This window comes from Klebsiella sp. 2-CIP_Kleb., from assembly GCF_050378715.1.
GTDB classification, from domain to species: domain Bacteria; phylum Pseudomonadota; class Gammaproteobacteria; order Enterobacterales; family Enterobacteriaceae; genus Klebsiella; species Klebsiella quasipneumoniae.
Genome location: NZ_JBNRLG010000012.1, coordinates 1 through 56,819, shown reverse-complemented (window position 1 = coordinate 56,819; position 56,819 = coordinate 1). Strand labels below are relative to the sequence as shown.

Here is a 56,819-nt window from a genome sequence, read left to right as displayed (position 1 = left end):
TTCGCGTTTAAACTCTGCGCTGAAATTTCTTTTTTTCATTATGGCACCTGTGTTGTTCTGAGGTGAGCATATCACCTCTGTTCAGGTGGCCAAATTCAGTAAACCACTTCAGACCGCAACCGTGCTGTTGCGAATCAGCGACTGAGCGGGAGCAATGCACGGTGGAAGTGGACAACAGATTATAACCGTCGCTCGATAGCGGAAACGGCGATGTATCGGATAAAACAGCTGTTGGGTGGTTCACTGACGCTGCGTGATTATGATGGTCAGGTGGCGGAGGCTATGGCCATGGTGCGGGCACTGAACAAAATGACGAAGGCAGGCATACCAGAAAGCGTGCGCATTGCCTGAAAACACAACCAGCTACAGGGACACTCGCCCCGAATCTGATTTATTCAACAACGCCGTCACGGATGCGCAGTGTCGGCGCTGCTCTGCGCCATACCAGCCCGGCAGCAGGTAACCATCTCCGGATGGTTGAGGCATGTAGCGGACAACCGGTGACATCACGGATTTTTATCGCCAGCAGTTCGGTACTCCAGCGGGAACGCTGATAACCGAAATCGCCGGGAGAATGCTTCACAAGCTCACGCAGCAATGCGCAAATATGTTCGAACGGCCAGCGCCTGCCACGTCCTGACGGTAATGACTTCAGGCCTTCAGCACCAGACAGAGTGAACCAGTTAATCCAGCGACCAATCGATGAGCGGGCACAGCAGAGTGTTCTGGCCACATGACTGACGCGCTCGCCCCGGTGCAACATCAGCATGGCGGTCAGTCTGCGGGCATAATTTTTATCACGCGTTTTATGGATAGCTTTCTGCATCAGGCGTCGTTCGTCACGGGGAATTGGTGCTATGATCGGCATCGCTCAGTCCGGTTGGTGATTTGGGATATTCAGCGATTGATCAGATCGCACAATTCGGGCTGAGTTCCCTCAAAGTGATCTACTATTCCGAACAGTTATTTAGCTCCACCAACGGTATTGGCTCGGCCTGAACGTCGGTTGTCATTGTCATGTCACTCATCATACTTCTCCTTCGTTTAAGGTTGTGGATCAACCGCCGGACTCACCGTCACCGGGACGCGCTGAGGCGCGTGGTGATGATCGTGCGCTGGCGGGCACGCCGCGTTCGCCAGCACGACAGGCTGACCATGAGGTGTGTTGAGATAGGCGTGCCGCCACTCCTGCACCCTCGATGCGATTTCCTGTTCTCCCGCCACGCCCAGCGAGGCCACCATGTTCTCCATCGCCGCGGCCCACTGGCGGTAGTAGGCATCATTCACACTCTCACCGGGCCGTGCGGGTGCGGCTTTGATCTCGTCACTAAATACCTTGACCCATTCCTTCCAGGCGAAATGTCCGGCCTGATGCAGGTGAACGATCAGAGAAAATGCCTGCGCCTGCCAGGGATGGTCGAAAACCGGCACGCCTTCGTCACGCGGGAGGCTAATCGCTGCGTAGTCGTTGCTCATGGTGCCTCCAGATAGTCGTCCCAAAGATCAATGTACACGCGGTCTGGCAGCGTGTTGCCCCACAATTCCCGAGCGGTGAAGCTCACGCTATAAACGTGCTGGGGATGCGCCCCCAGACTATGCGCCAGCGTATCCGGCGTGCCGAACACCCCGTGGGCGATCTCGATGGTGCCAATCTTGCCTCGCACGTAGCGCGGCATACGCGTGTGGGTAGACGGGTTAATATTTTTGGTCCTCACCCGGTCTCCCACCTGGAAACGGGAGACTGCATCGTGGTCAATGCGCGCCGATGCGCCGGTTTTCATCACCATATCGGCCATCTCCGGCGTTAATACTGGCGTACCGGGCGGGCATGGTACCGGTTTCACCGCACCTTGTAATTCGGCGGCGGTGATCACCCCCTTTTCCAGCAACAGGGTTTCGAACGAATGCAGCCAGTGCTCGTAATAGCTTTCCTCCAGGTACTGGGCCGGATCCATACGCTCAATGGCATGGCGGAATTCGTCCACGTTAAAATAACCGCCGACGAACAACCCGGGAAACAGCGAGAAAACCCGGCGTTCCCAGTCATGATGAAACACCGGCTCATTGGCTTCGCCAATCACCGGCCCCATGCCGTGCATGCCGCCTAGATCGTGTATCCCGTTCATTGCTTGCTCCCCCTCACTCGCCGGGCAGCCAGGGCAGGCCGGTGCCAATCATCGAATCGCGCGTGACCAGCTCCGCCAACTGCGCTTCACTCCAGCCTTCTGTGCCCGCAGGGCGCTCAGGCAGCACCAGATAGCGCAGTTCGGCGCTGCTGTCCCAAACGCGCACCTCTTTGTTTTCGGGAATGTTCAAACCGAATTCGGCCAGCACCGCACGTGGCTCAATGACAATGCGCGAACGGTACGGCGCGGACTTGAACCATACCGGCGGCAGACCCAGCACCGGCCAGGGGTAGCAGGAGCACAAGGTACAGACGAATACGTTATGTACCGCAGCGGTGTTTTCCACTACCACCATGTCCTCGCCCTGGACGCCAGAAAAGCCCAGTTCAGCGATGGCTTTGGTGCCGTCCGCCAGCAGCCGCGCCTTATACGCCGGATCCGCCCAGGCTTTCGCCACTACTTGTGCGCCATTCCGAGGCCCGACCTTATGCTCATAGGTGTCAACCAGTTGATCGAGCGCCGCCAGATCGATCATACCTTTCTCTAGCAGCAGCGACTCCAGCGCCTTGACCCGCAGGACGATCTCCTCTGGCGGTTCGGTATGATCGTGTTCATGTTGATAGCTCATATCATTCTCCTGTATCAGTGTGGAACCAATGACGGTTAAAAACGTCGCCAGTCGCCAAGCGCTTCAAGCACGGCGGCAGCCTGGTAGAGCGTGCTTTCCGAGTAACGCCGCCCCACCAGCATCAGCCCTACTGGCAAATCGTCCACCAAACCGCAGGGCACAGTCATGGCCGGATGGCCGGTGATGTTCTGCGGCACCGTGTTGCCGAGCATTTCCAGCGCCCGGTGCACGAACTCCGGCATCGGACAGCCCGCCTCCGGCAATGGCTGGGAGACAATCGGCAACGTCGGCATCACTAGCAGGTCATACCGATCCAGCGCCCGCTCATAGCTGGCGATGACCCTGCGCCGGATATTCTGGGCCTTGGCGTAATAGCGGCCGTGATAGCGCTCCAGCCCGTACTGGCCGACGAACATGCACAGCTTGAGCGGCGCGGAGAGTAAGTCAGCCTGGTCGCGCCAACCGATCTGCTTGTCCAGCAGTGCGATGTCGTATTGACCGTTCCAGTTAAAGCCCATGCCGTTGTGCATCATCTGCATCATCAGCCCTTCGCAGCCGATAGATTGCCACAGCGCCCCCGCCAGACCGTGCTCCGCCACTGACGCCGTCCCGACCATGGCCCCCATCCTTTCCAAACGGGCAATGGCTTCATGCACCTTCGCCTCCACCCGCATATCCATATTCGGCAACTGGAAACCTTCAGTCAGGATACCGATCTTCAATCCGTCCACGCCCCGGCCCAGCGCTTCGCTGTAAGCCTCAACTTTGGGCGCGTACTGACGCGGATCCAGTCCGTCCTCACCGGCGATGACCTCCAGCATCAGCGCATTGTCGCGCACGTTGGCCGTCATTGGCCCGGCGTGATCCACGGTGGCTTCGATGGGCATGATACCGGTGTAGGGCACCAGACCGTGTGTCGGCTTCATACCGTAGATGCCGCAAAATGCAGCGGGGATGCGGATGGAGCCCCCCTGATCGCCGCCGATGGCCATGTCCACGTCACCGGAGGCCACCAGCGCCGCACTACCCGAGGATGAGCCGCCAGCGGAATAGCCGTGACGCAGCGGGTTGTGCACCGGCCCCGCATCCGAGGTGTGGCTGCCACCTGACAGACAGTAATGTTCACAGTTGGCCTTGCCGAGAATGGTGGCACCAGCGTCCAGCAGACGTGTCACCACCGTAGCGTCATAAGACGGAACGAAACCTTCCAGCGCGGCGGCGCCGCTCATCATCGGCACACCAGCCAGCGCCACGTTGTCCTTAAGGGCCACGGTATGTCCGGCCAGCTTGCCCTCCCCTGCCCCTTTTACCTCGCTTTTGTAACACCAGGCGTTGTGCGGGTTTTCCGCGTCGGTGGGACGGTAACCCGCCGTGCGCGGATAACGAATTTCTGGAATGTCATCGGGCTGTTGGTCGATAAGATCATATGCATCGAAACTTCCCTGCATCAGGCTGAGATATTCACCTGCCTGTTTCGGCGTCAACTGCATATGCAAACGTTGGGCGAGCGCCTGGAGCTGTTCTGGAGTGGGTCGCGTGATAGCCATAAATTTTCTTTCCTTATTCCCCCCAATCGAAATGATGCGTATGGATATGCGGGAAAAATAGTGAGTACGGAGACGTCGCGTGGCTAAGCTCATCCCATAGAGGATGGTCTAATGCAGCAACGGTGCAAGGAACACTCTAGGCCGATCACACCCGGTGCTGCTTGGTTCGGAAAGACAATTTTTGTATTGTTTGAGCCAGCTCGGCGATCGTCAGGGAAATGTATGTACGGTGCAGGATAGAAATAGCAAAGTACTTAGAAATCAATCAATTTAAAATAATCACCTGAGAAGTTGTCTTTCTTGAGAATTTGACCAGCTATTCGCCAGTAAGACAAAATTACCACTTCTGAAACATCAGCTTTTCAGAAGAGACGACAAAGGCTTTGCGGAAAGCGTGGCTTAAGTAGTAGAAGTCGGGAAAACCGATATTCAGCGCCGCCTGAGACAAGAGATTAAGCCTGCCGCACTTGATGTCCTAGCCGACAGACCAGTCACCACCATTGGCGTCTTCTTGTATCCCATCTCCCGCCTTTGGTCGATGCCCCAGCAGCCCAAGAAATCCGAGAGCAGCGGCGCCCGAGACAAACTCGCTTTCCAACCGCGCTTCCGCAAACCGGAAGGGAATGTGACCTGCTCCCCGTTGATTAATACACCGTGATGTTAGTAATGTCTTCATAAGCCACATGAGGACACCCCCATGAAGAAGCGTTTTTCCGACGAACAGATCATCAGTATTCTCCGCGAGGCTGAAGCCGGGGTTTCTGCCCGTGAGCTCTGCCGCAAGCACGCCATTTCCGACGCCACCTTTAACACGTGGCGCAAGAAGTATGGCGGTATGGAAGTGCCCGAGGTTAAGCGCCTGAAGTCGCTTGAGGAAGAGAACGCCAGACTCAAGAAGCTGCTTGCCGAAGCCATGCTGGATAAGGAGGCACTCCAGGTGGCTCTGGGGCGAAAGTACTGACGACAGACCAGAAGCGGGAAACCGTTGAGTTTATGTGTGATGCGACCGGTCTGTCGCAACGTCGTGCCTGCAGGCTTACAGGTTTGTCCCTGTCGACCTGCCGTTATGAGGCTCAGCGTCCGGCGGCTGATACGCATTTATCAGGGCGCATCACTGAGCTGGCACTCGAACGAAGGCGTTTTGGTTACCGGCGCATCTGGCAGTTATTACGTCGGGAGGGCCTTCACGTCAACCACAAGCGGGTATACCGCATTTACCACCTTAACGGCCTGAGTGTGAAGTGCAGACGACGTCGTAAAGGTCTGGCGACTGAGCGGCTTCCGCTTCTTCGCCCGGATGCGCCTAACCTGACATGGTCGATGGATTTTGTCATGGATGCACTTGCCAGCGGCCGCCGGATTAAGTGCCTGACTTGTGTGGATGATTTCACGAAGGAGTGTCTGACGATCACCGCTGCTTTCGGTATTTCAGGTGTTCAGGTCACGCGTATTCTGGACAGCATCGCGCTCTTTCGTGGCTATCCGGCGACAATAAGAACCGATCAGGGCCCGGAATTTACCTGCCGCGCGCTCGAACAATGGGCCTTTGAGCATGGTGTGGAGTTGCGACTTATCCAGCCAGGTAAGCCAACGCAGAACGGGTTTATTGAGAGTTTCAACGGTCGCTTTCGGGATGAATGCCTGAATGAACACTGGTTCAGCGATATTCTTCATGCTCGGAAAATCATTAATAACTGGCGGCAGGACTACAACGAGTCCAGACCTCATTCATCGCTGAATTACCAGACGCCGGCTGAATTTGCAGCAAGCTGGAGAAATGGAAAATTAGAAGGTAAACAAACCGACATTACTAACTGATCGTTGTATCTAATACTGGGGGCAGGTCAGGGAGTCTAGTCCTTTCGGATTAAAACAGTGCAGTAAACGCACCAAAATAAACGGAGCGCACCAATCAAGAGCAACCTGACTAACCAGGCGGTTTGTCTCTCCAGCAACAGAAACTGTCTTTAATAATAAAGCGTACTAAACCAAAATGAGTAACATTCAGGACTGAGAGACTCTACCGAATTCGTGACAGCCCAGCGTGGCACAAACACAGTAAAGAGTAATCAAGGCTGATACGATGGAATCATACACTCCGTGCACCCTTTGTATTGGTGCAATTACAGAAGATGCGGGTTTTAATAATAAAATAAAATCTATTTTTGGTTCTGTATTACAGTGGGACCAACTGGAAAACAGGATCTGCGAATCTGATAATAAAGTAGACCTGCTCATTATTGACTATGACAACACATGGATTAATCATGAAATGATTAAAGAAACCTCCGTCGCCAAACTGGGAGTAGTATCAAGTTACAAACCGGCGATTATCAACAACCATAACCTCCATGCCGTATTATTTAAAGCATCCGGTGAACATGAGATCCAGATGCTCGACTGGAAAGCAATCCGCCATGACGCCGCCAGCGGCTTCGGGATTGAGAACATTCCACTTGGCAACAGTAAACTTGATATTTCCGTCGGCCGTCAGGATCTGAAAAATTACGCCAGAGACTATTCCGATACCACCAGCGTGAATACCAATCTTGTTAACCTTAATTGGCATGACATTCCGCTATGGGATAAAGCCAGTCTGTCTCTGTCAGCCAGATATAATTTCGCCAACAAGACGGACGAGCAGAAACGGGGCGAAAACGACCACCAATACTTTAAGCTAAAAGATGCCTGGCTGGGCACCGCACTCCTGCATCAAAAATATGACAACAAGGATTTCAATGACTTTGTATTCCAGATCGCCAACAATGCCATCGGTAGCAGTTTCATAGGTCTTGATTCATCGAATCCGGAATACGGAGCAAATGATTATTATTATGGGGACCATTCCGGCGGAGTAGCATACCGATTGATTACCCAGGGCGAAAACTACCTTAGCGATCGGATCCTGCTCGCCAATACTGCAGTCTTGAGTACTGGCAACGATTTGTATAGTTACAATACCGGTGCCCATACAGATTTTAATAGCCTGCGCCTGGTGCTTCGGCCAGCATGGATCTGGGATCAATATAACCAGACGGGGACAGAGCTCGCTTATTTCAATCAGACCAATAAGTCTAACGGTCAAAGCTATCATGAATCTGGCTATAAAGTGACGCTTTATCACGCTCTGAAAGTAGACACCAGCATGCTGACTTCCCGGCCGGAAATTCGCTTCTATACCTCTTTTTTAAAAGCGCTGAATAACGAGAACGACGGTTTCAGCTTTAGTGACGACAAAGATCATCAGGTTTCTGTTGGTGTTCAGGCTGAAATCGCCTGGTAATGCCAAAAAACAGCGTTATTGATTAACTAATTCCCCATCCATACTCATTTGAATGGGGCTTTTTACCAGAGGAATAAATAAAAATGAGTAGAATGAAGTCGTGGTTTCAAGGCCCTCAAAATATTTCCAAAGCAGAAGCTGTCGAAGACTATGCCGTAGGACGTGTTCCCTCCCACTATCGATGGCCTATTCCTGCGATCATTGTTGTGCTTCTTGGAAATTCTACCGCCATGTTCTGGTTCAGTTTTGGCGCCGGCATTAGTTACCAGGTTGGCTGGCCATACATGTTACTGCCTGTCACCTATATGGTGATATTTGCCACACTGATTGGATCCTGCACCATGAAACTGGCCAGCAAGGAAGGGTTATCCCTGAACCTGCTCACGCGTGGATTGGGATTTGGTTATATGGGTTCAGCTTTAACTTCCTTTATTTATGCTATTAACTTCATATTCTATTTTCTCTTTGAAGGCACCATTGTCTCGCATGCAATAGCTAATTATTACGGCATTGCTATCAATTCTTTCGCCGGCATTGCCATCTTTTCTGTCATTGGCCTGTTTGCCATTTTCTTTGTCTGGAAAGGCATGACGTCATTGCAATTCTTGCAAACCTGGGGCGGCCCAATCTTTATTGTCCTGTTCGGGTTTTGTATCTGGCAATTGGTTCACCATTATCCCGTTGCAGGATTTGATGACTGGAAAGCGAGAAACGAAGTCGACAGTAATGCGCTATGGCTGGTATTCAGCATGGCCAACGGCCAAATTGTCTTTCAGGGGCTGATGGGCACCGACTATGGACGGTTTGCCAGAGCGAATGTGAGCTATAAAGGAACCATGGCTATTATGCTGGGTATGCTGTTACCGGTGGTGGCGGTCATGCTGTTCGGAGCGTTCATCGCCTATACGCTTATTCCTCATATAACCAATGGCGATCCCTGGTCACTTGCTATGGACCCGGGGTTTGTATTTCCGTTAATTATTTCCGCTATCGGTGTTATCTTTGCCATTGTTACACAGATAAGAATTAACGTACTGAATCTTTATTCCGGTTCTATTGCCTTATCCAATACGATGGACATGGCCTTCAACTTCCGCCCAGGACGGCAATGGTGGATGCTCCTCGTCTTGATTCTCGGGATCGTGTTTTACTCTTTCAACGTATTAGAACACACGGCAACGTTTCTAACGATTAGCGGAATCCTTACCAATACGTGGGTTTTCATTATTCTTGCTGACTACTATATCTGCCGAAAAATGCTTAATCTTGCACCAGGCGATTTTGTGGAATACAGAAAGGAGTATCTATATAAATATAATCCCGCGGGAGTGGTGTCGCTATTTATTTCCGTTGCCGTCGGCGCCGCAGGTGTTTTAGGCATATATCCCATGTTATATGCTTCATTCATCGCCATGATACTTGGCCCCATTATTCATGTTATTATCAGTATCATTACCAAAGGGAAGTTTTATTTTAAAAAATTCCCTACTGATATGACCACTCAGTGGATAAGACAGAAGAAATAACGATGACAGCCCGATGGCACAGACTGTGCCATCGGTTTCATTTAAACAAAATAGAATTTATTTCTGGAATAGACTTCTTTAGGCGTCATACCAAACTGTTTCTTGAACGCCTGACTAAAATGCGACATATCTTTGAATCCATATTCTAATGCTACCTGAGTAATATTTTTTGCATGTCCATCACTGAGTATTTTTTTGCATAAATCCAGCCGTTTCTGCCAGACAATACTCATGGGCGACTGTCCATATCTGGCAAAAATTCTCGTCAATGTTCGGGTTGAAATATGATTATCGCCTGCAATTTTCTTCAGCGTTAATTCACTATCTCCAATATTTCTTTGAATGTAATTAATAATACGGGCGTAAGATTTATAGTCTTTATTTCCATACCCTGCCGACTGCAAATTGATGCAACTACTTATCAACTCCAAAAGCAGCCTGGAGCATTCCCCGGCATAAGCATTCCCCGACAAAAAAAGCTCTTCACTGGCCCCACGTCTGGTCATCTCAAGTAGCATTTCACGCATTGGTCTCATGAACGGGGCATTTTTATCCAGCATCATTGCGATAAAATTATCGATGCCAGGGATTTTCTTTTCTATCCCCGCACGAGGAATACGTACTACATGCATGGCCGATGCATCAATATGATTTCTAAACGGCTTCGACGCATCGTAAAGCGTGATGTCGCCTTCTCGCAAGTGAACCTCTCTCCCGTCCTGCTCGAAGAAGGTGTAGCCTTTCTCGATAAATCCCAACCAGTAATCATCTTCCGACGTTTTTCTCAAATAGTTTGCGGTTCTTTCCCAATCATGCGGCGATGAACTAATGGTTGTAACCTCAAGATCGTCAAAGCGTCTGACGTTCAGCGAGGCGCTGAAGTTTTTTACTGTCTCAAACCTGGAGCTTGCCGGAATGCAATGTTTACAGATGACATCTGTCCAGTATCCGAGTCTTTGGTTACATTCGACGGAATCTGTTGAATAGTAAAGGTTCATTCGGTTTTCCTGTGTTACAAACCCGACTATTCATAACCATGCAAATAGAGCGCCAGGATAACGAATTTGGCGGACTGACTTAAGAGAACCGAATTTTATTCAGAAGCGCGCCAGTCAACAGCTTTTTTCCTCAGTATTATTTGAGAAAAAAGTATAAAAAATCTTATTTCCGCACCACGTTAGCACCGCTCACGCACGCGTTCAGTGCAATAAACGCAGTGCGCGCCATAACCGACGCGACTCCAGACCTTCATTTTCCTGGCGAAAAACCATTAACCTACAAACGGATAATCTCAAGTAGCGCTTTTTTCACCTCCATAATCGCAGCGTCGCGTCGGCTATCCGAGCGTATCGCCAGTTCAACAGAGTAGGCAGGCAATATCAGCGGACAGGCCACCACATGAAGTCCTGCGACCTCCGCGATGGCCCGTGCAGCGTGGTGCGGAACGGTCGCTATCGCATCCGTGCCTTTTATCAGCCAGGGCAATGCGGAGAAATGGGTGGTGGATGCAATCACCTTTCGGCCTCTGCCGATCTCCGCCAGTTTCTCATCCACAATGCCGACAAAACCGCCGGAGGAAACCAGTACGTGATTTCTGTTCAGATAGTCTTCGATATCCATTTCACGTCGTTCACCATCAAAAATACACGAATAGGTTCCCGTCCCAAGCAGCTCCTTCGACAGGAGGGTGGAGCGGATGCCACCGGCAGTGACTGCGATATCCGCATTGCGATGCATCAACATATCCTGAACCAGGTGAGCGTTACTTTGCCGGAACTGCAATCGTAGTCCCGATGCCAGCACCTGCAATAACTGGATGATTTTTTTACCCCACACTATCTCAAAGTCATTAGACGCGGCCAGAATAACGGTCCGCCCGGTAAAATCATCGGGGCCGCCCACTGCCGGCGGCAGCGTCTGACGACATTTTTCCAAAATATCACCGACAGAACTTTTTAACTCGCTGGCTTTGGTGGTCGGTTTAAGTCCCCTGCCCGTTCTTTCAAACAGATGATCGCCATAAATCTTTCGGAGACGATTGAGCGCCGCGCTCACCGCTGACTGGGTGATCCCCAACCGCAGCGCGGCACGCCCTGCGCTTTCCTCTTCGTACAACGCTTCCAGCACTTTGAAAAGATTAAGGTCTAAATAACTGATCCTAATACCGCTACACTTTAGCCAGCCCGTGTTTTCCACCGGGGAATGGGCTGACGGTATCCATAAAGTGATGAACCTTTTTCAACAGTTGCCACATTGAACGGCACTGGTGATTCCGGGTTATTGTCTCATGAAGCGCCTGCCACAACCGTTCGACATGATTGACCCATGGCGAGTAAACCGGCTGATAAATGACCCTGAACTTCTGGTTTGCTTTCAGCCAGCGCAACGTTTCACGGCTTTTGTGGATAATGTAGTTATCGACAATGAGCGTAATCGTTTTTGCCCGCCGGTATGTCGCCTTAAGATGTTTTAACAGTCTGATAAATAAAGATGAACCTTTACTGTTTCCACCTACGTAGCTGACTTTTCCCGTACCGCTGTGCAGCGCACCGGCAAGATAGTACTTTTCATTCTGGCCCGGTGTGACAACACGTTTTTGCTGCCCGCGTAACTGCCAGTCAGCACCGATTTTCGGGTTGAGATGAATATCCACTTCATCTTCGTAAAACACGGGATATTCCGCACTGCATTTCGCCAGTGCTTCATGGATAGCGACCATTTTTTCTTCTTTGTGTGGGTCACGGATACGCAGTGTCGGCGCTGCTCTGCGCCATACCAGCCCGGCAGCAGGTAACCATCTCCGGATGGTTGAGGCATGTAGTGGACAACCGGTGACATCACGGATTTTTATCGCCAGCAGTTCGGTACTCCAGCGGGAACGCTGATAACCGAAATCGCCGGGAGAATGCTTCACAAGCTCACGCAGCAATGCGCAAATATGTTCGAACGGCCAGCGCCTGCCACGTCCTGACGGTAATGACTTCAGGCCTTCAGCACCAGACAGAGTGAACCAGTTAATCCAGCGACCAATCGATGAGCGGGCACAGCAGAGTGTTCTGGCCACATGACTGACGCGCTCGCCCCGGTGCAACATCAGCATGGCGGTCAGTCTGCGGGCATAATTTTTATCACGCGTTTTATGGATAGCTTTCTGCATCAGGCGTCGTTCGTCACGGGGAATTGGTGCTATGATCGGCATCGCTCAGTCCGGTTGGTGATTTGGGATATTCAGCGATTGATCAGATCGCACAATTCGGGCTGAGTTCCCTCAAAGTGATCTACTATTCCGCGCAGCTATTTAGTCATAATCAGGAACAACCGGCCACATGTTGGCTGCATATCCTGGCGGCAGGCTTTTCAGCAAATTCGGATGAGGTCATTCAGTCCTGCTCAGGATGAGGGCGTCTCTGGGTATAGAGTATGCGCCAGGCCTCGATTTTGCACCGTGCATACTTTAGGGACTTAAACCAGTTAGTTTCCAACCCAATTATGTATAATTGCGTTTTTCCGCTACGCAACATTATTTCTAGCATGGCACAAAGCTGACGTTGAGACTTACAGCATCGGGAAGCTTCTGGATGCCGCGTCAGCGGCATGGAGGCGCCAGATGAGGTTACATGTGTCTGTGGAGTCAAATGGCGCCGAAAACCCGGCGTAGCCGGTTGCCGGGCTATAAATTCTGCCACCCTACCCCCTGCCCTGATTAGCCTTAACCCGCTAACAGCAATGAAGAAGTTAAGGTAATCCCTTTTAACCCCGGTGAGCGGGCTTTACGGCGTTTACGACGTAAAGGGCGTGATTTCCGGGGCCTTGGCGGCGGCAGCTTGCTGCTGACACTTAGGGGGATGTTCTTCAGTTATTTCAGCGGCATCAGGGAACTTAACACGGTAGCTGCAAAGCTATACCCGCTAAAAACGTCTCAGGAGCATCTCCACGCAGTCGGGGCGTATCTCCGCGTTAGCGGGCCGCAGGGCCGCTTACGAGCGTGTACCAGACAGCTCACCGCAGCTCCACCCACAGCGATGAAGAAGAGTAGTTACAACACCCATCATTAAAAGCGACACTACTCCCGGCCTTCGGCCGGGGGCGGCGGCGCTTTTCAGTGGTGGAGAGGGGCACCTGGCCGGCAAACCGGCGCCGGTTTTATGATTAACTTCCTTATGAATGCTGTAACTAATGTGGTTCTCCGGTCGGGGCCCGTCGCGAAGCGATGGGAGCTCTTTCTGATGTTGCCGAACCGGCGCGACCGTCAGGTCGCTGCAAGGGCGGGCATTCTCCGCAGCCTGTCCACAGGGCAGGCGATGAACAGGTTATGTGTTTACAGGATTTATTAAAGGATCTTTAAAAGAGATACAGAGCTGATGTTTAAAAGGAACCACGCGCCCTGAAAGGACGACGAGCAGCGCTTTGAGAAAACATCGGTTAGCGCTATATGAAATACTCCCTTGCAGTTATATGTGGATAACAGAAATCGGCCGTCAGAAGTGACGCCGGCGATAACATTTAAGGCCACGTTGACGCCAGGAAGACCGGAATTATGGTGAGGAAAGCAGACCTGAAGATAAGATAATACGTAGTAGCCGGCCAACAGGCGTGCGAAAGCCTCCGGCGCCGGCCGGATTTTTTAAGGAAGGTAATGTTATATGGGGACAGTGGCCAGTCGCGTGTAGTTGTTCCCGCGCGACAGCAGCATGCGCTCCTGCACACGACGCTCAACCTCACGCTTGAGCGCTTCATGATCGCCCCTGAAGCGGCCGGTGGCGTACTCCCGGGTCAGTTGCTGACGCACGCGCGTCTCGATATCCTTACGCTGCCGTGAAGCATCCCGCCTGGCGGTTGCCCGCTTCCGGCCGTGACTTTTGCGTTCAGACTGGTAGCTGCGAAAACGCTCACGCACGAACCGCCACGCTTTTGCGATCAGCTCGTCCATCTCCAGGGGTTTCATTTTCTGCTTTTTGCGCTGCAGGTTTTCCCACTCCACACGGCTGCGGCGCGCGGCCACCACAGCCACCTCAGAAACGTCAAGCGCGGAAAACAGAGCCGGGGTGAAGGTGATATCGGTCGGGATGTTACAGCCGATCTGCGGGTCATATTCCGTCTGATAGGTGATGAGCCCCAGCTCCGCCAGAAACTTCAGCGCCCGGGTGGCACGGCTGACTGACAGGTTACCGCTCCTGGACTCGGTGGCCAGTCCACACTCGATGGCCATATTGGTAATCGAGCGCTGCACGCGATTGGCCAGCGGATCATAGTGAAAACACATTGCCTGCAGTAGCGCGTCAATTGCACGCCGGCGCAACAGTGGTGGCATCCTGTGCCGCTTACCCAGCGAACGCAAAAACGCCACATGAATGGAAAAATCAAAACGGGACGTGAAGCCTTCGGCTTTCGCCATCAGCTTACGGCAGAACGGCAGGGTCTTTTTCCCTTCACGCGGCGTGAATACCGGATTCGGGTTTTTAACCTGTGAATAGTGGTTTTGAAGGATATCAGTCACCGCTTCCTGCGCTTATGTTGCACGGAAGGAGCGAATGACACAGAAACTGATCTTGAAGTTTTCTGAGCATGTACATATACTCCTCCCATAGAGCAACACGTTCTATGCAGTTTATGAAGGCCCCGTTAATCTTTTCCTTCCGCCAAGATTGAAGAAGATTATCGGGGTTTTTGCTTTTCTGGTCCCGGGTAGATACCTCATCAGAACCAGTTCCCTGCCACCTTAGGGCGTGGCACACCCAAAATTATTCAGACCATCAACAATCTAGCACTCAATAAAAACATGATCAAGAATGTGAAGTCTTTACATCTATAAGACCACGTTCTGTAAGCTCTCGCTCGAGGAGTTTCTCGATAAACTGGGCTTGTGTCAGACCTTCTTCCTCACAAACCGCTATCATCACGTCCTTTAGTGGGTTTTTAACAAAAACCTTAACTTCTTTATGAGTTTCGCGTTTCCGCGCAATTGCGGCAAGCTGCCTCTCACTGGCAGACATTGGCTTACCTTTCCGGTATGCACGTTTTGCATTCGTAGAGGAAGTGGTTTTATCTGCTGAACGTGACATTTATCGCTCTCCTGACACCTCAGAAATGTCTTCGGAACGGAGGATACTACAGAACTCTCAGATCCTGCAAATCAATAACTTACTTTCAATTTGCAAGAGATCCTTTCTAAAATTGTAATTTGTATTGGCGTACAAATTTCAACTGAATGAGATGCCTATGTCCTCTTTTAGAGAGTGGGAGAGTAGCCCCATCCTGAACTAAAAGTGAGTACCTTCAGGGGCAAGGCTTAAGAGATAAGATACGAGCGACGGGCGGACCAGGCGCTTTAGCATGGACGTAAGTAAACCGTATTGATGCTCGTTTTATGTCTGAGGAGCATTAATAAGCCCGTTTCCAGTCCGTACCCTGCGACCAGCGAGTCAACCAGTGCTGCAGATAGCGTTGAGCAACGACTGGATCATCCCATACGACAAGCACGTTCTCTGAATTGACCCGATCAGCGGGCGGGTGTAGTTAAAAGACCCGACTTCAATATTGCGGCCGTCGGCAATGATGACTTTGTCGTGCATGATTTTGTACTGCGACACTGTGCGAACCGGGATGCCGGCATTGACCAGAAGATTCATGGCCGCCAGGCTCGCCTGGTTTTGCTTGCCGGTATTGGCTTTCCAGTCCAGAACCACTTTCACATCGACACCACGCCGCTTTGCCCTGACAAGCGCACCGGCGACTTCAGGCGAGGTAAAGGAATACCCCATCAGTCGGATTTCCTGCTGCGCAGAATCAATAGTCTTCAGGACCAACTGCAGAGCCGTTCCTTCCGGAGAATATCCCGTCTCGATGCTGGCGGCATACACGGCCGGAACAGGTGCACACAAAGCCAGGCTGATAAGCCCCGACAGACAACATTTGTGGAGTGTACGGTTCATTTTTTTCACAGTATTTCCTTAACGGGTGTTTAAGAAACGCCGGGAGCGGGGGAAACTGGCTTTTCCCCGTTCCCGGGGTTGGACAACGACGCCATGCGGAGGCGTCAGGATTTTGTGGTATGCCGAAACCAGTAGCAGACGGGTCCGTCGCCGGTATCGTGGACAGAGCCCAGAAACCATCCATCATGGGGTCAGTTTGGCGACAGGAAAAAATAATGGATATCTAGTAATTATTCTTCAAATCCAGAGTTAAAAATGTGCGGATTCATCACCTGAACCCGCACATCCAATCACGATTTTTTAAAACCTGGCTTACCGTTAGCAGCTCGCCATTCCTTTACGGTTTTAACAATTCCTTTCGCCGAAGAATCTTCGCCTACCTTAGGCTTGAAGATGAGGTTCCAACCAGCAGGATGCTCTGTTAGTTGGGCGAACGAATAAATAGCATCATCGTTCTCTTTGTCAGTTGGAAAATCAGCAGCGATTATTTTACTAACAAAAGCAGTAAATTCTTCTTCCGTAAAATCTGAAATTTTATTACCAGCCATTTTATTTTCCTTTATGTGTCTCAATATGATTTTTAGGTGTTAGCGCCTTAATGTTATCGACATCCATAACAGCCCCTCCTTGAGATATTTCTTTTTCGTGGTGTAATTCAATTTTAACACGTTTCCCTACTGATTCTAAAAAGTCCGCAGTAGGTGCCCTTCCAGCTTTCATCTGATTAATATCAGCTTCACTAAATTGCTTGCTTAGTGCAGAATCGTCAGCAACCGCTTTCCAGAACGCCCGACGGGTAGAATCAAAACTACCGAAAGTCTTCCCGCGTAATTTATCCGCAATCTGGGAAGGAACAGGAGCACCATCCCCGGTACTGGCCCCCCCCATCCAGTTATTGCCAACGTTCTGCCCTTTGCCGCTTACTGTACCGGGCATGTTACGAGGGCTACGGTACATCACATACAGCGGTTTTAGGCCGGACTCCGGTGGAAACACCAGAATAATATCGTCAAAATCGAGGTCATCCGCTACCGGCGTCACGGTTTTATCTGTAGCCTGTGGCGCCGAAATCTGATCACCGGTATGCAGAATACGCTCCGGTAGTGGTACCGGCCCGCTTAGCGTCAGTGGTCCATTTGCACCAAGTGCGTCAGCCGGGCTGACAAAAATAGTTTGCGCCGGTACATCTGCGACAGCGGGAAGAGTATAGCCCCAGTAGCCGGTTTCCTTATCCAGTACAGCACGAGCGACCTTCACGGCACCGGCAGTATTGGTTTTGACCAGCTGAACATCCAGAATGCCGCTATCATTCATAACCAGACGGCCACGAACCGGCATACTGACAGATGTTTTCTGATCTGCTGCTTTATTCAATGCCGCGGTATCAGGCAGACCAAACGCATCGCCAGGCATCATCGAACTGATATCCCGACCGGGCACCATATCACTACCGACGCCAACTGATTTCGATAACACAAGACCGACAATGGTTAATGCTACTGGGTTAGCCACCACAGCGATACTTAACGTCGCCAGAGCCTCGCTGATGAAAGCTCCCAGGCTGGCCGCAGCATCAGCCGACAGAGTAAAACCTCCACGTGACGCAGTTGACCAGGTCAGAGGAATAGCAAAAGGTGCCGCTGTAGCCGGGATACCCCTGACAGCCTGAATCTCTGAAGATTTCAGTTTATCTGCGGCTGTACAACGGGCCTGCAGCGCTTTTGCTTTTTCAGCAATGGCTCTGGCCTCCTCAGCGGCTTTCGCTGCTGCATCAGCCTGTCGTTTTTTTTCTGCCGCAGCGGCGGCTGCTGCTTCCGCCTCCTGGCGTTTACGTTCAGCAGCGGCGGCTTGTTCTGCGGACGCTAATGCAGTCTGGGCAGCCTGACGGCGCGTTTCTGCAGCATTATAGGCAGCTGATGCCTGCAGACTGGCCTGCTCAGCGGCCGTTGCCTGACTGGCAAGACTGGTAGCAGCATTTCGTTTGTTCACCGCATCATTCTGCGCTGCATCAACCTGAGCTTTTGTGATCCCAGATGGATAGAACCGGTATCCCCAGTGGTCATGTTCTTTATTCGAACTGATAACCTCCCATTTTTGGGTACCGTATTGGCCGTTATTATTTAGAGTGAGGCCTTTAATGCTTTGCTGCAGATCCTGATATTTTTTCTCAGCCTGAGTTGCTACTGGTACGGCATCGATAGCTTCCTTTCGCTTATTCTTCGCTGTATTAAGGGCATTATCTGCCACTGTTTTCAGGCGTGATGCTTCAGCAGTCGCCTGATTCAGATTATTACGCGCATCAGGAACAGTTTGATGTTGACCTGCAGCAGCCGCAGCATAAATCGCATTCTGACGTTCTTTTTCAGCAGCGGCGGATGCCGCTGCTGTTTTCGCTGCGAATGCTTTTGCAGCCTCTTCTGCTTGCTGTTTTTCCTTAGCTACCTTCTCCGCTCGTGCAGCTTTTTCTGCTTCTGATGGGCCTACAGCCACAAAAGCGCGGGTAGTATGTTCGTTATTACCAGCCCCGGATGATCGGTTTTCCCAGTATCCCATCTGCCCGTTATGCATAACAAGAGACTGTCCCTGTGGCCCCTGCCCACCCTGACTTCCGCCATTACCGGTAGAAGAACTGCGGACACCATCGAAGCCACTGACAGTTGTTGAGCCTTCCTCAGAGGACACAGTGTGAATCTGCCCCCGAATATCCGCCATATACCCACCATTACCATCACTGCGAATATTCGAGACATCTGATGCCCGGATTTGCGTCCCACCAAAACTATTAAACTGATTAGCCACATCACTGGCAGAAGGAGAGCTAAGGCCTGAGCTCGTAGCACCCTCACCGTTATAGTTAAATCCACCAATCACACATTTCCTTCTTTTGTTTTTTTTGTTTTCCAATTTTCTGAAATACGGCGTGCGGTTTATTGCTTCAGGACAGCTATCCGGAGGCTGTTATTAGTTCTCTGCCACGCCAGTTACTGCATATAAAAGCATGTATTTATATACAATATTTTGATGCTGCTCTTGATATACCAGCTCTGTCAATATGTCGTGGTTAACAATATTTTTATTTATTTTCATTCACTTAAAAATAACAGCAGAGGTGGACCCGAGGCAGAATGCGGATCATCAGAAAGAAAAAAACGATTTGAGCTCTGATTCATAGCCCGATAGATTACTTAGTTCCCCCGAGTGCACGATAAAAAAGAGAGTATTTCTGATGCCATTACCTGAGCGAATGAAACCCGCACGGGTCACCCGTAAACAGATGAAAGAACTGGTCAGTCAGCTGAATGACATTCTCGATCACATCGATAACGGGATGGACGAAAACAATGAAGAACTAAAACAGATGATGGCAGACTGGAATGCACAGGTCGTCATGCCCTGCGGGTTCTCTGATTTTCGTGATTTTTCATCCTGGACAAGTGCACTAGATTTCACCAGGATGGCGCTTAATCAGGAAAAATACCTTGATGACTTTACATGGACAGAACTGAACGACGTTATCAACTTCATACGCAAAGCAGAAGGTAGTGCATCTGACCACAGCTATGCACTCCAGTTACTGGAGATTAATTTCAGGGCAAACCCACTGGATCTCATCTATCACCCTGACTGCTGGTTCAATGATGAAGCATTGTTTCATGCTCGGCTGACTACCGAAGAAATTGGTGGCTACCTGATGAAAAAATCAGGTCGATGGCTCAACGATGCACCGGATATCCAGCTGGTGTATGCCATCCCCCAGGATGTTTATGATTAACCAAGTCACCATTTACCATAATCCCTTAATTGTAAGCACCGCCAGAACGGCCTCAGGGCGTTTCTGACGGGAAACTGGCAAAACACCGAAAACCCGCCAGAAACGCGCAGGGGCTGTTTTTACGGCATGCATGAGTATGCACGCAAGTGCATAGCGCGGAAATTCATGCCATTCAGCCAGGGTAAGTCCTGTTTCCGGCGTTCTTCTGATTCCGTTATAAATCTTTCCAGTCAGGTAATTTATTCATCTTTCGGCGCCACAGATGAAACAGTGCCATCGTCAGGCCAAATAACACGCCCGCAATAAGACTGATTTTGCAAGCGAACAGGGGTGGCATCCCCTGGGCCCGCCACACCATCCAGTACATCCACAGTCCGTATCCGACGGAGAAAGAGCCTGCCATCACGCCAAAAACCTGCCAGAACGGAGCAAACGGCAGCGGGGGAATGTTTATCCCCAGCCGCCACAACAGTCGTATCAGAAGCGGTGCATAATTGCTTTTCCACATCTTACGGCTGGCCATTATCGCCAGCGCCTTTTGTTTCCGCGCTTCAAAATCCATTTCCTCTCCTCGATTGTATTCAGCCAGCTGACTGGCTCCGCATACGCTCAGTTCGCAGGAGTTCTTTCATCATGCGCTCGCTGGCGTACTGCGCTTCCCCTGCAGTGACGGTCGCGACGGCGTTCCCCTGCAGATCATAGCGGGCGGCTCCCTCCTTCATCCGGGACAGATAGCCCGCAGACCGGGTCAGACTCTTCAGGCACTTAATCACCTGTTTATGCGACAGCGGCAGGTCACGGTTCACAATGTCGGCAAACAGCTGTTCGCGCATGCCCGTTGCCAGCAGACGGGGTGAGTTTCCGTCGAACAGCTGTGGCCAGAATGCCTTCAGCGTCATAATGGCCTGTTCCGGCGGCAGCAGGCGAAGATAACGCACCGGAGGTGGCGTCTTTACCGCGTTAACCGGCACCGGCGCAGCGTTGCGCGCGGCGGCTTCGGCCGCTTGTTTAACCTTCTCAAGTTTCTCTTTTTTTGCCTTCCAGGCCGGCGGGGACGAGACCACCACGACCTTCTTTCGGCGCACCACACCAGGAGCAGGGGTTGCCTCTGCGGGGGCCGTACTGTTCTCCGCCGGTTTTCGTTTCAGGCTCAGTACAGGGCGTTTTTCTTCACTCATAAGGGGCCATATCAATAAAAGCTACAGGTCTGTGCTATACGATACGCTAACGGTATCATCGTTTCACCTCGCAATGCAGTGGACACAACGATGATGTCCCCTTTGTCACGTTTACGGGCAATGTGCCCGCCCCCCGGACCTGTGTCCGGTTTTTTTTTACATCGAGACGACAATACCGAGTACCGCCAGGTGCACCGCATAGAACATCACGAAGAACTGCCGCGGCCAGAAGCGTTTCACACGTTCTCCGGCAGATGAGCACACCATCAGCGTCAGCAGCGCAATCGCCAGCCCGGCCACTGATTCACTCACGTCATGCATATTCATCAGCAACACCATGAGGGCCCACAGCACCCCGTATCCCAGCCGTTCCTGTGCATGCTGTGCGCGACAAAGCAGCCAGCTGGCGGTGAGCATGCCCACTCCGGCCATGCCGTAGCTGGCGGTTGACAGGGGTATCCAGGCGACCAGCAGTCCAGCCGCCGGGAGGGTGTAATACCAGGACGGCTGGCTGACCCACCGCAGGACCTGGCCCGTGACGGCAAAGGCAAACAGAATATTCCCGGAATACCACGGGTACCCGATGAGCATAAACGACACCTGGGCGACCAGCGCCCAGACCCACAGGCTGTTGAGCTGCGACTGGCGTATTTCCGCGTGCCGGGCCAGATTCATTCCCCATGCCAGACCGAACAGCGGAAAACAGCCCCGTCCCAGCAGGCGCATCACTTCATTGTTTCCGGCCAGCAGTAAGCCGGTGTGGTCAGTCACCATCAGTACCAGTGCGACCGTTTTAATCATATCCGTTTGTCCCGGTGCCCAGGTCAGCAGGCGATGAAGCCAGCGGTCTGTCGCACCTGGAAATGTGTGTTGTGCTCTCATGTTTTTTTCCTTTTAGCGCTCCGGCAGACTGCCCGATTTTAATCGGGGAGGCTGCCGGAGCAGACAAGCCGCAGGCGCGTCAGTCGCCCCCGAGGGTTTTCTCGCGGTTCAGGTCGCGCACCATGTCCCGCTCCACAGCCTGCAGACGTTCACGCTGCAGACTTTCTGAGGCCACCTGCTGAATCGCCGCCTCCTGGCGCCGGAACTGAGGATCATCCGGTAGCGTCGTTTTCTCCGTACCCGGCCGGTCACGCTCCAGTCCGCGAATGACGTCCCCGATAACCTCTTTCACCCGGTCCGCCGGCTCGCCGGCTTTACGCGCCTCCCCGGCCACTTCTCGGGCAGTCTGTTCCGCCTGTTTTTCCATTTCCCGGCGCTGCTGTTCTTCTGCCGCCCGCTGCGCCAGAACCTCTGGCGGGAGGATAATGTCAGCCCCGGCCTGCGGTACCGGGGCCACCGGCGCCGGATCAGCCCATATCCGCCCGCCGGTCATGGCCCCGGGGTTCCAGGGGCGGTCATCACCGGCCAGCCGCACCACCACCCCGGTATCGGGATTGTCGCGGGCCATTCTGACGCCCTCCCCCATATTCCCGGCCAGCAGGCTTTCACCGTTGCGGCTGTTCTGCAGCGCCACGAACCGGGCGGCGTCATTGCCCATAATCCGTCCCTCTCCGCCGATGGCCTCCAGCCGTCCGTCCCGATCGGTCAGCGGGCTGAGCCAGATACCGGCGGCTTTCCCGTTTTTATCAAATGCCGGCAGCGCCACATGTGGTTGAGGGTACTTTTTCCCCGGAGAAATGAATTTTCCCGGTGAATTTCCCTGTGCCAGACCGGACTGCTGCAGGGCTGCCCGGCCAGCGGCGGTTTCATCCAGTGGCCTTGCCCGCCCGAACAGCAGATCGGCGGTTTTCACCGCCCGGTCGTTACGGGGTTCCAGAATATCGTGCGCCGTCGCTTTCTCAGGTGAATGCTGGATGGCCTTTATCCAGCCCTCACGGCTGTCGGTGTAGACCTGAACATGCTGTTTCATGCGGGATAACGCCACATAGGCAGACTCAAAGCTGGCCATCTGTTCCCGACCACCGGCCACCCCTTCCAGCGCGATGGCATACCGTTCGCTGGCCCCCTGGGCGCCGTGAGCCGTGATGGCGTAGGCGAGGTCGATATGCTGCTGCGCCTGATCCGCCTTCGGGGTCAGCGTGCGGGTGAGTTTGCCATCAGACAGCGTGACACTGTCACCCGAAACAGACTGCACCTCCCAGATACTGTTGGCCACATAGCCGCGCTCCGGGTCACTTTTGCTGAAGCGCATTCGGTCCCCCTGAGACACGGTGATCTTTTCCTGACGATAGAGCGTGACGCCTTCTGCCGATGCCTCCCGGGGTGAAATATATCGCTCCTTTCCGTCACTGTCTGTCAGGGTGATCAGCTGATTAGCCTTATCCACTTTGCTGATACGGTGGTATACGTTATCAACCAGCGCCACCGCCTCCTTATGAGCCGTCCAGGTCGACAGTTTGCGCAGTTCACCGTCACGGATGTTGCTCGTGACCAGCACCGGCAGGGTGATTTCCTCTTTGCCGGTTTCCCCGTTCTCCCGCCGTGCGTCATGGATCATACCGTTCAGCGTCCGCCGGTCCTTATTCAGATGGGTGATCACCAGCGTCTGTGACTGTGCCTCCGGGGTCCGTCCGGTATAGTCCTTCACCAGCGCCTCGTAGAGCGTCGCGGGCTGACCTGCCGGCAGGGTTTTCCCCTCGCTCAGCGCCTTTTCTATCGCCTTTTCCTGCTTTGGCGTGAATTCCACCACAGAACTGCCCGGCGCCCAGACGCCTTCTTTTCTCGGCACCTGTTCCGGCGTGACCTGCTCAATGGTGATCAGGGCGCGGTGCACATCCCGCTCAATCAGGCTGTAGACCGCCGGTCGCAGCTCAGGCACCTGGCGCACAATCTCTTTCATGATGGCAACGTCGGCGGCGCTGCGCTGCTGCATCAGCCTGAACGGCTGGCCCGACGCGATGGGCTGCAGCTGGTCGTTATCCCCACTGGACACCGCCCGTCCACCGCCGGCTACGATGAGGGAGTGGGCTTTTGCCATATCGGCCAGCCCCACCATCGAGCTCTCGTCGAGCAGAAACAGGGTGTTGCTGAAATCGGGTGTCTGGCCATTGCGCTGCAGCAGCTGCGTGTCGTGGAGGAACGACGCCGTCGTGCGCGCCTCCACGCCGGCACTCTGCATTTCCCCGACCGCGCGATGCGTCGGCGCCAGACCGATGACGCGCGGACGGGTCTCTTCCGGCAGCAGACTGATGGCACTCATGACTGCCCGGAACTGGGTGGTTTTCCCCACCCCGGCATACCCCTGAACCACCGTGAACCGATCCGTGCTTTCCAGAATCATCCGGGTCGCCGCCCGCTGTCCGGCGGTCAGGTCCGTCATCAGACTGGCCGGCACGCGGTCCATCAGGGGGGCCACCGCGCCTTTACCTTCCAGCACGTGGGTCAGGATGCTTTTTTCGGCGTCCCAGGTCTGACGGGAAATCAGCAGGTCATTGCCGTAGCCGTGCGCCACCGGTACATTCAGCAACTGCCCCGACCTGATTTGTGTCTGAATGGTCGTGTCGATGTCCGCCATCGGAACCTTCCCGCCCCCGGTTTCCAGCGCCGTCGCCAGCAGCTGGGGCCGGGAGAAGGTCAGTTTCTCACTTTCAAGCAGCGGGATGGCCAGGTGAATGGCCTGTTCTGCCGGGGTACGCAGTCCGGCCTTCTGCTGCGCAATGGCCGCATCCAGGTCCGTCTCGCCGGATCGGGTCTTCAGCTGCTCTGAGACCACGCTGAAGGCGGTATGCCGCGACAGCTTCTCCGTCGTGCGCGCCGCATCCTGCGCCGAGTACAGCCGGAGATGACTTCCGCTCTGCGCCAGCTGGTTGAGGGTGGCGTTATCCAGCTCACGCTGCGTCACCGACGCAAAGACCGTTGCCGTCTCGCTAACCGACCTGCCGGGACTTTCCACCCAGCCGTGGCCGATTTTAATACCGTCAAACACACCCGCGCCCACGGCCAGGGTCTGCGTGGTTTTCTGCCCCGGCCGCTGTACCGTCAGCTGCCCTTCCTCCACTTTCATCACCGTGATGCTTTCCCCGCCTTTCAGGCGTGTGTCCGGTATCTTCCCGAGCACCGCCAGACGTTCCCCCTCTGCCACCGGCAGTGTTTCTGCCCGGAACAGCGTCCACTGGCTGTCGACCGCGGAAACCTTCAGATCCAGACGGCCCCCTTCCCGGTCTTTCAGGGTCAGCATATTGCTGCTCGCGGTCACCCGGTCAATGACAAAGCGATCGTGCGTCCGGGTCTCCGGATCCCAGCGTTCCATCACCATCCCCTCCCGGTAATAATCCCGCACGCCCCGGCTTTTGCTGTCCAGCCACACCGGCGTCAGGGCTGTAATGGTCGTGTCTTTCTCACCCAGCACCCCCTCCTGTCTGAGGGAGTCACGGATGAGGCCGTTGAGTACGCTCTGTTCACGCGTCCCGCTGATTTGGGCCACGCTTTCCTGCCCTTCACGCACGCTGACGGCAAACTCCTGTGCCAGCCGGCTGTAGCGTGCTCCTTTATCCGGTTCACTGATGATGTCGGCTGTGGTCTGATGGCCACCCTGCCAGCGATACGTATTCACGCCGCTGTCCTTCAGCACCGTCAGCGCGCTGCCGGTCCCGCTGCGCTTCCCGCTGTCGGAGAGCAGGACCTGCACGTTATGGCGCATCGCGCCATCGAGCAGGGAAATCGTTTCCTTCAGGCTCAGCTTCTCCGCCTGATCCACGATGAGTGTTCCGCCTGGAATAAACGCCGTCCCGTCCTGCAGGGCGGATTTACCGGTCACCGTTTCCCCGGCCAGACGCACATCACCGGCGAGAAAATCACGTGAGCGGTTATCGGCCGCCAGGATATGGACGTCACGCCCCTGCTCCCGGGCCATCAGGGTTAACTCGGCCACCCGCTCCCGCTGGCCGGTTGCACCGCCCTGACCGGAAACGATACCCATTACCGGGCGATCCTGCGCCAGCACGCTGACGGCATCGCTGAAAGGGACCTGGCGCACCACAGACGCATCAGGCGTGACTGAGACATGATTATGGCGCTGCACCTCCTGACTCAGGGCTTTGACGGCGAGTTCATCGAGAACGTGGATGTTTGAGGTGAACAGGCCTTTCTCGCGATCGAGAGGGATAAGCTGCTCCCGTTCAATGGCGGCATCGATGCCCTTTCTCGCCAGCTCAAACACACCGTCCTTCGCCTCCAGCTGGCCGACCGTGCGTGCCAGCAGGTCGGCATACGTGAACTGCACCTTGCGGTCGCTGAGACCGGCAATCGCTTTCGTCACCACATCCGTGATATCCGGACCGTCAGTGTTCACCGGCGCGGCAGGTGCACAGGCCAGCTCTGCGGCTCGCGCATCGGCGGCCTCACGGTACCCCCGGATGTCAAATCCGGTCTCCTTCAGCGTGTTCATCCACTCCACCATCTTCTCTGCCGGATCGATGGCTTCTTTCGACTTGCGGGTATCGAGCGCGGCCACATCCCGGGACTTCAGGGATGCATCGGGCCCTGCGGCCTCCCTGACCTCCTGAGACCGGGTGGAGAACGGTTCCACAGGGACCCCTTTCATCTCCCACATCCCGTGTTTGCCCACAACTTCCGTCTCATAGCCAAGCTTCTCAACCAGGGGTTTGAACGCCTCCCGGTACAGCTTCCCGAACGCTATCTGGTTCGCGTACACGTTTTCGATAAAACCTGTTTTACCGATCTTATCTGTGCCGAGAGACTGCCATTTGTCCCCGTTCTGCGTGGCGTTAATGACGACGGCATGGGTGTGTATCTGAGGTTCCTGGTTACGGTTCGTGTCGTGGTTGAATTTCGCCACAATCAGATTTCCGGTCAGCACCGTTTCGCTTTTACCGTCCGTCATGGCCCGGGTCGCGGCCAGCGTCTCCAGTTGCCGCACCGCTTCGGTTACCGCCTGGTTGTGGGCATCGATAAGGCGTTTATCGCCGCCCAGCATCGCCATGACCGACACGCTTTTGGGGGCCGAGAAGGTCAGGTCATAACCGGGCCGGTGCTTGTTGGCGCCGTCCTGTATCCGGGTCAGGTCGCTGCCATCCGGCAGCTTCCCTTTCAGCAGTTCCGTAAACAGCGCCTTATCCACGGCTTTCCCGTCGATCCCCAGCGCCTCAGCCCCCTTACCCTGCCAGCGTTCGTCCATGCTCCCTATGACGTAGTAATTATCCTTATCCGTATAGTAATTACCGGCACTGCCCGCCGATTTAACGGAGCCAATCGACATCATCAGAAGTTCCCCCCAATCTCGACATCATCCTGTTCATCGTGGCGGTGGCTGTGGTTGATATCGACCTCTTCACGCCGCTGCATATCCCGCTGTGTCTGCTCATCTGCCCAGGCGTCATACGCCTGCATATCTTCAATCACACCGTCCTCGTTCATGCCGGCCGGAAGCATGTCCTGCCCCTGCTCTGCGGACTGCTGCGCCAGTTCCTGTTCTGTCCCGCCTGCAGCTGCTGCAGGGGCACCGGCAGAGGATGCTGTTGAGGCAGCAGTGGCCGCTGCGGCTGCTTTTGGTTTGATCAACGGTACGGTCGTGACCCGCAGGACGGGAGGCTCCGTTGCTCTGACGGAAGGTTCCGCTGCCGGACTCTTTGTTGTCGGCGGCGCTTTTACCGGTGCCGGAGATACTGTCATGTCTGCTGGCGCAGGCTGACTGATCGGCTCAGGTTGTTCACCGGCGTGACTGTTTGTATCCGCGGGCCCGGATGCCGGCGCATCCGGCATAAAAAGCGTCCTGGCAAGACTGCCTTCAGCTTCACGCGCTTCAAGCAGCGCACTGAGGCGGGCGTCAACACGCGTATCGAGTCGGCGCTGAATAAATCCCTCGGCAATTTTCGGACGCGGCTTGTATTTGAGGGCCAGCTTCACGGCCGGATACGGTCCGGGCAGCGTGACGTAACAGGACAGGTCCGGCAGCGTCTGAATATCGGAGTAACTGACCAGCGTTTCCCGCTCTTTTTCTTTCCCGGTCGATACACCATCACGCACCGGGTCAGCACCGTAAGAGTACTGCTCGCTGGCTTTGAGGATTTCCTTCTCGCCAATTTCACCGGCAGCAAACTCCGCGATCTCCTTACTCGGGGAGCGGAAGAAGGCCCGGGTATTCATTACGTCAAAGAGCGTGGCGGCAGGCTTAACGCCATAGATATCTTCCAGCTGGGCATAGGACTGAATACCGAACACATAACAACCACCAAATTTACGCGCCTCAGGGAGGATTTCGACCAGGTCAGGCAGCTTGTGCAGCGTGGGGAGCTCGTCGGCGAATATCCACACGCGCCGGTTACGGTTCTCCCCCATCGCCAGCAGGCCGCGGATGGCAATTGACAGCCACATCGAGATAACCGGCTTCAGGGAAGCATGGGTGTCAGCGTTGGAGGAGATAAACAGCCAGCCATTGGGTCTGTCCTCACGGACACCGCGCATCCAGTCCCGAATAGTGAACGGTTCCCCGTTCTTCTCGATGCCCTGCAGGTAGCGAATAGCCTTGACGTAGTTGGTCAGCACGGCACGAATGGAGATGGCGGTTTTCTCAATTTTCTCTTCAACCAGATTCGCTGCCGGCGTGTTCTGCAGATAGGCGCGCAGCTTGTCGATTTTAATGGACAGCATGGTATCGACCAGCTTCTCGTAGCTGCGATCGTCGTCTTCGCGCATCAGATACGCGCCTTCGGCAAAGATAGTGCGACCGGAGCCCTGCCAGAACGGGTCTTCTTTGGTACCCATCGGGATAAGGGTGTTGGAGATGTTGTCGAAGTCCGGCAGCGTCAGGCACTCTTTCCACAAATCCCAGGCCGCGCAGCGCGAATCCAGCGGGTTGAGGATTTTATCCAGTGACGGGTCGTAATAGCTTTTGACGAACTCACAGGAGCGATCGTAAATGATGGCCATATCGCCCCGGGCACGGACATAATTCAGTAGCCGGCGGATCACTTCTGATTTACCGGAACCTACGGTACCGTGGAGGCAAAAGTTCTGGATTTCGGAGTTTTTAAGAATAGGCAGGTCGCCAATTTTAATATCGGAGGCCATACCATCACGCTTCATCTGACGGGCCACTTCTTTGGGCTTATCGGAAAGCTGGCGCCCGCCGGTATTCTCATCCTCACTCTGCTGTTTCCCCTGGCGGCCCAGCACCCAGCTGGCGATGAAGAACGTCACGATACAGATAACAAGAGAAACCACGGCAGCAAAGACGATACTGGTCCACAGCTGCTCACCGCACCAGACAGTATATTTATCGGCCAGGATTTGTTCTGAGGTATATTCCAGCGACTGGCCGTAATACTGAATGGTGTATACCGGCTGGGAACGAATAATATCGCGCATCGGACCCAGCGTCGTACACCACCAGTATACGCAGCCGTTCGCAAAGGTCTGCCAGCTGAGCCGGTACATCAGCATCAGCCCGCACAGCACCCAGAATAAAATAAACAGCACGTAGAAAATAATATTGGCAATCTGACCAAACATGCGAAAGCGCATATTGGCGATCTGACCGCCCTGCGTCATATCTTTGGCATTAAAACTCATGGCACTAATCCGTCAGTAAAGTATTAGGGTCGAAAGGACAAATCAATCAGCGAAAACAGACCTAACGGGGTTGCAGGGAATAAGCCTCCCCCACAGCAGGATGTGAATAAATATCGCCAGGCATCAGTTTATATGTTTCAAGAGACCTGACAGGTTCAGATATTGCCATAAATAACCTCTGATCAAATAAAGACGAAAAGACTCCGCCGAAGGCGGCAACGCCTCACAGATGCACAAATAAATTGCGCAACTGTTCACCGTTTAGATGTGGAATTAACTGATTATTTGACGGATTAACTCTGACACACCAGAAAGGTGATGCCAGTCTGGCCCGGAGTGCCCGGGCCGTGGAGTAGAAAACTTACAGAATATTTGCGATCGATTTTGCCAGCTGGTCTTCAAGAACAGGCTGGGCTTCAGGGAACTTGAGGTTAACTTTATTAGCGTTAGAGACGACGCGAGTCTGGTATTTGTGCTGATTACCCGTTTCCGTACTTGTCTGCACTTTTGCGCCGGATGTTCCCTGACGCAATACGGCCACGTTATCAGTCTGAACCTGAGTTTTGGTTCTTTCCGCGATCTGAACATCGGTGATCATGGTGTAGTTCACATCTTCCACCATCGCGTCAGCCGCCATTCCGACCAGACCGGCTGCAAGCCCTACTCCCAGGGTTGCTCCCGCGGAACTGGAATTGTAAGCGGTAATCCCCGCCCCAAGAGCGGCGCCAGTCACAGCGCCCTCATAACCCCGGCTTAACCAGCCCTGAGACTCACGAAGGTCCATTTTATCGGCCTTGAGCACGTTCGCCTGGATCCAGTAGCCCGCCGTATCCGGGTTACTGACGACCTGATATCCCTTTGAAGTGACGGCGCTGGCAATTTTTGCCTGCAGGCCACTCATATCCTTATCGGAGGTATTTTTGATTTGCAGATAAACCGTCTTATTATTTGAAGGTTCCAGCCAGATTGTTTCGCTCATCTGGGTTTTTACTTACAGATTTCTCTTTTTAATGGCGGTTCCCATTGCACTACATCCAGATAACACCAGCGCAGAGCTGACGACCATCACAGCCATGACTTTATTAAGCTTCATCCTGAATCCTTGTGACATAATCAATACGAGTAAATACACATTCTCTTATGATTTCGGAATGCGCATTCACTATATACGAATTTTAAGCGAGATGTAAAAACCAATAACAACCTAGACAGATAATAATAACCAAAAGAAATTTATAGTCTGTTAATAAACCACCATAATTGATAGGCCGCTTCTGGATGATTACCCCCCCAACTTTTCCGCTCGGAAAGAGTTTATTGCAGAGGTGAGCAATGATAGCTGATAGCGTCCAAAATCTAGATTCATGACAAAACCAAAAAAAACAGACGTTAAAATAACCATAAATGCAAAAGAAAACGGCGTGTCATAAACCACTCTATTACAAATAGCTAATAACATAATCACTGCCATGTACACAACAGCATAAATCAAAACCTTCTTAGAAAAAAAGCGATATATATTCGATTTTTCTCTAAAGTTTTTAGGAACTGACAAAAAGAGAGAGCGTGAACTGGCAATACCCAGGAGCATAATGATACTGACCCCGACAGGAAAAACCAAAACATGAAATATATACTTTCCGGACAAATAAACAGCATCCACACTAATTACAGCGCAAAGCATATTCCACACAACTAACACTACGCCTGGCCAAAGGCACTCCCAAAAAGATGGAATTTCAGCCTTCCCTTGTGAAAGTAGATTTTTCAGCTCCTCCACTTCCTCAATAAGTAGTTTGTTCGTAATCATCATTTTTACCTTTTACCATCAAGATAATCCTTTTGAATTTTCGCCGCTTTTGCCTCTAACTCAGTAGGCGAGTCAGCTCCTGGTAAAGATTTCACCTTACTCTTTCTTTCATTATAATCACCTTTAAACTCATTTGCTTTTGTTTTATGGTCCTTTTCCATTTCAGTATTCTCATTTTTCACCTCTGCGCCTTGCCGTTGTATGTTTTCGCGGGTTTCCTGCTGCTGTTGTTTATTCTCTGTAATCATCCCACCAACTTTCTGATCCACATTATCCTTAATACCCGCATCTTGCGTCATAGCATCGATACGACCAGAATTTTGTCGGTAGTCGGCCATTACCGATCCATTGTCACCACCACCTGACACCCCAGCCATATTCTGTCCAATGCTTTCACGACCCTGTTGATACGCAGCATCAACCCTGGGTTCTACCTGCTCTTTGACGAATTCACGCGCCAGGGCTTCACGCTGCGCCGCAATTTCAGGAGAACTGGTATTGGTCAGAATGGCCTCGGCATCCTGTGGAGCACGATGCTGAACAAAGTTCGCAAACTGCTGAGTCAGGTTTTCGTTCATCTGGCCAGTCATGCTCTCTGTGCGTGACGCCATCTCACTGTACTCATGGCTGCGTGTCCGGCTGCTTGTATACTGGTCATAGCTGTTTTTGGCACTGGAGAGTGACGCGGCAAACTGGTCAACACGCGAGCTGGCATTATTATCGGTAATGTTGCCCGATGTGGTGGTTTTGCGGCTGGTAAAGTAATCGGATGCTTCCTTAAAGTCTTTGGCCGCCTGACTACTGGTATCATGTCGGCTGTCATTCGATTCACGACCGGAAGTGCCAACATTATCTGTGTTACCCGAGCTGTGGGTCCAACCCGCACTGCCTTTAACTCCGGCCTCAGCAGATAACCCAGTTCCCCATTTACCTAGCTTACCAAACAGCTGATCCCCTGAACTCCACTTACCAGATCCGTATAAATCAACGCCCTGCGTACTTTTAGCTGAATCATCCATCAACTGCTGGAAAGACTCCTCATTACTGATGTTGTTGGCTTTCGCATTAGCAACAACCGCATTCCACATCTTGCTTCTGGCCATCGAGTCCTGCGAAGACTCGGTAGTATCAGCTCCGGTCGTTGTTGAGGCGCTGTTCCCTTTATTGGTACCAAATTGCTGCAGACTATTCCATGCACTTGTCACGCTGCTGTTATAGCCATGCAGCGCGCTTTCGGCCTGGACATCAGCCTCACGGGCCATCTGTTGCTGCGCACTGGCTATCTGACGACCGACGTTGATATCCACCGGCAGTTTTGACATTGCACCACTACTGTCCCAGACCATCGATCCATCCCTCGTCTGCGTGCTAATGCCCCCATTCGCCAGCTGCCGTGACATCTGTCCGAAACTGGTTGTACTGTTGGTACCCCAGCTGTAGCCGCTGACGTTCTCCATCTGCATGTTGGCGAAAGAGTAATTGCCGTCCACCACGCCGGAGGCAGCCTGCGATGTTGCACTGAGCCCCGATGAAGAAAAATGGCTGTAGGCACTGGAGAAGGCTGCTCCCATGCTCTTCACGATCCCCCACGACAAAGGCGGTATCATCACGGCAATATAGCCCGCGGTGGTCGCAATATCCGAGTTTTTGAGCTGAACCTGCGACAACTCAGAGAGAACGACTGGGACGCCATTTTGCTTCGCATAGTAGGCCATTGCGCTGTTCAGGATGGCGAACAGTAATGGCCACGTCTGCAGCCAGATAAGCGCAAACACATACCCCTTTAGCACCTGCAGAGTCATCATATTAAACATGGCGGCCATCACCATGATCGGGAACATCCCAATCATTATCCCCATGATAACGGTCTGCATCAGCGGAAGTGTGCGAAGCGCCTGGTGCCCCATTGTGGCCTGTGCCAGCCGCTGCTTTTCAAGGGATGATGTGTTAGCCATATTGACCAGACTGGCGGTGTCCCCGCTGCGGGCCGCATAACTCTGGATCCCACTGCGCAGGGCGTTCATCGTGACGTTCTGGCGGATAATCTGCCCGGCGCTCTGTCCCGAGCTGTAGAAGTAATTGTAGCTGTCGCCAATCATCTGGCTGAAAAGCAGATCGGGATTAGGTTTGCCGCCAAACAGCTGACGAACATAGTAGTTCCAGGTTTTACCGCCTGTCTGAGTATCCAGCGCGAGAGCCGATTTCAGATCCCGTGAGGCCTCCTCGCATGTCTGGAACTGGTTGTTTTTGTCAAACACGCCACGCAGTGGACTCGGGTTTGCAAAAATCAGGGTATACGGATCAGGTGAATTCAGTAATTCCTCAAAAGAGTACTTATGATTGAGGAAAATATCGCCCATCACACAGTTTTGTACGTAATCGGAAAACAGCGTCGTAATCTGAGGATTTTGTGACAAAAAATCCGTACTTTTCGCGACCAGATTACTGCCAAATAACATCCCCGTTTTACTGTACGTGACACTGTCCGGCAGAGCGAAGACCATCTCATAACTCTGGATAAGCGCGTTTCCTACCCGTGTTGTCAGCGACGCCGGAATCGCCAGACCAATAGGCACATTATCGACTTCATAGACCTGCGCAACGTTACTGTAATCGATGATCTGCACAGGGGTACGAATGACAACCAGCATAGAGACCAGGGTGAGGGAAAAGACCCAGCCAATAAGGTCCATTACGTTGTGTTTTTTTACCCAGTTCCCCGCCACAATGAGTACCGAGATGGCGATACACATCTTTTCTATAGTCGACCATGTGCTGGTCCCCATAAACGCCGCAATCGCGTTCAGGTTGCCCCGTAACCAGTCGCCGCCAGCAATGGCATATATCTCAAGCATTACAGATTCCCCCCAAAATGATAGTTATTCTGGTAGCGGGTCATCATGCGGGCAGAGACCTGCTGGCGCATGTAACTCATTTGTCTGTCAACCACAAGCAAGGCGTCCTGCTGAACCTGAACACGGGACTGAAAAGCGGCAATCTGGACACTCGCCTGATTGAGGTTTTCCATGATCATATCCATTGTCGACTGGGGATAATTACCGGTTGAAATCATCGCCCGGGCCTGCTGGATAAGTTCCTGAATGTACTGCAGCAGGATGTCGTAGCCGATATAGTCCGTCAGCTGGTAAATAAGTGAGTTAGACACCCCGAGCATCTGCGGATCGACCAGGTATTTGAATACCGGAATGGTGGTGCTGGAGATAAACCCTTTCTCCTGATCCGTCAGTTTTTCATCAGCCACTGCTTTATTCTGGATACTGCTTAACAAAGCGGAAATCTGGCTTTTTAGCGCTTTATTGGAAGTGATGGTCACGGTCGCATCAGCAACGACCTTAAGACACTTATCCGAATCATTGCAGTGGTAGATTTTAGCCGTGCCGCCCTCCATCATGGCTCTAATCAGATCCTGGTCAGTGGTGCGTGCCGGCAGCGGCGTGATTTCACTGTTCTCCCCGAAAATCAGCGTACCGGTGAGCGTCATGATGAATTCCTTCAGCTCCTTATTGCCGTCGAAGAGCCGGTTCTTCGATAAGGCATTCCACATGATGTTGATGTTTTTCATCACACGTTCTTTGTCTTTATCGCTGGCCTTATCCTGGACGCTGTCCATCTTGCCGCCCACCGTACAACCCTGGCGCGAGGCGGCCCAGTCCGAAAAGATATTGCTTTCACCGGCAATGTCCTGGCAGACCTTTTGTTGAGCGACCTGGGTACGAGGAAACAGGCCACCCACAATTCCCTGAGCAGCCTGGCAGGAACTGAGGTTCATGCTGTTCATGTCAGTGGCCATCTTTTGAAGGAAGTCCTTTGCGGTTTTAATCTCCGGTACCGTGGTTTGCAAAGCGAGATCAAAAAAGTACCCCGCGGCGTTGCTCATGATTTGTTTTGCGAACCTCTGCAGCTGCTCGCTGTTGATATAGCTGAATGACCCCAGATAGGCATCAATCCCTCCGCAGCCGGCATTAATATCAGGGAGCGTCATGCTGACCAGCTGGATCGTTTTCACCTGCGTTCTGGCATACAGCGAACCGCCGGAGGCATAACCCGCAGCCTGTCCCTGCCAGACCTGCGGCTGGCTGGTATTGGACGCAAAGCCCAGCTTATTGAAGAAGTTGTTCATATCGCCATTCACGTCGGCGGCGGCGCTAAATGACAGGCCAAGCACGGCACCGCAGAAGAGTGACAGAAGTTTAATTCGCATCCAGTCCTCCATTACGCACAGCATTCTTTTTAACTCTGTCATTTCTCAGAATAAAAAGGGTCTTCAGGTGATAACTGAAAAAATTGCGGATCGCTAATGTCACTCCGGCAACAAAGAACCCCACCCCAACAGCAATCAGCGCATAAGGGATGGCGTACATCATAATATTCCACAGGTCTTTTACTCGCAGGTCGCCGCTGGCTATCCAGTCATCCACGCAGATATTAAATAAAAATCTCATTATCCATAACAGCAGAGCACCTGCAGTGAGAAACACAATGAATAATTCCAGATAGATTTCCAGACGCCTTTCCCGGTGGATAAATTCCGGCTTCAGTTGTTCTATTTTTTCGGCTGCTGTCTGCCCGGAGTCCTTTAAACTTGCTGGAAATAAAAACGCGTACAGTCCCGTCGAACGTATATATTTGTTCATGGCTATTTTCCTTAATCACTTGCTAAGACCGGATATAACAGAGGCTAATGCATCATCTGAAATACCGTATCCACTCTGGCCATAAAGCCCTGTGCATCCGTGGCGCCCTGCAGGATCGGGTACGCTGCCAGCGTGTTTACGTTCACCAGAAACGTAGTCGGGGTCGCCACCGGGATATTGGGGAAAAAGGTCTGCATCACGTCAGGAGGCGCCGGCAGCGCTTCCGGAAACGCGTCATCACCCTGTCCGTCAATGGTGTAAGAGAACACGGAGAAGCCATACTGTCCGGCCAGCTGCTTCAGCACCGGGTCAAATTTATGACAGTAGGGACAGTGTCCCTGCATGAACAGCACCACTTTCCAGTCGCGCAGGTCCACCTGCTTTCCGTTGCTGAGTCGTAACCAGCGTGGCTGAGATGCCCCGCTCACCGCCTGGGGAGTGTCGCTCTGCGGGGAGGCCGTTTCAGTACCGGAGATACCCCGCGGATCCCAGAGCGACTTCACCTCATCGAGCGTTCCCGCATGTGCCATCCCGGCCAGTGCAAGGGAAAGAGCCAGTGCCGCCAGCGGCGTCTTAGCGAGGTTCATCAGGCTGTTTTTCACAGGCTTTCTCCTCTTTTTCGGCTTCAGCAATCAGGGCGTTTAGAATGCGGTATCCCCCGAACACCACCATACCCAGCCCGAAGATTTCCCCGGCCTGGACGGCCAGCTCAGGCTGTTTTCTGACAAGCCTGGCTATCAGGTGGAAAAACACGCCCACGGCCAGCACCCACATCCCGGTGATATCTAAATCCGGAAAACGAATATTTCGCATGACACACTCCTTAGAAATTCGGTTTAAAGTCGCTGGAGACATAGAGGAACTGTTTCGCCAGGTCGTCCTGACTGATAAAGCCGTAACTGAGAGGCTTCACCTGGCCACTTTTCGGGTTAACCAGCATCATCGCGGGGAAGAACTTCACGCCAAGCTGCTCTGCCTGGCCCTGGTCCGTCCGGCTATCGGGCAGCATGGGGTTAATCACTCCGTCAACCGACACCGGTATCACGCTCAGGCCATAGGTTTCGCGAAAATTTTTAATCACCTGGACCAGCTGGCCATCGATCGCTTCCCGGCCCCGGTAGAAGAACATCACGCCGTAGTGCTGTGCGAGGGTGGAGATAGCCTGTCGCTGTTCGGCATAGTCGGCAGCGAGCTGGTTTTTTACCGTGCCGTTGTAGTAGCTGTGCTGCAGGTTGTAATCGAGTTCGGGGTTTTCCAGCATCGCTTTCTTCGCACTCATCGAGAACAAACCTGCCTGCTGCGTCCAGTAGTTCTGCAGCCGGAAATACTTAACGAAGTTTTCAGACGATGGATACAGAATGGCTTCGTACAACGACCGTTTGGTGGCCGCCTGGAGTGTGGCGAGTTTCTCCAGAATATCCATTTGCGGCGGTGGTGCCGCTGGTGCGGCTTTCCTTTCCTCATCATGGGGCTTAAGTTTCTCGTTGTACCACTGCCAGCCCGCGTCTTTGGCGAAAGCCGGCATCAGGGCGCAGCAAAGGCATCCCGCCAGCATGGCGGCATGTATTGTTCGCATGGCAAATACCCTTTTATGAATTATTGCGACTGGCGTGACAGATGCTGATAGACACTGTATTTATCGAGCTGGCGCTGTATCTTTCCTGCATCATCACGGGCTTCAAAGCGGTAACCGCTGCAGTACAGAGGCAGATGATTTATCTGAAGGTCCACCCGCTCCCCGTCCCTGACCACCCACGCGGCCTGAGAAACAGTGTCGCACTGGATCCCCCAGGCCCGGTTGGTGGTCATAAATGCGTTAACCTGCCTGTCCCGCCACAGGCTGTACGACATTATGCTGACCAGGATAAGGACAAACACCCCGACAAACACCATGACCAGCCCGTATGCTTTTTTCTCTTCCATGAACACTCCTGTCTGTTTTGCTGATTAAAGCGGTGACGTCCGTCTTTATGGCATTAATCGTCTGGCTATAATATTGAGAACAAAAATAAACAATAAAGATCTAACAATTACGAACCCATCATCGCTCGTTAATAACTTTGCCATGTTAATTATCAACAGAACAGGAATAAGGATTACCCCTGCTAACCTGAACCAATCTTTAAACTTATTAAACCTGCGCACCGTCTTCATTCTTCCTCCGTCTTTTTCCGTAACAACGCGGCAAGCGAACTAAAAAAGAGATAGCTCACGAACCAGAAAAAACCAACCGCAACAATAAAAACCACACTCTCGACATAATCACTACCCGACGTCCCTTTGACGGCATCCCAGGAGAAATAAATCACCGGTGAAATAATGATTACTGTCAGCGTTAATCTCAGGGCAAAATCAATGGCAGGCTGTTTGTGAAAATTAATTTTCATGATTATCGGTCTCTTTATTAGTCAGCATGGTTTATTGCGCGGATTGCTGACTCATGATTTCCTTAATTCGTTCCTTGGTCTTATTGGTGAGAACATCGTTTTCCGGTATTTTTTGATTTTTCATCAGGTCGTCCATAAAGTTGGTGAAATCAAGCTTGTTAAAATCAATCCCCTGGAGTTCCGCGGTGGTAATGCCCCGACAGTCAGGACTGCTGGCGCCGCCAAAACCGATATGCAGCTGACCGTTTCTTCCCTGCTGCTGAACGATCTGCGCCAGTTTTGAGTCGAACTGGCAATAGCTCCTTTTTTTCTCCAGGCAAATACCCAGAACTTTTTTAGAGCAGAATTCCCCGATACTGACCGTCAGCTTGTCTTTTTTCGCTTTGGCCAGCGCCTTTTCCTCGCTGCTGCAGCGTGCCAGCCCCACATCCTGGCCCCAGCCGCTGTCTTTGCAGCAGTTACTGAAGCCGGCAGCAAATTTCTTACAGAACTTCGCTTTTCCGGTGAAGGCCCGGACATCCACCCCGTTCAGTGCCGCGACGTCCTTCCCCGCGGCTGCCAGTGCCGCCAGCTCAGATACCGCCTGCCCAAAGTCATTGCTCTTCCCGGACGTGGCTTTGTCACATTCACCATCAAGGCAGAAGACATCACCGCCGCAGATCATTTGCTTGCCACTCGTCCTGGTTTCGCAGGAATACGTTGCATATTCATGCAGGCACGTGCCTTCCTCGCTGGAGAAGGCGCACTGGCGGGATGACAGAGTACAGGCCGTATTTTTCATCAGGCTTTCACAGGAGCCGCTGTCCGCCGGCTGCGTGAGCCAGGTATCCTTATATTTCCAGCAGGCTTCCGTGAACGAGTAATCCCTGCCTCCGAGGGTGATGGTTCGCGTTCCTCCCGGACTGATACATTCCTCCCCCGTTTTTTTTCCTTCATCCTTACTGAACGGACAGCTTTCAACCCAGACGACTTCAGGTGCGTAGACGGTTTCGGTTTCTTCCATCACCAGGGTGACCGTGACCTGTACGGGTTTCTGGCTACCCGATGATACGGTCCGTGATGTTTTGCTTACTGAAAAGTTCTGCCCTGCAGTAACCGCTTTGTCCACACCAAACGACTGATGAATCTTCCCCTTCCCGTCATAGGTATATTTCGTACAATGCGTGTTCTGACCGCCTGAACACATCGATTCTGAACGTGGCCAGCTGATCACATCTATGGGGAACGTTCGTTCAAAGAGGGTCAGGCTTTCACTGACTGCACTCTTGCAGCTATCCCGCACCTTCCCTTCGGAATCGCATTCTTCAATCCAGGGGATCACCAGAGGCTCACCATCCACCGAGGCATTCAGCAGACGACCGTTGGTCGGGATCGTCAGGTTGCCACTCCATTGCCGGGTACTCCGGGCATAATTCAGCGTCACCACCTGCTGATAGGTTCGGTTAACTTTCTGCGTGGTGGCGTTATCCTTCAGGGTCGCTTCCCGTGTGCAAAAATTTTCCACCTGCAGATCACGTTCGCAGGTATGGTTTGTGAACTCGCTGCGGTTCACAACCTGGGCGGTACAGGACTGTCCGGTATCACCGACAATGCTGTCGGCACGGGATTCTGTATCCTTTGCGGCCTGAATAAACGGCGCATCCTGAGATATCTGATCCGGTGGCCGGTTCGTGAACGACTCCGTAATCGTTTTGCCGGTATCTCCCTGGCTGAACTCCAGGGCTGAATCGCTTTTCAGAGAGCTGTCTCCGCTGGCAGTGACGCCGCCGTAGTATTTGGTCTGATCCGGGTTGTCGGTATACCCCGGCAGGTTTTGCTCACCACTGAAATTTTTTAGTGAGTTCAGACCATTGCCCTGCACCTGTTTCGCAAAATCCGAACCGGCTTTATAGTCACTTCCACTGTCAGCGCAGGCGGGGGATGCCAGCCAGATGAAGGCGCTCAGGACAAAAAAATGCGCGGTCAGCACGGAAATAACCGTCTTCATTTACACCCTCCCTCATCCCTCACCATTTCCGGTAACGCCATGAAGTACGGTTTATCTTTCATGGCTGGCTCCCGGCGGCATTCGAGGGCGCATCAAGCATCTGCCGGGCCACCTGTGCGCAGTCACCGGTTTGTGCCACTTTCTCCAGCGCCTGTTTGACGTGAATGTTACCGCGTACCACGTCATACCCGGCCTGACACCGTACCACCAGAGACGGCACACTCCGGATGCTGTACTGCGTATATAGTGTCGGGTCGATCTGCACTCCGTCGGTCACGCCATCCTTCACCAGCTGCAGCACCGCGTCAGTGGTGGTCTTCATGTCGTTATTGACGAGCCCACGCAGTGTCGCCGGAATGCCGTACTGCCGGGTTTCGTGCAGCATCCGCTTCAGCCCCTCTTCAGGTATCGAGAAGGAGACAAAGTACAGCGCCCCTTCTGCTGGCTTTTCCTGATTCGCCGCTTTCTGCTGGCTGACCAGATTATCGATAAACTGGCGGTCTGATTTGGGCAGAGGATTACGGTTGATTTGCGCCTCAAGCTCCTGCTGCAGCTGTTTATCCGGATGCTGGCGCAGCTGTTCGCTGAGGTTCTCCTGCTGCTTCAGCCATTCTCTGTCTGTAACAGAGGAGGTTTCAGCCAACACTGCTCGTCCGGTCAGCAAAAGCATGACCATAAACAGATTCATTAATTTCATGAGAGACTCCTGTCAGAGAAAGACACAATTGCGTTTACGCCACATCAGATAGCCATAGTTCTTACGGGTGTTGGGTGGATTTTTACCGGCCTCCCAGCGCATCACGCTGCGCCCCACGGGATGGCATTGGCCGCTGTCCGGGTACATGTTCACCATCTGATAGCGCCAGCGCTCTTTGGGGATGATCGGGGACGGATACTCATAGCAGACCGCCTTGTCCTTCCCGATGCTCTCCATAATTTGTCCCTGCCGGTGAAGCTTGTACGCCATGCGCTCGCTGACAAGTAACGAGGACTGCAGCGGACTGGACTCGTTGCTTACCCAGCCGCTAAACGGGTACATCGAACCCTGAGAGCCGGCACACCAGAACAGAATATCGAGTGGCATATGAAACGCGCTGGCCATAGCGTCAGCCGCGCACGCCCCCTGTGCGATGGGGTTGGCAAACAGGATGGCTTCCGGATTCAGAATGGTGGTGAGGCTGCTGTCCACCCAGGTCGGGTCAATCTCGGACAGATAGGCTATATCCATGTCTCCGCCTTCCAGACAGCCTGCGGAGGTGATGATGTTCAGCCAGTAGGTCAGCGGGTACTTGTACCAGTGAACGTGATAAAAAGCGCCGTTCACCTGCTTGTCGTCCTTTCTCGCGGTCCCCATACCGGTCTTGCCGAGATTGATACTGAAGCCCCCCAGATTGACCATACAGCCAGGCGAACGGCTGACGTCCGTCATGGCCATCGGCTCCCAGTACCCGATGGCCAGGCCGGGGCGAACAAAAATCGGTGGCGGCGCCGGACACAGCTGCAGGGGACTACCCGGATTGCTGGTATCAGGCAGATCGCCTTTACCAACCTGCACGCTGCCGAGCGACAGGGGGAAGATGCAGCGCCAGCACACATCGGTGATCGGGTTAACAAACCGGCCCTCACAGGAGGGATCAGCAGCCGCACTGAGGCTGTACCCCCACAACATCAGGGCACTCAGGAAAAGCGTCAGGGTTTTCACAGAAACATCCTTATTTTACAGGGAAGGTCTCAATATTCAGGCGTTCACCGGATGGCGCCGGCGTGATCCGCGCCGGGACTGCCGTCAGGCCAAATCGCTTGCTCAGTACGCCGTTCTGGTCGAAATAGATCCGGCTGTCCAGCGCTGCGGAGGTGTCCGGGATACTGCCACGCACCAGGATAATTTTGCTCATCAGGGTTTCCGGCACCTGACGCTTCATCCAGGCCAGCTGGTCGGCATCGTCACCATTGATGAAGTACAGAGTCTGGACAAACGGTACGGTTTTAAGCGGGTTCACCACATCGCCCTTGCGGGCAAACACCCGCCCCTCATTGTCCTTCAGGTCTTCGGTCAGGCGGATGCTGGGATCAAACCAGCGCTGCTCGTATTTCTCCGCACGCTTAATGCCCTCCACCGGTGCCGGACGCTGACTGTTCTCGATAACCCGCTGCTTAAACGCATCCATCGTCTGGTCCCACTGGCCAGAAGATTGCAGCGACTGCAGACGCTGCGTGATGAGCTGCAGCATGTCCTGCTCCCGGATGGGCCATAAATCCCCCCAGGTACCGAGATCAGCCGCCTGAGTCAGCGGCGATAGCAGACAGGCGGCGAGCAGACAGCCTTTCAGTCGTAACATTACTGTTCTCCTTTCATGCGGCGGGCAATGTCGTGCTGGATGTTGCGGGTCACATCGGGCGCGCCCTGAACCACGGCAGGTGAAACCAGAATGACCACATGATGCTGCTGCTGATACTCCGCCAGACTCTTCTCCAGCGCGTCGTTAAACCGATCAGAGAGCGCTTTTGACTGTGCCTCTGTCAGCTGCTTCTGACTCACACTGTCCATAAAACTGTCGAGCGTCTTCTTCATATCAAAAGCCACCACCCGCGGCGTGGAGTACTCCAGAACCACGCGCGAGAGAAACGCGCTGGTTGCCAGGGCGAAAAACACGAGAGCAACGATGACGGGTATCCGGCGAAAGGGATGAGAGGTCGTACTGACCGGTTGTTCGGTGTTGTTTTTCATCACTGTTTATCCTCCATGTCATTCACCGGTATTCGGGATTCAAGCTCAGCCATTTCGTCTTTAAAGTTGCGGCACGCCAGTCCGTACACCGCATCGTGGATATCGACCCCCTCCTGCCGGCGCGCTTGCATGTACTCAAAATCCGGGCCTTTGGAGGAGTACATCGCCCGGCTGAGCGGGTCGACGAACAGGCGGTGCCAGGAGCAGTTCGCTTCCACCTGCAGCATAAAGGAGGAGAACCACTGCTCTTTTGCCGAGCCGAAGCCGTTAATCATGTCTTTCTCCAGCTTGCTGAACTGATCCGGGTACAGCTGGTTATACTTGGCAAACTCTTTGGCTGACTGCTTCAGAATGGCCTTGTACGATGAGTTCCCCCACGCTGCACGTGCGGCGCTGGAGGCGGTCGGGGAGTCGAAGTCGACGATGTTCTGCGTGATGGTGATGTATGCGCCGGTATGTCGACGCGCGGTACGGTAGCCTTTCTCGATGAACTGACCCACTTTTTCATTCTTGAAATCAAGAAGCTTCCAGCCCTCATCGATGACGTTCAGTTTTTTCAGGCCACGCGGTGACTGATACATCCTGTTCTCGATGTAAATAATCAATGAAAACATCACAGCGATAAGCAGAGAGGGCCTCGACTCCAGGCCACCGAGTTCCAGTACCACCATCCGGGCATCATCGTGGAGTGTTGGTTTATCTGAGTTGAAATAGTCCCCGTAGATCCCATTCACCGTGTACTGATCGAGCAGGATTATCATCTCGTCCAGACGGCCCCGGATTGTCGGGGAATCAGCATATTCATCGCTGTCCTTCGCGTCCTGTAAAAACTGCACTACGTCATCAACGCGTGCCTGATTACGTTTGCTTAACCAGGCCGCCTGAACTGCCTGCAGAAGCAAGCCTTCATGGACTTCATCGAGGTTGCCGTTCGGACTGGCCATCACCGACATCTGATCGCGTATACGTTCTGCTGACATGTCGAAGTGAGCATCATCCAGCACGTTGGCGAACGGGTTAAACTTGAGGGTATCGCCATCGAGATATACGCCCCCCATGTTTTCACACAGGGACTTATAGCCATCGCCCATATCGAACACCCAGGCAAACCCGCCGGAGTCGAGCACACTGCGAATGAGGGGCTGAATCAGACCGGTTTTACCCGCCCCGGACGTCCCGCAGACCGCCATGTTGAAATTGGTATTGTTCATTCCCTCGTAGAACAGGTCGATGAACGCCAGCTGGTTTCGGTAGGTGGGCGCCAGGAGTCCCGCCGGCGCCAGCGGGCTGTCAGCGACGATCGGCAGGAGGTTAGCCACCTGGAACGTCTCCGCCCGCTTAACCACGCCTGCCGCCTGCAGCTCTTTAAACAGACCCTCACCACACTTGAACGGCATCATGGCCAGAAAGTTACGCAGGTGATGGTAGCGGGCCGGGATAAGCTGGAAACCGCCTTTACGGTAGCTGTTGAGCACCTGCTGTTCAGCGGCGAGAGAGGCCTCTGTGCTGTCTGCGGTGTACGTGGTGATATTAAAGAAGTAGGACACCAGGGAGGTCTGGTTGGTCGACAGTCGCTGGCGGATATCGCCCCACTCCTGCATTTCCTTTATCACGTTCGGAAAGTACTTCGCGTAGGAGGTTTTGCTTTTCTTCTCCACGTCCATGAACTTCAGGTTGGCTTCGTTCTGGGTCTTCACCTGGTCCTCCACCATCAGCGTCAGCGTGATGACAAAGGGGCAGGAAATGGAGAGCTCCGGGTTAAGCAGGTTGGCGTAGTTGTCCGCAGCGGTCCAGAGGAAGGCCATTTCCGGATCACTCTCCAGATGGTAGCTCGTCACCCGGGTCACGCACTCTTTCCCGTCGCGCCCCAGGCGGCCAATTTTCAGATGACCGGCGGTGACCTGCATATCAAAGCTGTCATCGACACATTGATAGTTCAGATCCTGATAGGGGTCCAGCTTATACGGTACGCGGTACATTTCGTGCGGGTCCGGGTTTATCAGCTCACGCATCAGTTCGACCAGCCCGGCAGCATCAAGGATACGCGTCGGAATATAGGCACCGCCCAGTGACGCCCGCAGGATTTTTATCTGGTTCTCCATCTCGACAATTTGCGTGGTGGAGTTCTTCTTCCTGGGTACACAGCAGGAGATGTACACGCGGTAGTTACGCAGCGTCAGGGGCAAATCCAGATCAGGAGGCAGGGGGAACTTCGTCTCCGCTGCCCGGAGGTAGTAGGCCTGGGTAATGGCGTTAAACTTCTTAGCCTGTTTACCACTCCAGCGGAATTCACGCAGACCATAGTCGATATCATTGCCGACCAGTTTGCTGGAGACCAGATGAAAACTGACCGGGACGCCCCGGGGCAGTTTGCTGCGCAGTAAATGCTCCAGTGTTGCGACGATACTTTTATCCGCACCGGGTAAAGGACGCGCCTCAAACATAAAACCGACGGTTTTGTTATTAATAAACAGACCGGTCGCGGAATCATAATCCTTATAGGGCAGAATACGGCTGAACTGGGGGAAATTCATGCTGCCCAGCGTGTCATTGGCTTTAGCGGATTCGTCGGGCAGCTTCAGTGCTGATACGAGTGAATTCACAGCCTGGGTGACGGTATCAATGATGTTATTACTCATGCGGTCGTTCCTTTAAAAGTATTTCAAAACAACAAGGGTAATAAATGGCAAGAAGAATATTCATAGCCGCACTAGAAACTCCTTCTTATAATGGAAAGCACAGGAATGAAAAACAATAAACACATGGAGGCAATAATCTGGCCCATAAAGATCGCATCCAACAACATCGCCCCTTGCCACAAACAAATAAGCAGAGTGATAAATAATAAAACCACATGAAAGAAAACAATCAGGAACAGAAGGTTCGCTGAGAACTCCCCATCACTAATTTCCACCTCCAGGCAGAAAAAATAAAACACACACAAACTACAGATAATATAGAGGCCTTCATGTCGAATACCCTGAAAGAAATCAGGAGAAAACTCTCCTGCCAGTCCATTGTACGTCAGCCTGACTCCCAGATAGATGAGCCAGTAGACTGGAGGGATAAACAAAAAACCATACTTTCTAAAAAACAGCATCATATCCATCCCCTATTTATTTTAACCAGCATTTCATTTTTTGTTAGCTTTATATAATTCCCACTGATGGATATACGAATAATACTGCCTACCAGGCACATTAATGATGATGCCATCACAGTCCAGTTTATTTACAGGGCTGGTAAAAGCGCCTGTCGGTATGTTTACTTCAAGTGTATTGCAGTCGTTTTTCCAGTGTCTACCTGCTTCAAGTTCATCCATCGAAAATGAGTGAATGGAGATAACGAACATCCCGCAAAACCCAACCACCGCCATAAGCGCACAGTATATGAATGTATCGCCTCTGTTAACTCGAAGATTGAATTTTTCAGGGATGGCAACCATTGCCAGCGCACCGACCACACCAATAACAAAAAGAATCAGGCATATACCGTTAAGCCATGCAACGTTATGTCCAAGTATATAGTACGCTTTCACTTTCTTATTCCTTATGCTGCATACTTTCAAATAACGTGAGATTGTTAATACTGACCATCGGTCTTACTATTCACCTGCCCCCATCCGATCAAAGGAATAAATCAAGACATAAAACATATAAAAGATCACTGTGGCTGTAAAAAATCCCGTCATTACTGACAGAGTCAAATCAGGAGAACCGGCCCACATGTTTTTATCCATGAATACCATGAAAGAAAATAAAGCACTGAGACCTGTAAGCCCAAACAACATTAAAATATAGGAAAGCGCATCTCTTATAAAAACACCCATAATTACATAGCCGTAACCACAGATAATGATTGCCATTGCAAAAAACAGTCGTACATAACCATCACTATCAAAACTTAACAGAGATTCAGCCATTTACCCACCCTCACTCAATGTTTCCATCACGCTGTTCAGAGGCTCGCGTGTTTTAATTTCAATGCACTCTCCTGTATTACTTCCGTAACCTCTGCCTCCACGTGCTTCGAGTACCCGTAGCATTTTTATGCAGACATCTGTATTAGGCATGGGAGTAATATCCCAAATTCCACCACCACTACTCGGCGTCATCAGCACCAGAAAAATAAAGGCATGCATACTTTATTGCCTCTGTTTATATATTAACGAATGAATATTTCTTTCATTGCCTCTGCGAGAGTTGTTTGCTTATCGCCACTTATCGCTCTGTCATAATCAGCCTTGCTGACATTTTCAATAACATCACCACACTGAAGTCGATTTTGCGCAGGAGAGAAAAACCCTTTATCAATATTAGTCTCAAGCAACCGGCAGTCATTTTTCCAGTGATGAGAAAGCGCTTCGGGTACTGTATTACTGTCAGTAGAAAATAGCAGGACATAACCTGCCAATAAAAACACCAGCCACATCGCCCATCCGAATAACTCTCTCATAACAAGCTTTTCCTTTCAGTAAATAACATCATTGCACTTTATTTTCAGATAAACTTCCTTCTGGCCTGTACTTAACGGGAAGGTAGCGGGTTGTTCCGTCAGGACAGGACCAGGCATCTTTGCGCCCATTAAATCCTTGTTGAGCATCAAAAGCTGATATCTTGCAGTTTGTTAATGTATTCATTGTATTCTTTTTTCTTAAAATCATTTCCTTATAAGCATCCTCTGGTGACAAAATAACAAGGGCAGTTATAACATGAAGAATTAAAACCCCAGAGAACATGCATACGCGCCACACCCTTCTCTCAAACGCCCTTGATGCAAAAAATCCAACTATCACTCCCATACCAATAGCGAGAAAAAAATAAAATATATAAAATGAGTCAGCCCGAACAAGCTTATAAGAGAATGTTAAGAGATTAATCATAATCAACCCACCTATTTAAATAACGCCTTACACAAAGATACATGAGCGTAATATCTGCGTCTGAGCACGCTACCGCCCATCCCTTTCAACGCAGAGGGCACTCGTTATAATTCAGAAATGAAAACTTACTGCAGCGCCAGTAATGGCGCTGTGAATCAATTAAGGCGAGGTTGTCCCCACGCCGATGGTGTCACGACAAAAAGAACCGTTGCTGGCTGGTGATATACATCATCTGCATCCACGTACGGCGCTATCCACAATGACGTTGTCTCCTCCCCTTTTCTTAATGGCCGGGGATAATTACCAGGAACCGTCACCGGCGATGTAAAAGTTGATACACTCACTGGTCGAACAGCTGGCGCTACAGCCACGGGCCGATACACCGGCGTACTGACTTTCCTGTTATTCGTCAGCAATCCTGACGTTACTGTATTAGTCGGTGCAGTTGTCGTTGCTCCGGGACGCATTAAATTTGGCTGTGGCGGCAACGGGTACGAATTAACTGATGTGGTTCTGAAATTACCCTCAGCCAGTTGTGGCAACCCGGCCGCAGCCGGCTTTGCATCACTGCGTTCCTCTTTCAGCTTCGCTTTTTCATTTGCCTGCTCCATCGTCATACAGGTATCCGACGTCGTGGCATTACATTGAAATTCGGTCTCTGTGCCCGCACACCCGGTTAAGAGCAAAGCGCTGCCCAGAGGAATTAACAGCATTAATTCCTTCATATATTCACCCGTAATCTGTTTATTTTTTAAAAATCGATTTCCAGTCAGTCTTCCTGAATACTGCTTCTGCAAGATTATTAGCAGCCCTTACAAGCTCCTCATAAAGTTTGGGGTCTAAATAATTTGCAGATTGAGGTACAGGCTTAGGCTCCTTTTTCTCCTGCTTCCTGTTCATTACGCAGGCCCCCCCTGACATCCTTCACCCGAGAAATCCCCTGCGGAAAGGAGTCCTACGGAAAACCACAGCCATCCCGGTAAACACCACCGCCATCAGCAGCCAGAGCCAGAGAATATTATGCGTATAGCTCTGGTCGATATATGCTGCATACCCTGCCGCATCCGTACTGACGGTGGTGCAGTCTTCCTGTAAAACCGGAGGCAGTGGTGTGTTCACCGCATCACCATTGAGTTCTTTCGGCCACGTGCAGTCCTGAATGACATATCCCTCCTGCTGCACAGACTCTACGGTTTTCACCAGCGTCTGGCCGAACGTGTACGGTCCCGTCCGGAACACCAGAACAACCAGTAACATCATCATGGCCAGCGGATACACCACCGCACACTTAACCAGCCAGTGAGCCCAGCGCAGTGCAGACAGAACAGCAGTAATGAGAGACTTAGCCATTATTTTCCCCCTGCGGCGCTGCGCCCGGAGAGAACTCACGCGGATCAAGTTTGCCCAGCTTCTTCAGCATCTCGTCAGTATTGAATCCGTTCATACCGCCGCCTGACTGATGATGTGCATCAGCCTGCTGTGCCGGCTCCGCCTCCTGATTCTGAGCCTGCTGTTGCCCGTTCTTTTCCGCTTCCAGTTCTTCAATCGTTTTCAGCTGGAATCCATCCTGGAACACGACGGTCACTTCGTTGCCGGCACCAATCGGAATGACCGGGTGATACTGCTCGGCCCTTTTGATGTAGTACTCGCTCAGCGTCTGCGCAGCTTTAGATGCACCACCGCCGACCCCCATTTTCAGAACGTCACCGGCGCCAACAGATGCGGTTGCCCCCAGGCCAACAGCCGGCTGTGAAGCCCGTTCCATGCCCTGACCAATCCCGTCAACAAAACCGGCCCCCCATGCCCAGCCGAGGATTTTTCCGTTACGCATCACCACCTCTCCCTTAACCCCGTTTTTCCCCATAAAGGAAACGTGGCCGTTAATGGGCTGATCGATGGTTTTATCACCTTTGATACAGCTGATATTGCGGGTACGGACAATGGCGCGTTCGCTGGAGACATCGCCCCAGGCTTCAAGGCCCACAAAACACCCTGTCAGGTCGTAGGTTTTGCTGTTTGGCATTTCCACGCGACCGGTGATACGCAACTGCATCGGTACAGTTGATTCATTCCCGGTAACAGACGCGTTGGCATCTGCCCCCTCGATAAGCATGCTTTTTGCAAAGCTCCCCGACGGAATGTACGGCAATGACTTCGTTTTTTTTCCTTTGTCGTAACTGAACGTTTTACGCTGTATCTGGTTTGGTACCGGTACAGACTGGTAGCTGACCTGCGGCGGCGGTGTCATACCATTCCCCGGATAGAATGCCGTCGGAGGCGGTACCGCGGCGCCGGTTTGCGGCGGATAACTGGCTGGCTGCGGCTCCCCTTCCGGACCGGGTGGCGGTGACGGAGGAGTCGGCGCGGGCTCGCCACCAGAGACAGCCGGTTTCACGCCCAGCGCCTTCAGCTGATTCTGCATGGCTTCATTGTCACTGCTGAGTTTGTCAATACGTATCTGGTCAGCGGTTCGCGCCTTACTCAGTAGTTCCACTTCCCCCTGCAGGGAGTCAAAACGCTTGTTGAGATCAGCGGCAGTCGCCTGCATTTCGGTGGTCGCGTGCTGCTCCACCTTACTGTTGAAGCTGCTGTCGACCACCCCGGTCATATCCGGCGCGGGTTCGCCCTGAGCCGGGGCTTCCTCATCAGAGCTCATGTTCAGATCTGACAGATACAGCCCGCCTCCGACGGCTGCTGCGCCGCCCGCCAGAATGAGTCCCAGCCAGATATATTGTTTACGTTTGATCAGCGTGTTGAAGTTGGCCATCAGCGCTTCACTCCTTCATCTGACGTCGTGACCCAGATCTGCATGCGACCACCGGCAGTCAGCAGGCCCGCCGGGGTACTGAACATGACCGCACGTGTTCCGGGCTGCCAGAAATCGCTTTCACGCACCATACGGGCCGACAGGGAGACATTGTCCAGACTGTAACGGACAACTTTCAGGTGATGACCGACCCAGACCCGATCGGCAGTGGCGCGCAGACCAGCCGGCACCTGCAGCACTTCAGAAGTGACGGGGACAGACTGATACTCATCGGGTACGCTGCCCTGACGCACGGCGCGATTCAGCGAAACCAGTAACGATTCATAGGGATTCGACTCTTCCCAGGCTTTTGCCGGACCGGGGGTACCCGCCAGCTCGCTGACCAGCTGAATTGTCCGGCCTGAGCCCGCACGGGGCACGGCACGAATGGAGAAGTTCAGCCCGCGTTCGGTTTCCACAATGAAGGTGAATGGTTTTTTACTGACGGTCGCCAGAATGGCGCCGCCGCTGTCGGTCTGCTCCTGGTTTGTCAGGCCGCCGTCCAGGCTGTTTATCGCCGTGATGCGATCTCCAGGTACTGTGAACAGATTCGGATCGGTGTTACTCACGGCAATATTTGCCTGACCGCCATTGGTCAGGGGAACCACTGTCGGCGCCAGCGTACCGCTAAGGGTCGCTGACATCGCAGGGGCGACCAACAGCAGACAACCTGAAATAAATAACGGGTTATTTTTTTTCATTATTTATTTCTCCGAAACGCGCCAGCCAGCTGACACCATCGACACGACTGAACTGAATGACATAACTTTTAATTTCACTGTAGGGTTTGGAATCCCCTATCCACGTTTTCAGCTCACCCCGGATATCCACGCGGTTCTCTGCCGGCCACGCACGGATCGAGGTCATATAAAAGGTGGCATTAACGTTATTGTCTTTAATGCGTTTCGCATCTTCAGCCAGCTGGACCTTTAGGCTGTTCTGCGCAGCGGGTAATACATACCGGAGAAGCTGCTGATGCTGGGCATCAACCGTTTCCGGCGTGACATTCAGACGCAGGGCAACAAAGGACAGGCCCAGCTGCTCAATATAAGAAGCGTCAGCCTGGTTCTGAGACACCGCAAAGGGGGCACGGAATAACATCGGTGTCACCGCCACTTTCTGTTCCGTCTGCAGACGGTAATTATTTATGCCCTGGATAATATTGGTCGCAAGACTGAGGGTCAGGAGTGTCCCCAGACTGATAAATCCCACAGCGATAACGCGGGTGGTATTTTGTCTGGCACCATGTTCCATATGTTATTTCCCCGTTGATTTATTTAATCCACTGCCGGAAACAGGAGTCCGGAACATCATGAAAGAAACCTTTAAGAAGGGAGGTTGGCAGATACCAGTAAATCAGGTCGCGTAGCCAGAAACTGCCCCGCCCTTTTTTCAGTTTCTTGATACCCCAGAAAACCAGTGCCGCTGCAGCCATACCAAAAATGAACTTGCTGGTCCAGAAACCCCAGCCGAGACAAATCACGGCCGGGATAAGTTCATCGAGATATAAGCCAAACCAGCGGGACTGGTTAGTCAGTGTTTCCGGGAAACGGTATCGCTTTAATTCGTCTCCCGTCATCACGTGCTTCCTGTCAGTAACCGGCGACCGACATACCGATGGTGATAAAGGTGGAAATAATCGCGAAGCCAAACAAGAACTTCACGTTTTTGGTCATCATGTACATGATGCCGCCGGCGACAACTTCTGCCAAAACCACCCATTTGACGACGCTGGATTGCTTACCAAACGTGCCTTTAACGGTCGCATCCCCGGACTTCATCAGGTCGGTTGCCGTGGTGGTGGCCATCGCAGCATCCGGGAAGAACGCCGCCACAGCAGCAACCGGCAGCGCAACTTTAGCGGCTTTCAGGGCTTTCTTTTTATTGAAAACGCGGGACATAAAAGACGGTTTGGTTTTTTCAGGGACAGCAGAGCCCTGAACACTTAATACAGCATTCATATTTATTTCCTTTTAAATAGATAATGTTTAAATGGTAATACCTTCGGGACTACTTATGTTTCAGATACTGACCTCCTTATCACTTCGACTTCAGAACTATAAAAATCAGGAAATTCGAACAGATGTGCTTTAAGACGAAGATAAACTTCATGCGACTTGCTTCTGTTACTTTTATTTTTAGCTGCAATCAGTTTTTTGTTTGTATCCTCATCAAAGCGGGCCATAACAACAGGACCAAAACTCACACTCTTATATGTTACAGTTGGATAAAAATCTGGATAGCGTAAAAGGTGATCCTTAACCCTAAGCACAACCTCCCCAGCCTTACTACGTCCGCTTCTCTCTTTGGCATTTACCAATTTCAGATGCGTATCTTCATCAAGTTTAAAACTTACGCATGGACCTAATGCCGGACGAGTAGTCATTCGCCTCACTTGCACCTCCACTCTACTTTTCAATAGGAGTAGTCTCACAAATAAAACACCTTAACACAATAGACAAAAGGTCACTATTTATTTAACAATTTATTAACACGACTTCCAATTAAGTCTGTAACAACCTTACAGAATGAAAAGGCCATTCCACTGGCGAATAAAAAATAAAATACCTCTTCTCTCGTGCGGATTGGTAAAGCAGCAAGAATACGATTCACCCTGTTTTTCGATGTTCCAATTGCTATATTTAAAACCTCTGAGATCTGATTGTGGGAGGCACCAAAAGAATATAGAGCCAGAGTCTCAATCTGAACATCAGTTAAAAAACCGACTGCATTTTTAAATTCGTTGATTTTTTTTATAAAACCTGAACGAACAGGAGACAGTAAAAAACCGCCTCGTTGAAGATGACAGAACTTCCACAGAGTGAACTCTGTTCCATCAAATGACATCCGTTCTATTATAAAATCCCATCGGTTCCCATTAATGGGCAAATTTTCCTCAACGAGCATTTTTCGATCGCCTGAGTAAACTTCTGCGTCAAGAGCTGACAGACGTAAAGAAGAGGAGATTTCCAGACGGTTAAACCATATGTTAACGTTAATATTGTGCAGAAAAGTTGTAGCGAAAGAATGATTGAAATGGGAAAAGGATCCATCACGGAGCCTTATACAAGCAGGATGGCTAGAAAGGTTGACAGTTAATTGCATTTCACGAAAGAAATCCAATTGACTACAGTTGGTGTTTTCAATACGATCCATCGAACACATAGGAGCCTCCTCAACAGGATTCTATGGGCAGCTGATGTGAAGGGGGCCAACCCTTCACATCAGCGATTCTCAAATTTTGTGAGACCTTAGCCTCTCAAACTATGATAAATGTAACCCACTTCCCTGTCATTAAAAATACGCAGATCATTCCGCTTTTATTTTTTATATTTTAGTTTAATAATCTAGATAACTTAATGTTGTGTAGTTTACTCTTCGTCACCATCTTCTGATTCTGGAAAGAATGTATCGACCACTTCTTTAGTGTCTTCCAGAATGTTATCAATCATAAATCGCCACTCAAATTTTTGGTTACCTGAGATATGTGGACTCAAACAAGAAATTCCCAAAATTTTGTTGGTTGCAAATTGTGTCTTCAAAACTGTTTCAAGCAAAACCTTATTGAAAGCCATCTGATTAAAGCCGCTTTCTTTCCTTTCCATTTGCGCTTCATAAACTCTCAAGCCTAACTCGACAAGCATCGTAGACACACTGGAAAAACTAACATCTTTCTCCCTGGCGCCCTCAGCTTTCCGTTTCTCCACAATGGCATTAATTTTTTCAGCAACTTCATCGCTAACATATGCCTGTATCTTTGCCATATCCATCCCTTAATATAAAAAGAAATCTTGATACTATTTACAGCCAACCAATTCAGACGATTCACCAACGATTCAATTCGCGATTCGAATCTAGATTCACCGCCTTGAAACTCGATTCATAAGGCGAATCACACCACGAATTGAATCTAGAGTCAATTCGCCAATAAAGCTAGATTTCATAAGGGTTGATTCGTTACTGATTCACCCACGATTTATAAGTGAATCGTTAGCGATTCATCTGCGATTCATATTTATATTACATAATGAAAGATAGTGTAATTTAGTTGAGCATAACTCTATGGTTTAAATAATAAATCTGCAAAATTTTAATTTTGCGTGGGGTGTGGTCATTTTGTGGTGAGGAGTGCATATATGTTGAGTCTCGGTCTTGGATGGGTTAAGGTTATTCCGGGATTTGGCACGGAGGGGAATTCATGAAGGGAGTAGCGTTTGGTATCATCCTGTCTTTAATACCATTGTCATCAATGGCAGCAGACTGCTTTGATATGGCTGGCAGGGATTACAAAATTGATCCGGATCTCCTGCGTGCTATATCATGGCAAGAATCACGATTTAAAATTGATGCGATTGGGCGTAATCCTGTTACGGGTTATGGATCAGGCTTGATGCAAATTGACTCGCAGCATTTCAACGAACTGTCGCGATATGGAATAAAACCGGATCATCTTCTTAGCGATGCTTGTCTTAACATCTACACCGGAGCCTATTATCTGGCTCAGGCGTTTAAAAAGTGGGGCGTTTCGTGGGATGCAGTCGGGGCATACAATGCAGGCTTCAAAAAGACCCCGCGCCAGGCAGCAAGACGTTACGAGTATGCGAAGAAGATCCATTACTACTACACGGCTATCAAAGCAAGCAAACGAACTTCTTCTAAAGATCAGAAAATCGCCATGAACTAAAAAGCCTTCTGATATAAGAAGGCTTGAATTTCTTAAAAATCTACGGCATCTATACCTGGATAATAATCGGCATCACTATCAAAATGAAAAAGCAGATACCCGCCCTCCCGGTGCATTAGTATGAGATTTTTGCGTAAAAATTTAGACACCCCACCTCTTTTTAGCGCCAGAAGATGGCGTTTGAAATCATACATTCTTATAACACAACCATAAGGTGTATCATGTATCCACTCTAAGTAACTATCGCATGTTAGATAATTGGTTGTTGATGAAAGCACCTGAAGAACTCTGATATCACCTTCTTCCATATGTGAAATACTGATACACACAGCTTTAAATTCAAACATAAGTATTCCCACCGTCAAAACGCCGGACAGCTGCCCGGCGCTTATAATTAGCCTTTAAGAGTGCGGAATTTCTCCGCAATTAACCACAATGCCTTATTGAGTTTGACATCACCATCGATTGCTTTTACTGGCCGGGTTGTTGTTCTTTTCCCTTTTTCAGTTCGGCCAGGCAAACCGCCTTTAATCAGATTTTCCTGGACCCTTTGATATGTAGTCCAGATGTCATCTTTTTTATCTTCATAACGGCGCGGATGAATTATCTGTTCAATGCTGACTGGTGCTTTATTTTCATCATCGTATCGGTAGGTTAATGCAGCTTGTCCAAACAGACGCTGTTCTTCTTTGGTTAATGTAATAGACTTCATGACATCAACGCCTTCAGTAATTTTATCGAAAATGCCCAGAACTTCGTAAGCACCTTCTATGACCCTCCCAACAATATCACCTTTATGAGGTACACGAATCTCGCCAAACGACGTACCGCATACAAGGCCATTTGTGCATACAAAACGGAACATACCCGGTATCATTTGATAGCTGGACGATCCATCATGCGAGTTAAGAAGAATAATTTCGGGTACTTCTGTTCCTTTATTGGCCCCTTCACGGCGAAGTCTTACCATATGCTTAGTATGCCCCCGTTTATCCTCATCCCTTACTCGTGACTGACAGGCAAAAAATGGCTGGAAACCTTCTTCACGTAATTTATCCAGCAGTGTAATGGTTGGAATATAGGTATAGCGATCACTACGTGAATTATGCTTTTCTTCTGAAAACACAGAAGGTACAACCTTGACCAATTCATCGTTAGTCAGTGGGCGTTCCTGACGAATGGAATGAGTAAGTCCAAATCGGGATGCTAAACGCATATTATTCTCCTTCACCTGTTTAATTTTTTAACCATCACCCGTTGAGTTGCCGGGGCCGCGGTTTTGACTTTGTGCGGGGACCTGCTGAACCTGCCCCCTGGATATAACCTTCACCCGTTTGAGAGCCGTTCGCCGCGAGG

Annotated in this window: 56 protein-coding genes and 6 pseudogenes; 6 read left to right on the top strand and 56 right to left on the bottom strand. The window is 51.7% G+C overall.

The annotated features are described in order from the left end of the window. Positions 1 to 108: 108 nt before the first annotated feature. Positions 109 to 351: pseudogene (locus tag ACQUTP_RS24520) on the top strand (IS5/IS1182 family transposase); the annotation flags it as partial. 55 nt (positions 352 to 406) lie between these two features. Here ACQUTP_RS24520 and ACQUTP_RS24515 read toward each other — a convergent pair. The 5 genes and pseudogenes from ACQUTP_RS24515 to ACQUTP_RS24495 form a co-directional block, all read right to left on the bottom strand. Beyond that, a pseudogene (locus tag ACQUTP_RS24515) lies at positions 407 to 868 on the bottom strand (IS630-like element ISSpu2 family transposase); the annotation flags it as partial. 176 nt (positions 869 to 1,044) lie between these two features. Then, positions 1,045 to 1,476: a nitrile hydratase accessory protein gene (locus ACQUTP_RS24510; protein WP_060876800.1), complete on the bottom strand. Its 432-nt coding sequence runs from the start codon at positions 1,474 to 1,476 to the stop codon at positions 1,045 to 1,047. Continuing rightward, positions 1,473 to 2,126: a nitrile hydratase subunit beta gene (gene nthB / locus ACQUTP_RS24505; RefSeq protein WP_428902465.1), complete on the bottom strand. Its 654-nt coding sequence runs from the start codon at positions 2,124 to 2,126 to the stop codon at positions 1,473 to 1,475. Before nthB ends, ACQUTP_RS24510 begins: the two co-directional genes overlap by 4 nt. A 13-nt stretch (positions 2,127 to 2,139) precedes the next feature. Then, complete coding sequence (nthA, locus tag ACQUTP_RS24500; protein ID WP_428902466.1) at positions 2,140 to 2,754, bottom strand: nitrile hydratase subunit alpha; 615 nt, start codon at positions 2,752 to 2,754, stop codon at positions 2,140 to 2,142. Positions 2,755 to 2,789: 35 nt separating this feature from the next. Then, positions 2,790 to 4,301: an amidase gene (locus tag ACQUTP_RS24495; RefSeq protein ID WP_060876797.1), complete on the bottom strand. Its 1,512-nt coding sequence runs from the start codon at positions 4,299 to 4,301 to the stop codon at positions 2,790 to 2,792. 697 nt (positions 4,302 to 4,998) lie between these two features. On the opposite strand from ACQUTP_RS24495, the gene ACQUTP_RS24490 reads away from it, so the two are divergent. From ACQUTP_RS24490 to ACQUTP_RS24480, 3 genes are all read left to right on the top strand, one after another. Beyond that, positions 4,999 to 6,119 (top strand): IS3 family transposase gene (locus ACQUTP_RS24490; protein WP_428902467.1). Its coding sequence is split into 2 segments (ribosomal slippage): positions 4,999 to 5,257 and positions 5,257 to 6,119, totalling 1,122 coding nucleotides; the frame shifts between segments, so codons are not numbered across the junction. A 265-nt stretch (positions 6,120 to 6,384) separates the two neighbouring features. Then, positions 6,385 to 7,584 (top strand): carbohydrate porin, encoded by a 1,200-nt coding sequence (locus ACQUTP_RS24485; RefSeq protein WP_428902468.1) that lies wholly within the window; start codon positions 6,385 to 6,387, stop codon positions 7,582 to 7,584. Positions 7,585 to 7,667: 83 nt separating this feature from the next. Continuing rightward, positions 7,668 to 9,110, top strand: coding sequence for a purine-cytosine permease family protein (locus tag ACQUTP_RS24480; RefSeq protein WP_428902469.1), 1,443 nt, complete (start codon positions 7,668 to 7,670; stop codon positions 9,108 to 9,110). Positions 9,111 to 9,151: 41 nt separating this feature from the next. On the opposite strand, the gene ACQUTP_RS24475 is transcribed toward ACQUTP_RS24480, so the two are convergent. From ACQUTP_RS24475 to ACQUTP_RS24425, 11 genes and pseudogenes are all read right to left on the bottom strand, one after another. Continuing rightward, positions 9,152 to 10,108 (bottom strand): helix-turn-helix domain-containing protein, encoded by a 957-nt coding sequence (locus tag ACQUTP_RS24475; RefSeq protein ID WP_428902470.1) that lies wholly within the window; start codon positions 10,106 to 10,108, stop codon positions 9,152 to 9,154. 277 nt (positions 10,109 to 10,385) lie between these two features. Next, positions 10,386 to 11,306, bottom strand: a complete 921-nt coding sequence (locus tag ACQUTP_RS24470; RefSeq protein WP_428902471.1) for a LysR family transcriptional regulator — start codon at positions 11,304 to 11,306, stop codon at positions 10,386 to 10,388. Continuing rightward, the gene (locus ACQUTP_RS24465; RefSeq protein ID WP_428902472.1) at positions 11,278 to 12,309 is read right to left on the bottom strand and encodes an IS630-like element ISSpu2 family transposase; all 1,032 of its coding nucleotides are present in this window, start codon (positions 12,307 to 12,309) and stop codon (positions 11,278 to 11,280) included. The genes ACQUTP_RS24470 and ACQUTP_RS24465 overlap by 29 nt, the downstream gene beginning before the upstream one ends. Before the next feature lie 1,440 nt (positions 12,310 to 13,749). After that, a complete protein-coding gene (gene repA, locus ACQUTP_RS24460) occupies positions 13,750 to 14,607 on the bottom strand; it encodes an incFII family plasmid replication initiator RepA (RefSeq protein ID WP_023307528.1) in 858 nt (285 codons plus the stop codon). Next, the gene (gene tap, locus ACQUTP_RS24455) at positions 14,600 to 14,677 is read right to left on the bottom strand and encodes a RepA leader peptide Tap (protein WP_004171457.1); all 78 of its coding nucleotides are present in this window, start codon (positions 14,675 to 14,677) and stop codon (positions 14,600 to 14,602) included. The genes repA and tap overlap by 8 nt, the downstream gene beginning before the upstream one ends. Before the next feature lie 216 nt (positions 14,678 to 14,893). Further along, on the bottom strand, positions 14,894 to 15,172 hold the full coding sequence (locus ACQUTP_RS24450; protein ID WP_004199332.1) for a replication regulatory protein RepA: 279 nt from the start codon (positions 15,170 to 15,172) through the stop codon (positions 14,894 to 14,896). A 319-nt stretch (positions 15,173 to 15,491) separates the two neighbouring features. Next, a pseudogene (locus ACQUTP_RS24445) lies at positions 15,492 to 16,042 on the bottom strand (phospholipase D family protein). A gap of 104 nt (positions 16,043 to 16,146) precedes the next feature. Continuing rightward, positions 16,147 to 16,227: pseudogene (locus tag ACQUTP_RS24440) on the bottom strand (hypothetical protein); the annotation flags it as partial. A gap of 105 nt (positions 16,228 to 16,332) precedes the next feature. Next, positions 16,333 to 16,590, bottom strand: a complete 258-nt coding sequence (locus tag ACQUTP_RS24435) for a bacteriocin immunity protein (protein ID WP_021312405.1) — start codon at positions 16,588 to 16,590, stop codon at positions 16,333 to 16,335. Position 16,591: 1 nt separating this feature from the next. After that, positions 16,592 to 18,610 carry an S-type pyocin domain-containing protein gene (locus ACQUTP_RS24430; protein WP_428902473.1) on the bottom strand — a complete coding sequence of 673 codons (2,019 nt, stop codon included), beginning with the start codon at positions 18,608 to 18,610 and terminating at the stop codon, positions 16,592 to 16,594. Then, positions 18,523 to 18,909: a hypothetical protein gene (locus ACQUTP_RS24425; RefSeq protein WP_004152299.1), complete on the bottom strand. Its 387-nt coding sequence runs from the start codon at positions 18,907 to 18,909 to the stop codon at positions 18,523 to 18,525. Before ACQUTP_RS24425 ends, ACQUTP_RS24430 begins: the two co-directional genes overlap by 88 nt. A gap of 359 nt (positions 18,910 to 19,268) precedes the next feature. Between ACQUTP_RS24425 and ACQUTP_RS24420 the strand changes: the two genes are divergently transcribed. Further along, positions 19,269 to 19,814 (top strand): hypothetical protein, encoded by a 546-nt coding sequence (locus ACQUTP_RS24420; protein WP_015065647.1) that lies wholly within the window; start codon positions 19,269 to 19,271, stop codon positions 19,812 to 19,814. 214 nt (positions 19,815 to 20,028) lie between these two features. Here the strand turns inward: ACQUTP_RS24420 and ACQUTP_RS24415 are convergent, their stop codons facing one another. The 38 genes and pseudogenes from ACQUTP_RS24415 to traM form a co-directional block, all read right to left on the bottom strand. Next, positions 20,029 to 20,376 carry a DUF6404 family protein gene (locus ACQUTP_RS24415; protein ID WP_015065646.1) on the bottom strand — a complete coding sequence of 116 codons (348 nt, stop codon included), beginning with the start codon at positions 20,374 to 20,376 and terminating at the stop codon, positions 20,029 to 20,031. Positions 20,377 to 20,395: 19 nt separating this feature from the next. Then, positions 20,396 to 20,992, bottom strand: coding sequence for a fertility inhibition protein FinO (locus tag ACQUTP_RS24410; protein ID WP_023307531.1), 597 nt, complete (start codon positions 20,990 to 20,992; stop codon positions 20,396 to 20,398). Positions 20,993 to 21,148: 156 nt separating this feature from the next. Further along, positions 21,149 to 21,874 (bottom strand): type-F conjugative transfer system pilin acetylase TraX, encoded by a 726-nt coding sequence (traX, locus tag ACQUTP_RS24405; RefSeq protein ID WP_023284651.1) that lies wholly within the window; start codon positions 21,872 to 21,874, stop codon positions 21,149 to 21,151. A gap of 79 nt (positions 21,875 to 21,953) precedes the next feature. Continuing rightward, positions 21,954 to 27,215 carry a conjugative transfer relaxase/helicase TraI gene (gene traI / locus ACQUTP_RS24400; protein ID WP_428902474.1) on the bottom strand — a complete coding sequence of 1,754 codons (5,262 nt, stop codon included), beginning with the start codon at positions 27,213 to 27,215 and terminating at the stop codon, positions 21,954 to 21,956. Then, the gene (gene traD, locus ACQUTP_RS24395; protein WP_428902475.1) at positions 27,215 to 29,524 is read right to left on the bottom strand and encodes a type IV conjugative transfer system coupling protein TraD; all 2,310 of its coding nucleotides are present in this window, start codon (positions 29,522 to 29,524) and stop codon (positions 27,215 to 27,217) included. The genes traI and traD overlap by 1 nt, the downstream gene beginning before the upstream one ends. 361 nt (positions 29,525 to 29,885) lie before the next feature. Beyond that, positions 29,886 to 30,617, bottom strand: a pseudogene (gene traT / locus ACQUTP_RS24390) (conjugal transfer complement resistance protein TraT). Between the two features lie 189 nt (positions 30,618 to 30,806). Then, complete coding sequence (locus ACQUTP_RS24385) at positions 30,807 to 31,334, bottom strand: conjugal transfer protein TraS (protein ID WP_024623127.1); 528 nt, start codon at positions 31,332 to 31,334, stop codon at positions 30,807 to 30,809. A gap of 5 nt (positions 31,335 to 31,339) precedes the next feature. Continuing rightward, entirely contained in the window at positions 31,340 to 34,189 is a 2,850-nt protein-coding gene (gene traG, locus ACQUTP_RS24380) for a conjugal transfer mating-pair stabilization protein TraG (RefSeq protein ID WP_015065640.1), read from the bottom strand. After that, positions 34,189 to 35,568 (bottom strand): conjugal transfer pilus assembly protein TraH, encoded by a 1,380-nt coding sequence (gene traH / locus ACQUTP_RS24375; RefSeq protein ID WP_011977731.1) that lies wholly within the window; start codon positions 35,566 to 35,568, stop codon positions 34,189 to 34,191. The genes traG and traH overlap by 1 nt, the downstream gene beginning before the upstream one ends. Continuing rightward, positions 35,546 to 35,989 carry an F-type conjugal transfer protein TrbF gene (gene trbF, locus ACQUTP_RS24370; protein ID WP_015065638.1) on the bottom strand — a complete coding sequence of 148 codons (444 nt, stop codon included), beginning with the start codon at positions 35,987 to 35,989 and terminating at the stop codon, positions 35,546 to 35,548. The genes traH and trbF overlap by 23 nt, the downstream gene beginning before the upstream one ends. A 44-nt stretch (positions 35,990 to 36,033) precedes the next feature. Beyond that, positions 36,034 to 36,591 carry a type-F conjugative transfer system pilin assembly thiol-disulfide isomerase TrbB gene (trbB, locus tag ACQUTP_RS24365; RefSeq protein WP_004152678.1) on the bottom strand — a complete coding sequence of 186 codons (558 nt, stop codon included), beginning with the start codon at positions 36,589 to 36,591 and terminating at the stop codon, positions 36,034 to 36,036. Continuing rightward, complete coding sequence (traQ, locus tag ACQUTP_RS24360) at positions 36,563 to 36,802, bottom strand: type-F conjugative transfer system pilin chaperone TraQ (protein ID WP_004144400.1); 240 nt, start codon at positions 36,800 to 36,802, stop codon at positions 36,563 to 36,565. Before traQ ends, trbB begins: the two co-directional genes overlap by 29 nt. A 10-nt stretch (positions 36,803 to 36,812) precedes the next feature. Continuing rightward, on the bottom strand, positions 36,813 to 37,565 hold the full coding sequence (traF, locus tag ACQUTP_RS24355; protein WP_015065637.1) for a type-F conjugative transfer system pilin assembly protein TraF: 753 nt from the start codon (positions 37,563 to 37,565) through the stop codon (positions 36,813 to 36,815). Between the two features lie 20 nt (positions 37,566 to 37,585). Continuing rightward, complete coding sequence (locus ACQUTP_RS24350; protein ID WP_004152685.1) at positions 37,586 to 37,912, bottom strand: hypothetical protein; 327 nt, start codon at positions 37,910 to 37,912, stop codon at positions 37,586 to 37,588. A gap of 45 nt (positions 37,913 to 37,957) precedes the next feature. Beyond that, positions 37,958 to 38,143 (bottom strand): hypothetical protein, encoded by a 186-nt coding sequence (locus ACQUTP_RS24345; RefSeq protein WP_023307535.1) that lies wholly within the window; start codon positions 38,141 to 38,143, stop codon positions 37,958 to 37,960. Beyond that, positions 38,140 to 38,376: a conjugal transfer protein TrbE gene (trbE, locus tag ACQUTP_RS24340; protein ID WP_023307536.1), complete on the bottom strand. Its 237-nt coding sequence runs from the start codon at positions 38,374 to 38,376 to the stop codon at positions 38,140 to 38,142. The genes ACQUTP_RS24345 and trbE overlap by 4 nt, the downstream gene beginning before the upstream one ends. Before the next feature lie 31 nt (positions 38,377 to 38,407). Further along, positions 38,408 to 40,363, bottom strand: a complete 1,956-nt coding sequence (gene traN / locus ACQUTP_RS24335) for a type-F conjugative transfer system mating-pair stabilization protein TraN (protein WP_015065636.1) — start codon at positions 40,361 to 40,363, stop codon at positions 38,408 to 38,410. Positions 40,364 to 40,421: 58 nt separating this feature from the next. Further along, positions 40,422 to 41,060 (bottom strand): type-F conjugative transfer system pilin assembly protein TrbC, encoded by a 639-nt coding sequence (trbC, locus tag ACQUTP_RS24330; RefSeq protein WP_015065635.1) that lies wholly within the window; start codon positions 41,058 to 41,060, stop codon positions 40,422 to 40,424. Between the two features lie 12 nt (positions 41,061 to 41,072). Then, positions 41,073 to 42,032: a conjugal transfer pilus assembly protein TraU gene (gene traU, locus ACQUTP_RS24325; RefSeq protein WP_015065634.1), complete on the bottom strand. Its 960-nt coding sequence runs from the start codon at positions 42,030 to 42,032 to the stop codon at positions 41,073 to 41,075. 43 nt (positions 42,033 to 42,075) lie between these two features. Continuing rightward, complete coding sequence (gene traW / locus ACQUTP_RS24320) at positions 42,076 to 42,702, bottom strand: type-F conjugative transfer system protein TraW (protein WP_015065633.1); 627 nt, start codon at positions 42,700 to 42,702, stop codon at positions 42,076 to 42,078. After that, positions 42,702 to 43,091: a type-F conjugative transfer system protein TrbI gene (trbI, locus tag ACQUTP_RS24315; protein ID WP_004152506.1), complete on the bottom strand. Its 390-nt coding sequence runs from the start codon at positions 43,089 to 43,091 to the stop codon at positions 42,702 to 42,704. The genes traW and trbI overlap by 1 nt, the downstream gene beginning before the upstream one ends. Continuing rightward, positions 43,091 to 45,730: a type IV secretion system protein TraC gene (gene traC, locus ACQUTP_RS24310; protein ID WP_016528865.1), complete on the bottom strand. Its 2,640-nt coding sequence runs from the start codon at positions 45,728 to 45,730 to the stop codon at positions 43,091 to 43,093. The genes trbI and traC overlap by 1 nt, the downstream gene beginning before the upstream one ends. A gap of 71 nt (positions 45,731 to 45,801) precedes the next feature. Further along, the gene (locus ACQUTP_RS24305) at positions 45,802 to 46,200 is read right to left on the bottom strand and encodes a hypothetical protein (RefSeq protein ID WP_015065631.1); all 399 of its coding nucleotides are present in this window, start codon (positions 46,198 to 46,200) and stop codon (positions 45,802 to 45,804) included. Between the two features lie 24 nt (positions 46,201 to 46,224). Continuing rightward, complete coding sequence (locus ACQUTP_RS24300) at positions 46,225 to 46,629, bottom strand: hypothetical protein (RefSeq protein WP_023320104.1); 405 nt, start codon at positions 46,627 to 46,629, stop codon at positions 46,225 to 46,227. 66 nt (positions 46,630 to 46,695) lie between these two features. Further along, positions 46,696 to 47,013: a hypothetical protein gene (locus ACQUTP_RS24295; protein ID WP_015065629.1), complete on the bottom strand. Its 318-nt coding sequence runs from the start codon at positions 47,011 to 47,013 to the stop codon at positions 46,696 to 46,698. Next, entirely contained in the window at positions 47,014 to 47,232 is a 219-nt protein-coding gene (locus ACQUTP_RS24290; RefSeq protein WP_004171484.1) for a hypothetical protein, read from the bottom strand. A 23-nt stretch (positions 47,233 to 47,255) separates the two neighbouring features. Beyond that, entirely contained in the window at positions 47,256 to 47,546 is a 291-nt protein-coding gene (locus ACQUTP_RS24285; RefSeq protein WP_032426790.1) for a hypothetical protein, read from the bottom strand. A gap of 28 nt (positions 47,547 to 47,574) precedes the next feature. Then, positions 47,575 to 47,973: a hypothetical protein gene (locus ACQUTP_RS24280; RefSeq protein WP_223177007.1), complete on the bottom strand. Its 399-nt coding sequence runs from the start codon at positions 47,971 to 47,973 to the stop codon at positions 47,575 to 47,577. Positions 47,974 to 48,128: 155 nt separating this feature from the next. After that, the gene (gene traV, locus ACQUTP_RS24275) at positions 48,129 to 48,698 is read right to left on the bottom strand and encodes a type IV conjugative transfer system lipoprotein TraV (RefSeq protein WP_015065628.1); all 570 of its coding nucleotides are present in this window, start codon (positions 48,696 to 48,698) and stop codon (positions 48,129 to 48,131) included. Positions 48,699 to 48,903: 205 nt separating this feature from the next. Further along, positions 48,904 to 49,323 (bottom strand): annotated as a pseudogene (gene traP, locus ACQUTP_RS24270) (conjugal transfer pilus-stabilizing protein TraP); the annotation flags it as partial. Continuing rightward, entirely contained in the window at positions 49,316 to 50,740 is a 1,425-nt protein-coding gene (gene traB, locus ACQUTP_RS24265) for an F-type conjugal transfer pilus assembly protein TraB (protein WP_040228261.1), read from the bottom strand. The gene traB and the pseudogene traP, both read right to left, overlap by 8 nt. Continuing rightward, entirely contained in the window at positions 50,740 to 51,480 is a 741-nt protein-coding gene (gene traK / locus ACQUTP_RS24260) for a type-F conjugative transfer system secretin TraK (RefSeq protein ID WP_428902476.1), read from the bottom strand. The genes traB and traK overlap by 1 nt, the downstream gene beginning before the upstream one ends. Then, on the bottom strand, positions 51,467 to 52,033 hold the full coding sequence (traE, locus tag ACQUTP_RS24255) for a type IV conjugative transfer system protein TraE (protein ID WP_428902477.1): 567 nt from the start codon (positions 52,031 to 52,033) through the stop codon (positions 51,467 to 51,469). The genes traK and traE overlap by 14 nt, the downstream gene beginning before the upstream one ends. A gap of 19 nt (positions 52,034 to 52,052) precedes the next feature. Continuing rightward, the gene (traL, locus tag ACQUTP_RS24250; protein WP_015065625.1) at positions 52,053 to 52,358 is read right to left on the bottom strand and encodes a type IV conjugative transfer system protein TraL; all 306 of its coding nucleotides are present in this window, start codon (positions 52,356 to 52,358) and stop codon (positions 52,053 to 52,055) included. A 13-nt stretch (positions 52,359 to 52,371) separates the two neighbouring features. After that, positions 52,372 to 52,740, bottom strand: coding sequence for a type IV conjugative transfer system pilin TraA (traA, locus tag ACQUTP_RS24245; RefSeq protein ID WP_004178060.1), 369 nt, complete (start codon positions 52,738 to 52,740; stop codon positions 52,372 to 52,374). A 53-nt stretch (positions 52,741 to 52,793) separates the two neighbouring features. Beyond that, positions 52,794 to 53,165 carry a TraY domain-containing protein gene (locus tag ACQUTP_RS24240; protein ID WP_004208838.1) on the bottom strand — a complete coding sequence of 124 codons (372 nt, stop codon included), beginning with the start codon at positions 53,163 to 53,165 and terminating at the stop codon, positions 52,794 to 52,796. 83 nt (positions 53,166 to 53,248) lie between these two features. Continuing rightward, complete coding sequence (locus ACQUTP_RS24235) at positions 53,249 to 53,944, bottom strand: transcriptional regulator TraJ family protein (RefSeq protein ID WP_015065624.1); 696 nt, start codon at positions 53,942 to 53,944, stop codon at positions 53,249 to 53,251. A 206-nt stretch (positions 53,945 to 54,150) separates the two neighbouring features. Further along, complete coding sequence (gene traM / locus ACQUTP_RS24230; protein ID WP_004206766.1) at positions 54,151 to 54,543, bottom strand: conjugal transfer relaxosome DNA-binding protein TraM; 393 nt, start codon at positions 54,541 to 54,543, stop codon at positions 54,151 to 54,153. A 434-nt stretch (positions 54,544 to 54,977) separates the two neighbouring features. Here traM and ACQUTP_RS24225 point away from each other — a divergent pair, with 434 nt between their 5' ends. Further along, complete coding sequence (locus ACQUTP_RS24225; protein ID WP_001568108.1) at positions 54,978 to 55,463, top strand: transglycosylase SLT domain-containing protein; 486 nt, start codon at positions 54,978 to 54,980, stop codon at positions 55,461 to 55,463. A gap of 32 nt (positions 55,464 to 55,495) precedes the next feature. Here the strand turns inward: ACQUTP_RS24225 and ACQUTP_RS24220 are convergent, their stop codons facing one another. Both ACQUTP_RS24220 and ACQUTP_RS24215 read right to left on the bottom strand, forming a co-directional pair. After that, complete coding sequence (locus ACQUTP_RS24220; RefSeq protein ID WP_001568110.1) at positions 55,496 to 55,810, bottom strand: DUF5983 family protein; 315 nt, start codon at positions 55,808 to 55,810, stop codon at positions 55,496 to 55,498. 47 nt (positions 55,811 to 55,857) lie between these two features. Next, complete coding sequence (locus ACQUTP_RS24215; RefSeq protein ID WP_015065622.1) at positions 55,858 to 56,679, bottom strand: DUF932 domain-containing protein; 822 nt, start codon at positions 56,677 to 56,679, stop codon at positions 55,858 to 55,860. Positions 56,680 to 56,819: the final 140 nt, after the last annotated feature.

Excerpts from the sequence above, each read along its gene's own strand:
- ACQUTP_RS24510 (WP_060876800.1), bottom strand. The coding sequence starts at position 1,476 with ATGAGCAACGACTACGCAGCGATTAGCCTCCCGCGTGACGAAGGCGTG.
- nthB (WP_428902465.1), bottom strand. The coding sequence starts at position 2,126 with ATGAACGGGATACACGATCTAGGCGGCATGCACGGCATGGGGCCGGTG.
- nthA (WP_428902466.1), bottom strand. The coding sequence starts at position 2,754 with ATGAGCTATCAACATGAACACGATCATACCGAACCGCCAGAGGAGATC.
- ACQUTP_RS24495 (WP_060876797.1), bottom strand. The coding sequence starts at position 4,301 with ATGGCTATCACGCGACCCACTCCAGAACAGCTCCAGGCGCTCGCCCAA.
- ACQUTP_RS24485 (WP_428902468.1), top strand. The coding sequence starts at position 6,385 with ATGGAATCATACACTCCGTGCACCCTTTGTATTGGTGCAATTACAGAA.
- ACQUTP_RS24480 (WP_428902469.1), top strand. The coding sequence starts at position 7,668 with ATGAGTAGAATGAAGTCGTGGTTTCAAGGCCCTCAAAATATTTCCAAA.
- ACQUTP_RS24475 (WP_428902470.1), bottom strand. The coding sequence starts at position 10,108 with ATGAACCTTTACTATTCAACAGATTCCGTCGAATGTAACCAAAGACTC.
- ACQUTP_RS24465 (WP_428902472.1), bottom strand. The coding sequence starts at position 12,309 with ATGCCGATCATAGCACCAATTCCCCGTGACGAACGACGCCTGATGCAG.
- tap (WP_004171457.1), bottom strand. The coding sequence starts at position 14,677 with ATGCTCAGAAAACTTCAAGATCAGTTTCTGTGTCATTCGCTCCTTCCG.
- ACQUTP_RS24450 (WP_004199332.1), bottom strand. The coding sequence starts at position 15,172 with ATGTCACGTTCAGCAGATAAAACCACTTCCTCTACGAATGCAAAACGT.
- ACQUTP_RS24435 (WP_021312405.1), bottom strand. The coding sequence starts at position 16,590 with ATGGCTGGTAATAAAATTTCAGATTTTACGGAAGAAGAATTTACTGCT.
- ACQUTP_RS24430 (WP_428902473.1), bottom strand. The coding sequence starts at position 18,610 with ATGCATAACGGGCAGATGGGATACTGGGAAAACCGATCATCCGGGGCT.
- ACQUTP_RS24420 (WP_015065647.1), top strand. The coding sequence starts at position 19,269 with ATGCCATTACCTGAGCGAATGAAACCCGCACGGGTCACCCGTAAACAG.
- ACQUTP_RS24415 (WP_015065646.1), bottom strand. The coding sequence starts at position 20,376 with ATGGATTTTGAAGCGCGGAAACAAAAGGCGCTGGCGATAATGGCCAGC.
- ACQUTP_RS24410 (WP_023307531.1), bottom strand. The coding sequence starts at position 20,992 with ATGAGTGAAGAAAAACGCCCTGTACTGAGCCTGAAACGAAAACCGGCG.
- traX (WP_023284651.1), bottom strand. The coding sequence starts at position 21,874 with ATGAGAGCACAACACACATTTCCAGGTGCGACAGACCGCTGGCTTCAT.
- traI (WP_428902474.1), bottom strand. The coding sequence starts at position 27,215 with ATGATGTCGATTGGCTCCGTTAAATCGGCGGGCAGTGCCGGTAATTAC.
- traD (WP_428902475.1), bottom strand. The coding sequence starts at position 29,524 with ATGAGTTTTAATGCCAAAGATATGACGCAGGGCGGTCAGATCGCCAAT.
- ACQUTP_RS24385 (WP_024623127.1), bottom strand. The coding sequence starts at position 31,334 with ATGATTACGAACAAACTACTTATTGAGGAAGTGGAGGAGCTGAAAAAT.
- traG (WP_015065640.1), bottom strand. The coding sequence starts at position 34,189 with ATGCTTGAGATATATGCCATTGCTGGCGGCGACTGGTTACGGGGCAAC.
- traH (WP_011977731.1), bottom strand. The coding sequence starts at position 35,568 with ATGGAGGACTGGATGCGAATTAAACTTCTGTCACTCTTCTGCGGTGCC.
- trbF (WP_015065638.1), bottom strand. The coding sequence starts at position 35,989 with ATGAACAAATATATACGTTCGACGGGACTGTACGCGTTTTTATTTCCA.
- traQ (WP_004144400.1), bottom strand. The coding sequence starts at position 36,802 with ATGCGAAATATTCGTTTTCCGGATTTAGATATCACCGGGATGTGGGTG.
- traF (WP_015065637.1), bottom strand. The coding sequence starts at position 37,565 with ATGCGAACAATACATGCCGCCATGCTGGCGGGATGCCTTTGCTGCGCC.
- ACQUTP_RS24350 (WP_004152685.1), bottom strand. The coding sequence starts at position 37,912 with ATGGAAGAGAAAAAAGCATACGGGCTGGTCATGGTGTTTGTCGGGGTG.
- ACQUTP_RS24345 (WP_023307535.1), bottom strand. The coding sequence starts at position 38,143 with ATGAAGACGGTGCGCAGGTTTAATAAGTTTAAAGATTGGTTCAGGTTA.
- trbE (WP_023307536.1), bottom strand. The coding sequence starts at position 38,376 with ATGAAAATTAATTTTCACAAACAGCCTGCCATTGATTTTGCCCTGAGA.
- traN (WP_015065636.1), bottom strand. The coding sequence starts at position 40,363 with ATGAAGACGGTTATTTCCGTGCTGACCGCGCATTTTTTTGTCCTGAGC.
- trbC (WP_015065635.1), bottom strand. The coding sequence starts at position 41,060 with ATGAAATTAATGAATCTGTTTATGGTCATGCTTTTGCTGACCGGACGA.
- traU (WP_015065634.1), bottom strand. The coding sequence starts at position 42,032 with ATGTTGTGGGGGTACAGCCTCAGTGCGGCTGCTGATCCCTCCTGTGAG.
- traW (WP_015065633.1), bottom strand. The coding sequence starts at position 42,702 with ATGTTACGACTGAAAGGCTGTCTGCTCGCCGCCTGTCTGCTATCGCCG.
- trbI (WP_004152506.1), bottom strand. The coding sequence starts at position 43,091 with ATGAAAAACAACACCGAACAACCGGTCAGTACGACCTCTCATCCCTTT.
- traC (WP_016528865.1), bottom strand. The coding sequence starts at position 45,730 with ATGAGTAATAACATCATTGATACCGTCACCCAGGCTGTGAATTCACTC.
- ACQUTP_RS24305 (WP_015065631.1), bottom strand. The coding sequence starts at position 46,200 with ATGGATATGATGCTGTTTTTTAGAAAGTATGGTTTTTTGTTTATCCCT.
- ACQUTP_RS24295 (WP_015065629.1), bottom strand. The coding sequence starts at position 47,013 with ATGGCTGAATCTCTGTTAAGTTTTGATAGTGATGGTTATGTACGACTG.
- ACQUTP_RS24290 (WP_004171484.1), bottom strand. The coding sequence starts at position 47,232 with ATGCATGCCTTTATTTTTCTGGTGCTGATGACGCCGAGTAGTGGTGGT.
- ACQUTP_RS24285 (WP_032426790.1), bottom strand. The coding sequence starts at position 47,546 with ATGAGAGAGTTATTCGGATGGGCGATGTGGCTGGTGTTTTTATTGGCA.
- ACQUTP_RS24280 (WP_223177007.1), bottom strand. The coding sequence starts at position 47,973 with ATGATTAATCTCTTAACATTCTCTTATAAGCTTGTTCGGGCTGACTCA.
- traV (WP_015065628.1), bottom strand. The coding sequence starts at position 48,698 with ATGAAGGAATTAATGCTGTTAATTCCTCTGGGCAGCGCTTTGCTCTTA.
- traB (WP_040228261.1), bottom strand. The coding sequence starts at position 50,740 with ATGGCCAACTTCAACACGCTGATCAAACGTAAACAATATATCTGGCTG.
- traK (WP_428902476.1), bottom strand. The coding sequence starts at position 51,480 with ATGAAAAAAAATAACCCGTTATTTATTTCAGGTTGTCTGCTGTTGGTC.
- traE (WP_428902477.1), bottom strand. The coding sequence starts at position 52,033 with ATGGAACATGGTGCCAGACAAAATACCACCCGCGTTATCGCTGTGGGA.
- traL (WP_015065625.1), bottom strand. The coding sequence starts at position 52,358 with ATGACGGGAGACGAATTAAAGCGATACCGTTTCCCGGAAACACTGACT.
- traA (WP_004178060.1), bottom strand. The coding sequence starts at position 52,740 with ATGAATGCTGTATTAAGTGTTCAGGGCTCTGCTGTCCCTGAAAAAACC.
- ACQUTP_RS24240 (WP_004208838.1), bottom strand. The coding sequence starts at position 53,165 with ATGACTACTCGTCCGGCATTAGGTCCATGCGTAAGTTTTAAACTTGAT.
- ACQUTP_RS24235 (WP_015065624.1), bottom strand. The coding sequence starts at position 53,944 with ATGTGTTCGATGGATCGTATTGAAAACACCAACTGTAGTCAATTGGAT.
- traM (WP_004206766.1), bottom strand. The coding sequence starts at position 54,543 with ATGGCAAAGATACAGGCATATGTTAGCGATGAAGTTGCTGAAAAAATT.
- ACQUTP_RS24225 (WP_001568108.1), top strand. The coding sequence starts at position 54,978 with ATGAAGGGAGTAGCGTTTGGTATCATCCTGTCTTTAATACCATTGTCA.
- ACQUTP_RS24220 (WP_001568110.1), bottom strand. The coding sequence starts at position 55,810 with ATGTTTGAATTTAAAGCTGTGTGTATCAGTATTTCACATATGGAAGAA.
- ACQUTP_RS24215 (WP_015065622.1), bottom strand. The coding sequence starts at position 56,679 with ATGCGTTTAGCATCCCGATTTGGACTTACTCATTCCATTCGTCAGGAA.